The sequence below is a fragment of the Mycobacterium sp. Aquia_213 genome (assembly GCF_026625985.1).
Taxonomy (GTDB): Bacteria; Actinomycetota; Actinomycetes; order Mycobacteriales; family Mycobacteriaceae; genus Mycobacterium.
On record NZ_CP113116.1, the window covers coordinates 5,318,626 to 5,374,539 of the forward strand.

56 protein-coding genes and 1 pseudogene (2 of these 57 cut by a window edge) are annotated in these 55,914 nt (G+C 67.2%); 20 read left to right on the plus strand and 37 right to left on the minus strand.

From position 1 onward, the window contains the following. The 5 genes from LMQ14_RS24880 to LMQ14_RS24900 form a co-directional block, all read right to left on the minus strand. Positions 1-829, minus strand: the 5' portion of a protein-coding gene (locus LMQ14_RS24880) for an LLM class flavin-dependent oxidoreductase (RefSeq protein WP_267732270.1). 290 nt of this gene lie to the left of the window's left edge; only the first 829 of its 1,119 coding nucleotides appear in the window; its start codon is at positions 827-829; its stop codon lies beyond the left edge, outside the window. Beyond that, the gene (locus LMQ14_RS24885) at positions 826-1,923 is read right to left on the minus strand and encodes an LLM class flavin-dependent oxidoreductase (RefSeq protein WP_267732271.1); all 1,098 of its coding nucleotides are present in this window, start codon (positions 1,921-1,923) and stop codon (positions 826-828) included. The genes LMQ14_RS24880 and LMQ14_RS24885 overlap by 4 nt, the downstream gene beginning before the upstream one ends. Then, on the minus strand, positions 1,920-2,405 hold the full coding sequence (locus LMQ14_RS24890) for a GNAT family N-acetyltransferase (protein WP_267732272.1): 486 nt from the start codon (positions 2,403-2,405) through the stop codon (positions 1,920-1,922). The genes LMQ14_RS24885 and LMQ14_RS24890 overlap by 4 nt, the downstream gene beginning before the upstream one ends. A gap of 62 nt (positions 2,406-2,467) precedes the next feature. Then, positions 2,468-3,364, minus strand: a complete 897-nt coding sequence (locus LMQ14_RS24895) for an SAM-dependent methyltransferase (RefSeq protein ID WP_267732273.1) — start codon at positions 3,362-3,364, stop codon at positions 2,468-2,470. Further along, positions 3,364-3,726: a DUF3054 domain-containing protein gene (locus LMQ14_RS24900; protein WP_267732274.1), complete on the minus strand. Its 363-nt coding sequence runs from the start codon at positions 3,724-3,726 to the stop codon at positions 3,364-3,366. Before LMQ14_RS24900 ends, LMQ14_RS24895 begins: the two co-directional genes overlap by 1 nt. A 67-nt stretch (positions 3,727-3,793) precedes the next feature. Between LMQ14_RS24900 and LMQ14_RS24905 the strand changes: the two genes are divergently transcribed. Genes LMQ14_RS24905 through LMQ14_RS24915 form a run of 3 tightly spaced genes read left to right on the plus strand, consistent with a single transcriptional unit; the run spans position 3,794 to position 6,831 of the window. Beyond that, a complete protein-coding gene (locus LMQ14_RS24905; protein WP_267732275.1) occupies positions 3,794-4,978 on the plus strand; it encodes an acyl-CoA dehydrogenase in 1,185 nt (394 codons plus the stop codon). Beyond that, entirely contained in the window at positions 4,978-6,216 is a 1,239-nt protein-coding gene (locus LMQ14_RS24910; RefSeq protein ID WP_267732276.1) for a serine hydrolase domain-containing protein, read from the plus strand. Before LMQ14_RS24905 ends, LMQ14_RS24910 begins: the two co-directional genes overlap by 1 nt. Before the next feature lie 12 nt (positions 6,217-6,228). Next, entirely contained in the window at positions 6,229-6,831 is a 603-nt protein-coding gene (locus LMQ14_RS24915; RefSeq protein WP_267732277.1) for a hypothetical protein, read from the plus strand. A gap of 9 nt (positions 6,832-6,840) precedes the next feature. Here LMQ14_RS24915 and LMQ14_RS24920 read toward each other — a convergent pair whose 3' ends face one another. Both LMQ14_RS24920 and LMQ14_RS24925 read right to left on the minus strand, forming a co-directional pair. Beyond that, positions 6,841-7,242 (minus strand): DUF4189 domain-containing protein, encoded by a 402-nt coding sequence (locus LMQ14_RS24920; protein ID WP_267732278.1) that lies wholly within the window; start codon positions 7,240-7,242, stop codon positions 6,841-6,843. A gap of 75 nt (positions 7,243-7,317) precedes the next feature. Continuing rightward, positions 7,318-7,920, minus strand: coding sequence for a TetR family transcriptional regulator (locus LMQ14_RS24925; RefSeq protein WP_267732279.1), 603 nt, complete (start codon positions 7,918-7,920; stop codon positions 7,318-7,320). A 254-nt stretch (positions 7,921-8,174) separates the two neighbouring features. Here LMQ14_RS24925 and LMQ14_RS24930 point away from each other — a divergent pair, with 254 nt between their 5' ends. Continuing rightward, entirely contained in the window at positions 8,175-9,692 is a 1,518-nt protein-coding gene (locus tag LMQ14_RS24930) for a PPE domain-containing protein (protein WP_267732280.1), read from the plus strand. Between the two features lie 44 nt (positions 9,693-9,736). After that, complete coding sequence (locus tag LMQ14_RS28210; RefSeq protein ID WP_324291084.1) at positions 9,737-10,969, plus strand: PPE family protein; 1,233 nt, start codon at positions 9,737-9,739, stop codon at positions 10,967-10,969. Positions 10,970-10,975: 6 nt separating this feature from the next. Here LMQ14_RS28210 and LMQ14_RS24940 read toward each other — a convergent pair whose 3' ends face one another. After that, positions 10,976-11,266: a CDGP domain-containing protein gene (locus LMQ14_RS24940; RefSeq protein WP_267732281.1), complete on the minus strand. Its 291-nt coding sequence runs from the start codon at positions 11,264-11,266 to the stop codon at positions 10,976-10,978. 95 nt (positions 11,267-11,361) lie between these two features. Beyond that, positions 11,362-11,814 carry a PaaI family thioesterase gene (locus LMQ14_RS24945; RefSeq protein ID WP_267732282.1) on the minus strand — a complete coding sequence of 151 codons (453 nt, stop codon included), beginning with the start codon at positions 11,812-11,814 and terminating at the stop codon, positions 11,362-11,364. Between the two features lie 171 nt (positions 11,815-11,985). Here LMQ14_RS24945 and LMQ14_RS24950 point away from each other — a divergent pair, with 171 nt between their 5' ends. After that, positions 11,986-13,359, plus strand: coding sequence for an NAD(P)/FAD-dependent oxidoreductase (locus LMQ14_RS24950; RefSeq protein WP_267732283.1), 1,374 nt, complete (start codon positions 11,986-11,988; stop codon positions 13,357-13,359). On the opposite strand, the gene LMQ14_RS24955 is transcribed toward LMQ14_RS24950, so the two are convergent. The 5 genes from LMQ14_RS24955 to LMQ14_RS24975 are packed head-to-tail and all read right to left on the minus strand — an operon-like array spanning position 13,356 to position 18,062. Next, positions 13,356-14,573: an O-succinylhomoserine sulfhydrylase gene (locus tag LMQ14_RS24955; RefSeq protein ID WP_267732284.1), complete on the minus strand. Its 1,218-nt coding sequence runs from the start codon at positions 14,571-14,573 to the stop codon at positions 13,356-13,358. The two genes, LMQ14_RS24950 and LMQ14_RS24955, sit on opposite strands and share 4 nt — an antisense overlap. Further along, entirely contained in the window at positions 14,570-14,980 is a 411-nt protein-coding gene (locus LMQ14_RS24960; RefSeq protein WP_267732285.1) for a rhodanese-like domain-containing protein, read from the minus strand. The genes LMQ14_RS24955 and LMQ14_RS24960 overlap by 4 nt, the downstream gene beginning before the upstream one ends. A 14-nt stretch (positions 14,981-14,994) precedes the next feature. After that, positions 14,995-16,098, minus strand: coding sequence for an ATP-grasp domain-containing protein (locus LMQ14_RS24965; protein ID WP_324291085.1), 1,104 nt, complete (start codon positions 16,096-16,098; stop codon positions 14,995-14,997). A gap of 24 nt (positions 16,099-16,122) precedes the next feature. Then, complete coding sequence (locus tag LMQ14_RS24970) at positions 16,123-16,767, minus strand: PaaI family thioesterase (RefSeq protein WP_267732286.1); 645 nt, start codon at positions 16,765-16,767, stop codon at positions 16,123-16,125. Next, positions 16,764-18,062, minus strand: coding sequence for an adenylosuccinate synthase (locus LMQ14_RS24975; RefSeq protein WP_267732287.1), 1,299 nt, complete (start codon positions 18,060-18,062; stop codon positions 16,764-16,766). Before LMQ14_RS24975 ends, LMQ14_RS24970 begins: the two co-directional genes overlap by 4 nt. A gap of 138 nt (positions 18,063-18,200) precedes the next feature. On the opposite strand from LMQ14_RS24975, the gene LMQ14_RS24980 reads away from it, so the two are divergent. The 3 genes from LMQ14_RS24980 to LMQ14_RS24990 are packed head-to-tail and all read left to right on the plus strand — an operon-like array spanning position 18,201 to position 20,580. Continuing rightward, positions 18,201-18,854, plus strand: coding sequence for a peptidase M50 (locus LMQ14_RS24980; protein ID WP_267732288.1), 654 nt, complete (start codon positions 18,201-18,203; stop codon positions 18,852-18,854). A 9-nt stretch (positions 18,855-18,863) separates the two neighbouring features. Next, complete coding sequence (locus LMQ14_RS24985) at positions 18,864-19,640, plus strand: site-2 protease family protein (RefSeq protein ID WP_267732289.1); 777 nt, start codon at positions 18,864-18,866, stop codon at positions 19,638-19,640. A 40-nt stretch (positions 19,641-19,680) separates the two neighbouring features. Beyond that, a complete protein-coding gene (locus tag LMQ14_RS24990) occupies positions 19,681-20,580 on the plus strand; it encodes a cation diffusion facilitator family transporter (RefSeq protein WP_267732290.1) in 900 nt (299 codons plus the stop codon). Here LMQ14_RS24990 and LMQ14_RS24995 read toward each other — a convergent pair. Then, positions 20,577-20,990 carry a DUF3151 domain-containing protein gene (locus LMQ14_RS24995; protein WP_267732291.1) on the minus strand — a complete coding sequence of 138 codons (414 nt, stop codon included), beginning with the start codon at positions 20,988-20,990 and terminating at the stop codon, positions 20,577-20,579. The two genes, LMQ14_RS24990 and LMQ14_RS24995, sit on opposite strands and share 4 nt — an antisense overlap. Before the next feature lie 45 nt (positions 20,991-21,035). Here LMQ14_RS24995 and LMQ14_RS25000 point away from each other — a divergent pair, with 45 nt between their 5' ends. Beyond that, a complete protein-coding gene (locus LMQ14_RS25000; RefSeq protein WP_267732292.1) occupies positions 21,036-21,860 on the plus strand; it encodes a hypothetical protein in 825 nt (274 codons plus the stop codon). 82 nt (positions 21,861-21,942) lie between these two features. Here the strand turns inward: LMQ14_RS25000 and fbaA are convergent, their stop codons facing one another. Beyond that, complete coding sequence (fbaA, locus tag LMQ14_RS25005; RefSeq protein ID WP_267735671.1) at positions 21,943-22,983, minus strand: class II fructose-bisphosphate aldolase; 1,041 nt, start codon at positions 22,981-22,983, stop codon at positions 21,943-21,945. An 84-nt stretch (positions 22,984-23,067) separates the two neighbouring features. Between fbaA and LMQ14_RS25010 the strand changes: the two genes are divergently transcribed. Beyond that, entirely contained in the window at positions 23,068-23,790 is a 723-nt protein-coding gene (locus tag LMQ14_RS25010; RefSeq protein ID WP_267732293.1) for a DedA family protein, read from the plus strand. Here LMQ14_RS25010 and LMQ14_RS28215 read toward each other — a convergent pair. Next, on the minus strand, positions 23,725-25,083 hold the full coding sequence (locus tag LMQ14_RS28215) for a 3-oxoacid CoA-transferase subunit B (RefSeq protein WP_324291086.1): 1,359 nt from the start codon (positions 25,081-25,083) through the stop codon (positions 23,725-23,727). The genes LMQ14_RS25010 and LMQ14_RS28215 overlap by 66 nt on opposite strands. 24 nt (positions 25,084-25,107) lie before the next feature. After that, on the minus strand, positions 25,108-26,235 hold the full coding sequence (locus LMQ14_RS25025) for a glycoside hydrolase family 76 protein (protein ID WP_267732294.1): 1,128 nt from the start codon (positions 26,233-26,235) through the stop codon (positions 25,108-25,110). Positions 26,236-26,349: 114 nt separating this feature from the next. Here LMQ14_RS25025 and LMQ14_RS25030 point away from each other — a divergent pair, with 114 nt between their 5' ends. Next, a complete protein-coding gene (locus LMQ14_RS25030; RefSeq protein ID WP_267732295.1) occupies positions 26,350-27,756 on the plus strand; it encodes an ethanolamine ammonia-lyase subunit EutB in 1,407 nt (468 codons plus the stop codon). Further along, entirely contained in the window at positions 27,756-28,523 is a 768-nt protein-coding gene (eutC, locus tag LMQ14_RS25035; protein ID WP_267732296.1) for an ethanolamine ammonia-lyase subunit EutC, read from the plus strand. Before LMQ14_RS25030 ends, eutC begins: the two co-directional genes overlap by 1 nt. Here eutC and LMQ14_RS25040 read toward each other — a convergent pair. Continuing rightward, the gene (locus LMQ14_RS25040; RefSeq protein WP_267732297.1) at positions 28,494-29,066 is read right to left on the minus strand and encodes a TetR/AcrR family transcriptional regulator; all 573 of its coding nucleotides are present in this window, start codon (positions 29,064-29,066) and stop codon (positions 28,494-28,496) included. The genes eutC and LMQ14_RS25040 overlap by 30 nt on opposite strands. An 85-nt stretch (positions 29,067-29,151) precedes the next feature. Between LMQ14_RS25040 and LMQ14_RS25045 the strand changes: the two genes are divergently transcribed. After that, positions 29,152-30,033, plus strand: coding sequence for an SDR family oxidoreductase (locus LMQ14_RS25045; protein WP_267732298.1), 882 nt, complete (start codon positions 29,152-29,154; stop codon positions 30,031-30,033). Between the two features lie 4 nt (positions 30,034-30,037). On the opposite strand, the gene LMQ14_RS25050 is transcribed toward LMQ14_RS25045, so the two are convergent. From LMQ14_RS25050 to LMQ14_RS25085, 8 genes and pseudogenes are all read right to left on the minus strand, one after another. After that, complete coding sequence (locus tag LMQ14_RS25050) at positions 30,038-31,237, minus strand: vWA domain-containing protein (protein WP_267732299.1); 1,200 nt, start codon at positions 31,235-31,237, stop codon at positions 30,038-30,040. 5 nt (positions 31,238-31,242) lie between these two features. Beyond that, positions 31,243-31,920, minus strand: coding sequence for an SRPBCC family protein (locus LMQ14_RS25055; RefSeq protein ID WP_267732300.1), 678 nt, complete (start codon positions 31,918-31,920; stop codon positions 31,243-31,245). Between the two features lie 12 nt (positions 31,921-31,932). Beyond that, on the minus strand, positions 31,933-32,811 hold the full coding sequence (locus LMQ14_RS25060) for an AAA family ATPase (RefSeq protein WP_267732301.1): 879 nt from the start codon (positions 32,809-32,811) through the stop codon (positions 31,933-31,935). Positions 32,812-32,987: 176 nt separating this feature from the next. Continuing rightward, positions 32,988-33,686: pseudogene (locus LMQ14_RS25065) on the minus strand (XdhC family protein); the annotation flags it as partial. A gap of 9 nt (positions 33,687-33,695) precedes the next feature. Next, positions 33,696-36,095, minus strand: a complete 2,400-nt coding sequence (locus LMQ14_RS25070; protein ID WP_267732303.1) for an aerobic carbon-monoxide dehydrogenase large subunit — start codon at positions 36,093-36,095, stop codon at positions 33,696-33,698. Continuing rightward, positions 36,092-36,571 carry a (2Fe-2S)-binding protein gene (locus LMQ14_RS25075; protein ID WP_267732304.1) on the minus strand — a complete coding sequence of 160 codons (480 nt, stop codon included), beginning with the start codon at positions 36,569-36,571 and terminating at the stop codon, positions 36,092-36,094. Before LMQ14_RS25075 ends, LMQ14_RS25070 begins: the two co-directional genes overlap by 4 nt. A 2-nt stretch (positions 36,572-36,573) precedes the next feature. Further along, a complete protein-coding gene (locus LMQ14_RS25080) occupies positions 36,574-37,452 on the minus strand; it encodes an FAD binding domain-containing protein (RefSeq protein ID WP_267732305.1) in 879 nt (292 codons plus the stop codon). 65 nt (positions 37,453-37,517) lie between these two features. Beyond that, positions 37,518-38,687, minus strand: a complete 1,170-nt coding sequence (locus LMQ14_RS25085) for an XdhC family protein (RefSeq protein WP_267732306.1) — start codon at positions 38,685-38,687, stop codon at positions 37,518-37,520. 24 nt (positions 38,688-38,711) lie between these two features. On the opposite strand from LMQ14_RS25085, the gene LMQ14_RS25090 reads away from it, so the two are divergent. After that, positions 38,712-39,677: a LysR family transcriptional regulator gene (locus LMQ14_RS25090; protein WP_267732307.1), complete on the plus strand. Its 966-nt coding sequence runs from the start codon at positions 38,712-38,714 to the stop codon at positions 39,675-39,677. A 9-nt stretch (positions 39,678-39,686) separates the two neighbouring features. Here LMQ14_RS25090 and LMQ14_RS25095 read toward each other — a convergent pair whose 3' ends face one another. Genes LMQ14_RS25095 through ttfA form a run of 4 tightly spaced genes read right to left on the minus strand, consistent with a single transcriptional unit; the run spans position 39,687 to position 42,649 of the window. Continuing rightward, the gene (locus LMQ14_RS25095) at positions 39,687-40,340 is read right to left on the minus strand and encodes a TrmH family RNA methyltransferase (RefSeq protein ID WP_267732308.1); all 654 of its coding nucleotides are present in this window, start codon (positions 40,338-40,340) and stop codon (positions 39,687-39,689) included. Next, complete coding sequence (locus LMQ14_RS25100; protein WP_267732309.1) at positions 40,337-41,236, minus strand: hypothetical protein; 900 nt, start codon at positions 41,234-41,236, stop codon at positions 40,337-40,339. The genes LMQ14_RS25095 and LMQ14_RS25100 overlap by 4 nt, the downstream gene beginning before the upstream one ends. Positions 41,237-41,248: 12 nt before the next feature. Next, the gene (gene pyrE / locus LMQ14_RS25105; RefSeq protein WP_267732310.1) at positions 41,249-41,782 is read right to left on the minus strand and encodes an orotate phosphoribosyltransferase; all 534 of its coding nucleotides are present in this window, start codon (positions 41,780-41,782) and stop codon (positions 41,249-41,251) included. Positions 41,783-41,800: 18 nt separating this feature from the next. Continuing rightward, positions 41,801-42,649 carry a trehalose monomycolate transport factor TtfA gene (gene ttfA / locus LMQ14_RS25110; RefSeq protein WP_267732311.1) on the minus strand — a complete coding sequence of 283 codons (849 nt, stop codon included), beginning with the start codon at positions 42,647-42,649 and terminating at the stop codon, positions 41,801-41,803. Positions 42,650-42,741: 92 nt separating this feature from the next. Here ttfA and LMQ14_RS25115 point away from each other — a divergent pair, with 92 nt between their 5' ends. Further along, a complete protein-coding gene (locus tag LMQ14_RS25115) occupies positions 42,742-43,572 on the plus strand; it encodes an enoyl-CoA hydratase/isomerase family protein (RefSeq protein ID WP_267732312.1) in 831 nt (276 codons plus the stop codon). A 6-nt stretch (positions 43,573-43,578) separates the two neighbouring features. Here LMQ14_RS25115 and clpB read toward each other — a convergent pair whose 3' ends face one another. Beyond that, positions 43,579-46,125, minus strand: a complete 2,547-nt coding sequence (gene clpB, locus LMQ14_RS25120) for an ATP-dependent chaperone ClpB (RefSeq protein ID WP_267732313.1) — start codon at positions 46,123-46,125, stop codon at positions 43,579-43,581. Positions 46,126-46,257: 132 nt separating this feature from the next. Between clpB and LMQ14_RS25125 the strand changes: the two genes are divergently transcribed. The 3 genes from LMQ14_RS25125 (at position 46,258) to LMQ14_RS25135 (ending at position 49,418) form a co-directional block, all read left to right on the plus strand. Next, on the plus strand, positions 46,258-47,187 hold the full coding sequence (locus LMQ14_RS25125) for a DUF3060 domain-containing protein (RefSeq protein WP_267732314.1): 930 nt from the start codon (positions 46,258-46,260) through the stop codon (positions 47,185-47,187). Between the two features lie 41 nt (positions 47,188-47,228). Next, complete coding sequence (locus tag LMQ14_RS25130; protein WP_267732315.1) at positions 47,229-48,401, plus strand: FAD-binding oxidoreductase; 1,173 nt, start codon at positions 47,229-47,231, stop codon at positions 48,399-48,401. Between the two features lie 126 nt (positions 48,402-48,527). Next, complete coding sequence (locus LMQ14_RS25135) at positions 48,528-49,418, plus strand: aldose 1-epimerase (protein WP_267732316.1); 891 nt, start codon at positions 48,528-48,530, stop codon at positions 49,416-49,418. On the opposite strand, the gene LMQ14_RS25140 is transcribed toward LMQ14_RS25135, so the two are convergent. The 4 genes from LMQ14_RS25140 to dnaK are packed head-to-tail and all read right to left on the minus strand — an operon-like array spanning position 49,415 to position 53,551. Beyond that, positions 49,415-49,801: a heat shock protein transcriptional repressor HspR gene (locus LMQ14_RS25140; protein WP_267732317.1), complete on the minus strand. Its 387-nt coding sequence runs from the start codon at positions 49,799-49,801 to the stop codon at positions 49,415-49,417. The genes LMQ14_RS25135 and LMQ14_RS25140 overlap by 4 nt on opposite strands. Continuing rightward, positions 49,801-50,979, minus strand: a complete 1,179-nt coding sequence (dnaJ, locus tag LMQ14_RS25145) for a molecular chaperone DnaJ (protein WP_267732318.1) — start codon at positions 50,977-50,979, stop codon at positions 49,801-49,803. The genes LMQ14_RS25140 and dnaJ overlap by 1 nt, the downstream gene beginning before the upstream one ends. A gap of 53 nt (positions 50,980-51,032) precedes the next feature. Continuing rightward, the gene (gene grpE / locus LMQ14_RS25150; RefSeq protein ID WP_267732319.1) at positions 51,033-51,695 is read right to left on the minus strand and encodes a nucleotide exchange factor GrpE; all 663 of its coding nucleotides are present in this window, start codon (positions 51,693-51,695) and stop codon (positions 51,033-51,035) included. Further along, positions 51,692-53,551, minus strand: coding sequence for a molecular chaperone DnaK (gene dnaK / locus LMQ14_RS25155; protein ID WP_267732320.1), 1,860 nt, complete (start codon positions 53,549-53,551; stop codon positions 51,692-51,694). Before dnaK ends, grpE begins: the two co-directional genes overlap by 4 nt. A gap of 410 nt (positions 53,552-53,961) precedes the next feature. Here dnaK and LMQ14_RS25160 point away from each other — a divergent pair, with 410 nt between their 5' ends. Further along, on the plus strand, positions 53,962-55,122 hold the full coding sequence (locus tag LMQ14_RS25160) for a sulfotransferase family protein (RefSeq protein WP_420714573.1): 1,161 nt from the start codon (positions 53,962-53,964) through the stop codon (positions 55,120-55,122). Position 55,123: 1 nt separating this feature from the next. Here LMQ14_RS25160 and LMQ14_RS25165 read toward each other — a convergent pair whose 3' ends face one another. Further along, positions 55,124-55,914 carry the 3' portion of a LysR family transcriptional regulator gene (locus LMQ14_RS25165; protein ID WP_267732322.1) on the minus strand. 103 nt of this gene lie beyond the right edge of the window, so only the last 791 of its 894 coding nucleotides appear in the window; the start codon falls outside the window, past its right edge; its stop codon occupies positions 55,124-55,126.

A 55,914-nucleotide genomic window follows, 5' to 3' on the forward strand; every position in this document is an offset into this window, starting at 1 on the left:
ACCGCTGCGCGGTGGCGCTGTCGTCGGCGACCACGATATCGGCCGACACGACCACGTAGGGCTTCGGCAACGCCGCCGACGGCACGAATGTGTCGCGATAGGCCTCGATGGCCTCCAGCGCGGTGGCCGGGGTGATGTGATAGCTCGCGACGAACGGCAACCCCAGCGCCCCGGCCACCCGTGCGCTTTGTCCCCGGGTGCTGCCGAAGACCCACGGCCGCAAGCCGCTTCGTTCGCCGGGCACCGCATGCACGTCGAACTTGCCGACGTGGTAGGTGCCGTCGAGCAGGGCGAGGATGTCGTCAACCTGCTCGGCGAAGTCCGGCGATACGGCCTCCGGTTGCTGCAGGAGCCCCATCGTGGCTTGGAGCTGTTCCAGATCGAGCAACCCACGCAGGTCGAAGGGGGTCGGAACGACGACGCCGTCCACCTCGTGCCACACCCGCGGCGGCCGGGGCTCCTTCGGCTGCTTCGGCTTGTGCTCCTCGGAGCGGCGCTGCCCGGACCGACCGATACCGAGATCGATGCGTCCGGGGTAGAAGGCTTCCAGCATGCCGAAGCTCTCGACGACCGCGATGGCGGTGGTATAGCCCAGCTGCACCGCCGCGGCCCCAACCCGAATCCTGTTGGTAGCCGCCGCGATTTGTCCGATCAACACGGCCGGTGCGGCACTGGCGACCGCGACGAAGTGGTGTTCGGCTACCCAGTAGCGGCGAAATCCCCAGTCTTCGGCACGTTGGGCCAGTTCGATGGTGTTGCGCAGCGCGGTCGCGGGGTCGCCTCCGGCGCTGATCGGCGCGAGGTCCAGGACGGAGAGCGGAACGTTCATTGCCCGACCGCCGCGTATCGGTTGGGCGCGACCGGCAGGCCGAGTCGGGCCCGCAGCGTTTCGCCGTCCCGATAGGTGGTGCGGAAGCGGCCAGCCCGCTGCAACAGCGCAACCACCTCGTCCACGATCACCGGCAGATCGGTGGCGTTGACGGCGGGTCGCAATCGCGCGCCGTCGACGCCGAGGCGCTGCCACTCCAGCAGCAGGTCCACCAATTCCGCTGGCCTGCCGGTGAAGTTCAGCGCATCGGAGCGAGGGTCGCCCCCGCCCCCGAACGACACCACCACGTCGGCATAGACCTTCAGCCGCGCGCCGCCGGCGGCAGCCACCTCGTCCAGGATGCCGCGCAGCGAGGCCTCGTCAGAAGGCGTGATGAACACGAGATCTGCACTGGCAGCGGCAAATTCGTATACCGGCCCTTGGTGGGCCAGCACCGCGACGACCGGCTGGCCCTGCGGCGGCCGGGGCGTGATCGACGGCCCCTTGACCGCGAAGAACTTTCCGCTGAAGTCGATGTAGTGCAGCTTGCCGATGTCGACGTAGCGGCCGGTCGTCGCGTCGCGGATGATCGCGTCGTCCTCCCAGCTGTCCCAGAGCCGGCGCACCACGTCGACGTAATCGGTGGCCTCCTCGAACAGGCCGTCCAGGGCTGCGTCGCGGCGGCCGAACAACGCCGCCTCGTGCGCGGTCGAACTGACGCGGGGCTGCCAGCCCGCCCGGCCATGCGAGACATAGTCAAGCGTGGCAATGGATTTGGAGATGTGGAACGGCTCGGTATGCGTCACCGTGGCCACCGGAATCAGCCCGATGTGCCGCGTCGCGGGTGCGATGCGCGCCGCCACCAGGGCGGCGTCACCACGACCGGCCAGCCGTCGCGGATCGATTCGCTCGCGCCGCCCGGGCTGCGGCATCAAGGTGTCGTCGATCGTCAGGAAGTCCAGTAGCCCGCGTTCTGCGGTGGCCGCGAGCTCAGCCCAGTAACTTCCGCTCAGCGGCGAAGGCGTCTCGGGGTCGGCCGCCAAGGTGGCCCGCCACGCCTGTGGGTCCCAGCCGTATCCGTCCAGCGCGACGGCGAGATGGAACGCGCCGCTCATGTGAGCCACTTCTCGAACGCGATCGGGAAGACCGGGCCTTCGGACGGCAGCGGCTCGGTCAACCGGCTGTATCCGGTGGCCTGATACAGCTCCTCGGCTTCGGGCTGGCGGTGACCGGTCATCAGATACACCTTGCGGTAGCCGCGCGCCGCGATCTCGGCTTCCAGCTCGGCCAGCAGCGCCATCGCGTATCCGCGGCGGCGGTGCGCGCTGTCGGTCCAGATTCTCTTGAGCTCGGCCGTCTGCGCGTCGAACCGGCGAAATCCGCCGCCGGTCACCGGGCGGCCGTCCAGTAGACCGATCAACATGCCCCCGTCTGGCGGCGCGAACTCGTCGGAGGGGTTGTCCTTGAGCCACGCCAGCACCGTTGGCGCTGTGCTGTCGTAGCGCTGCGCGTACTCCACGGCCAGCTCGGCCAGCAGCGGCTGCGCCACCGCGTCGTCCAACGCGGCAGGTACGAACCGGAGCTGGGTCTTCGACATCACCTCACCTCCAACGCCTATCAGGCGGATGCATTCCGGCCGGGTCGTGCCCCGGGCCCGCCTCATCGTGTCGCGGTGACATATCGGGGCGTAATCGCGTTGTCATCGGGCGTGCCACGCCAGCGGGTGCCCATTCCAATCGCATTGAACAAATCAGGGACATTTCTTTCCACGGTCTGCCAGCCATGATCGGCCAGAAACTGCGGGACAGCACGGTATTCGCCCGGGTACGTCAATCCGGCCAGGTCGACGTCGAGACCGAATTGCCGCCAGGTGTTGACGAACGTCTGGGCGGCCTCCAGCTGGAACGAGGACCAGGTGGGCATGTGATCGCCGGCAAAGCGGCTGCCCGGCGCACTGACCGCCGAGAGTTCGTCGAGCAACCGGCTCTGCCCGTCGGGAGGCAGAAACCCGACCAGGAACGTCTCGGCGATCCACGCCGTGGGTTGGGCAGCGTCAAAACCCGCCCGCCGCGTTGCCGTCAGCCAATCGCGGCGCAGATCAACCCCGACCGCCCGGCGGTGCGCGGTCAGCTCGGCGCCCAGCCCCCGCAGCACGGCGGTCTTGAAGTCGATGACGTCCGGCTGGTCGATCTCGTACACGGTCGTCCCGGGCGGCCACCACAACCGGTACGGCCTGGTGTCCAGGCCCGAACCCAGGATCACGACTTGGCGAATGCCCGCCCGTCCGGCGGCGGCGAGGAATTCATCCAGGAACCGAGTGTGCGCCGCGAGCAGGGTGACGAGCCCGGTCATGATCGCGTTGTCGTCTGCCGCGTACCGCTGGTCGTCGACCATCCGGGTGAAGTACGACACGCCCGCGGCGCGCACCAGCTGCTCGGCGAACGGGTCGTTGACCAGACCCTTGGCGGTCGCCAGCGCCCGTGCCACCCCGCCGAACGTCGCGGTCATTCCGACGCCGCCGTCGGGCCCCCACGTGTCGTCGTCGGACCGTGCCATCAGACGTCGGAGCGGCGCCGCAACGCTAGCCCGACGGCCGCGCGCCATCCGAGCAGCAACAGCGCGGTGACCGACGCCGCGACCACGACGAAACTCGCGGCCACGCCGGCGGAACTGGCTTTGCGCAACACCATGCCGATCACCACGGTGGACAACCAGATCACCACCCCGGTGGGCGCCACGGCGGTGGGCCGTTGCCACGCACGGGACACCAGCCAGCCGATCACGGTGCCGGTGAGAAACGGCCAGGCCGTCGTCGCGACGCCGGTGAGATTGAGCCCTTCGTCGTGACTGCGGCGTCCCAGGGCGCAGAACACCAACACGCACACCACATCGACGCCCAGCCACCCCAGCCGCTGCATAGAGCGAGACTACCGGGCTGGGCCGGACGCTGTTCTTTGCGCCGGACGCGGTGGCAGGCTGACTCCTATGAGCACACACAAACCTCCCGCGTTCAGCCGAGAAGACCCTCTTGGCCTCGACGCTTCGCTGTCCAGCGATGAGATCGCGGTTCGCGACACGGTCAGAAAATTCTGCGCCGAGCACGTCATCCCGTACATCGCGGAGTGGTTCGAGATCGGTGATCTGCCGGTGCGCCAACTGGGCAAACAGTTCGGCGAGCTTGGGCTGCTCGGCATGCACCTGGAGGGCTACGGATGCGGCGGGTCGTCGTCGGTGCACTACGGCCTGGCGTGTACCGAGCTGGAGGCCGCCGACTCCGGGCTCCGGTCGATGGTCTCGGTGCAGGGATCGCTGGCGATGTTCGCGATCTGGAACTTCGGCTCCGAGGAACAAAAGCAGCAGTGGCTGCCCGGCATGGCGACCGGCGAACTGCTCGGCTGCTTCGGGCTCACCGAACCCGACGCCGGATCCGACCCCGCGGCGATGACAACCCATGCGCGACGGGATGGTTCGGACTGGGTGCTCAACGGCCGCAAGATGTGGATCACCAACGGTTCGGTCGCCGACGTCGCGGTCGTGTGGGCCAACACCGACGACGGGATCCGCGGATTCATCGTCCCGACCCGCACCGCGGGCTTCACCGCCAACACGATTCACCACAAACTCTCGCTGCGGGCCTCGATCACCAGCGAGCTGGTGCTCGACGACGTGCGGTTGCCCGCCGACGCGATGCTGCCCGACGCCAAGGGGCTGCGCGGGCCGCTGTCCTGCTTGTCCGAGGCGCGCTACGGCATCGTCTGGGGATCGATGGGGGCGGCACGCTCGGCCTGGCAGGCCGCACTCGAATACGCGACGCAACGCACCCAGTTCGGCCGGCCGATCGCGGGATTCCAGTTGACCCAGGCGAAACTCGTCGACATGGCCGTCGAATTGCACAAGGGACAGCTGCTGTCGCTGCATCTGGGACGCCTCAAGGACAGCGTCGGGCTACGCCCCGAACAGGTCAGCTTCGGCAAACTCAACAACACCCGCGAGGCGCTCAAAATCTGCCGGACCGCTCGAACCATATTGGGCGGCAACGGGATATCGCTGGAATACCCGATTATCCGGCACATGGTCAACCTGGAGTCGGTGCTGACCTACGAGGGCACGCCCGAGATGCATCAACTCGTGCTCGGCCAGGCATTCACCGGTAGCGACGCCTTCCGCTGATGGGCCTCCGGCATCTGCGTCACATCGCGGCTCTGGTCATCGCCTGCGTGCTCGTGGCGGGTTGTGCACCCAAGTCGCCACCGACACCCCTGCAGGCGGGCTCGGCCGACCAGGCCAAGGCCGACGCCGTGCTGCGGGTGGTCGGAAACTTCATGACGCAGGCGCACCTGAAGGCCGCGATCGTTCGTGTCACGGTGGACGGCAAGGAGGTGGTCACCCAGGCCGTCGGCGACTCGATGACCGGGGTGCCGGCCACCACCGACATGCACTTCCGCAACGGCGCGGTCGCGATCTCCTACGTGTCGACGTTGCTGCTCAAGCTGGTCGACCAAAAGAAGCTGAGCCTTGACGACCGGTTGTCGAAGTGGCTGCCCGACTTCCCCAACGCCGGGCGCGTCACGCTGGGGCAACTGGCGCAGATGACGTCCGGTTACCCGGACTACATCCTGGGCAACGACCAGTTCGACAATGAGTCGTACGCAAACCCGTTCCAGCAGTGGACAACTCAAGACATGCTCGCGCAGATCTCCGGGCGCCCGCTGCTCTACGAGCCGGGAACAAACTGGAACTACGCGCACACCAACTACGTGCTGCTCGGGCTGGCGCTGGAGAAGGCCACCGGTCAGGACATGCCGACACTGCTACAGAACGAGGTGCTGGGCCCGCTCGGCCTTAAGCACACGGCGAACTCCGATACCGCCGAAATCCCCTGGCCCGTCCTGCACGCGTTCAGCTCCGAGCGGCGCCAGGCGCTCAAAATCCCTGCGGGGACACCGTTTTACGAAGAGTCCACGTACTGGAACCCGTCCTGGACCATTACCCATGGCGCGATTCAGACCACCAACATCGACGACATGGAAGCCACCGCTGTCGGGATCGGCTCGGGCAAGCTGCTCTCGGCGGACTCGTACAAGAAGATGGTGTCGACCGCGCTACGCGGCAAGACGCACGCCCAACCGGGCTGCCCGACCTGCTTCGACCAAAGCGAGGGCTACACCTACGGTCTGGGAATCATCATCTCCGGCGATTGGCTGATGCAGAACCCACTGTTCTCCGGGTGCGCCGGTGTCGAGGCCTATCTGCCGGCCCAGAAGATCGCGATCGCCGTCGCGGTCACGTACGCCCCGGAGGCATTCGACGACCAGGGCAACTACAGTAATCAGGCCGACATACTGTTCCGCAAGATCGGCGCGGTGATGGCTCCGAACGCAGCGCCACCGATGCCGCCGGGGAGATAAAGGAGTTCAGGTATGCGGATTCGCACTATCGCTGCGTGCGCGCTGGCCCTTGGAGCGCTGGGGGCGCCCACCGCCGTCGCCGATCCGACCGGCACGCTGCCCCCGATGACAGCCACCAACGGCGGGCCGATCATCGGTGGCGGGGGCGCCGCCCCGCAGATGACGCAACAACTCAAGGGCCTGGGCGATCCGAACGTCCAAGAGGTCGACGGCCCGGATGCGGCTCAATTCATCGCTGCCGCAGCCGGTATCAGCGATCGCGACCTCGCCTTGCCCTTCATGGCGCTGCAGCGGGCGTTGGGGTGCCAGAAGAACAATGCCGGCTTCGGGGCGCGTGCCTACCGCCGCAACGACGGGAAGTGGGGAGGCGCGATGCTGGTCATCGCCAAGAGCGCGTATCCGGATGTCGCCGGGATGAAGGCGTGCGAGATGTCCAACTGGCGTCGGCCTTCGATGGGTAGCCCCACGTCGATGTGCAACAGCGGATGGGCTTATCCCCCACCGACATTCAATGACAAGGGCGGCGACTTCATCGTGTTGCTCGCCGGCACCAACTCCGACTTCTGCACCGCGCTCAACGGGAACTACAAAGGCACCGCGGCCGCGTGGCCGTGAGCCGCGCACTCACCAGCCGCTGCAGCCGTTGAGGTCGATGATTGAGCCCGGTCCCGCGCCGTCCAGGGCCGCGGCGTCGGCCGCGTATTGGGTGAAGGCTTGCCGCCCCGCCAGTGTCTTCCCGTCGGGGCTCTCCGCGATCGACAGACAGCCCAGTCCCGAAATCACCACCTGGCAGTCGTTCGTCTTGCCGATAATGTCGCACCACATCACGGCCGCGTCCTCCGCCTTCTGCTGAGTCGTGTAGCCGCTGCGAAGCGACTCTTGTCCGGTCGACAGCGAGGCCGCAATCGCGCCCCAGCATCCCGGCCTGCAGTAGAGGGAGATATCGGCTTTCGCCGGCGGCGCGGCCAGTACCGATCCGGCGGCAGCGAGAACGCCGATAATCGCATACGGCGCAACGTTCTTCATGATCCGACCATGGCAGCCGCAGGTGGGGAGAGGTTGTGGAGTAGATCTGAGGCCCGTGAGAACGATCCGACAGCGCTACGCCGTCAGGTCGCCGCTGACGTAGCGCTGCAGGTTGGGGGCGACCGCGGCGATCACCTCGTCGTCGGTCATGGACGCGACTGGTTCGATTTTCCACACGTAGCGCATCAACGCGAAACCCAACATCTGTGACGAGACAAGCCCGCTGCGGATCAGCCGGTCGCGTTCGTCGACACCCAGGTGCGATACGCCCATCAGGCTGCCCTCGACGATCCGCCGCAGCTTCTCGCGGGTGGCCGGTTCGTGCGCGGCGGTCTGCAGGATGGCCCGCAAGGTGGGCGCGACTTCGTCGTCGGCCCAGGCGCCCAGCAGGACGGAGATCAGTGCGGCGCCAAGCTGATCCACGGGCGTTGTCCATACCTTGGCGACGTTGTCCAGGAACTTCTGCGGTGGGTTCGTCGCCGCGTCCAGCAGGCCTTCCTTGGACCCGAAGTAGTGGTAGACCAGGGCGGGATCGACGTCGGCTCCCCGGGCGACCGCGCGGATCGTGGTGCCTGCCCAGCCGTGTTGGGCGAACTCGTCGCGGGCCGCCGCCGTGATGCGCGCCGCGAGCACCCCGCGTTCATCTCGAGGCCCCGGTGTTATCGATTTCTTCGGCATGAGTTTCATTGTAGCGTGAATTTCCTCTTGCGTTGAGACTTGTTTCAACGTAGCGTGAGATTAGTTTCAACGACCCGTGAAAAACGGGCGACGGCTACGACAGCTTCCCCACCCTGGCGGGGCAGGGAAGCGACGGTGGCGTGGCCACGCGAGAGGACCCACTGGCCCGCCCTGCGCGCATCGCCACTTTCGGACCGTCAGCTTTTGGCAGCGACTAACCGACGAATGGCTTGAACGCAAGGAGAAGAGCCGAAATGACGCAGCAACTGTACGTGGAATACCAAGAGCTTATGGCGCGCGCTGCCGAAATCGAGCAGCCGCTTCCCCCGATCCCGGCTGCCAATCCGCCGGCGCCGTGTGAGATTTCTTTTGTCAAGGATGCCGCCACGCAAATCGCACTTAACGCCGACACGATGCGGCTGTACCTCAAAACATGCGAACGAGAATGGCAGCGTTTGGCCAAATCGCTGCGGGACGCGGCCAAGGCCTACGAGGAAGTCGACACGGATTCCGCCGCGGCACTGAACAAAACAATGTCTGATTCGGATGAGGTTTCGGCGTCCGGCGCGGATGGCCTGATGTCGGCAATGTGCGATCCGAACCAGGAGTTTCCCGACGCAATCCTGATCATGCCGCCGCCACCGCCGCCGTTCGAATACCCCTACTACGAGGTCAAGCAGGCAGCGAAGGACATCGAAGCCGGCGACCACGGTGTCGGGTTCCGGGCCTTCGCCAGGGAATGGGACGCGTTCCAGCGGGCTCTTCAGCAAGAGACGCTATACCGTTTTCGGCCATTTCTTTCGTGGGAGGGCGAGGCAAGGTCCGCCGTCGAAGCGAATTTCGACCAGCAGCGGCGCTGGACAAATGCCATGGTCGAGCTGTGCAGAGAGCTGTCCAGCCAGGCGAATATGGTCGTGGATGCTCACAGAAGGGCCACCCTCGTCACCCATCAACACGCACAAGACGACGAGCACCCCACGACCGAAGAAATAGCGCTCTGCGATTATTGGTACAAGTACTACGTCACGGGTAAGTACAACGTCGATGACGCAATTCTGTGGTACCAGAACATGCAGCGTCAGTCAGAAGAGTCGCTGGCCCGCTATGTCAGGAATGCACAATTACCGCTGAGCCCGGTCATTCCGGAAAGGGTTCCGTCGGCCTCGGGCTTTGACGCTCCCAACCTCGGCGACGGCGACGGCAACGGCGGCGACAAGAACCCGTTCGACCCCAACAACCCCTACGGCCCGCACGACCCGAACGCCGGCGGGAACCAGCCCTGGACCGGCGCGCCCGGTATGCCCTATATCCCTGCCGTCCCGTCTGCCGGTACGCCATCGACGCCGACGACATCGGACACCGCCGAGCTGAGCCGGGCCTTGAAGAACTTGAACGGAGCCGGCGGGCCGGCGAATGGTGCGGGGATAAAACCGGCGTCGCTCGGGGGTGGCGGCATGGTTCGGATACCGCCGCTGCCGCTGCAGCCGTCGACGCCGTTACAAGCCGTGCCCGGCACCGGCGCGGCCGCCGGGTCCGCCGCGATGTCAGCAACGGCCGGCGCGGGCGTGGGTCGCGGCATGCCCGGCTCGGGCGGCGCGATGGGCGCTGGCATGGGCGGCATGGCACCCGGTGGTCAGGGACAACAGAGCGCGGGCAAGGCCAAACGCGTGCAGTCCGAGGACAAGCCGCTCTACATCGAACAGCGGAACTGGACAGAGGCCGTGCTGGGCAATCGCCCCCGCAGGTCGATGACCGAAAAAGCGGCGTCCTGAAATACCAACGCATCCAACGCAATACGAGGAAAAGGAGTCAGGTCATGGATTTTGCGTTGCGCCCACCGGAGGTCAATTCGGCACTGATGTACACCGGGCCCGGGGCCGGCCCGCTGCTGGCCGCCGCGGCGGCCTGGGACGCGGTCGCCGCCCAACTGGAAGCCGCCGCGGCCGGCTACTCGGCGGAGATCGCGGGCCTGACCGGACGGTGGTTCGGCCCGTCGGCGATGCGAATGGCCGCCGCGGCCGCACCCTACATCGCGTGGCTGCACGCCACCGCCACCCAAGCCGCGCAGACCTCCGCGCAGGCCTACACCGCCGCGGCCGCCTACGAAGCGGCCTTCGCGATGACCGTGCCCCCGCCGGTCATCGCGGCCAACCGGGCGCGGTTGCTGGCGCTGATCGCCACCAACTTCTTCGGCCAAAACACCCCGGCGATCGCGGCCACCGAAGCCGAGTACATGCAGATGTGGATCCAAGACGCCACCGCGATGTGCGGCTACGCCGCCGACTCCGAAATCGCCAGCACCCTCAAGCCGTTTGACAGGTCACCGCAAACCACCGACCAGAACGGGCAGGCCGACCAGGCCGACGCGGTCGCCAAAGCAGCCGCCGACACCACCAACGCGCGCGTCCAACCCACCCTGGTGAATCGCCCCGTCGGCGGCGCCAACACCGGTGCCACCACCTACGGCCCCGGCACCTACTTGACGGACGACGGCGGCGTCATCACCGTCAAGCCGGGCGGTTTGATCACCGTCGATGCCGCCGGCTCGCTCACCGTCGGGCCCAGCAGCAACCTAGTCGTCGACGGCACGCTCTCCATCGGCCCCTTCGGCGCCATCGACCTCACGGGCGGGGTGTACACCTACATGTCGGTCTCCGGCGCCCTGCATGTCGGCTCCTTCAGCGCGATCACCATCGACCAAGGCGGCGGCGTTCTGGCCTGGGGCACCACCACGCTCCACGCGACCTTCGTGGTCGTCGACGGAGGCGGCATCCTGACGATGACGGACGCAACCATCACCAACGGCGCCATCGTCGGATCGGTATCCGGCTCGGGCTACGTGATCGCCGGCCTTGGCGGTGGTAGCGGCATCGGTGCCGGCTCCGGCGGTGCTGCGTCGGGGGCCGCTGCCTCCTCGAGCTCGACGACGGCAGCCGTGAGCGCGGTGAGCGCCTTGGCGAGTTCACCGGGCCTGGCCGCGAACGCTGCAATCCAGCCTCAGGTGGATCTGGGCCAGCTCCTGGGCGGGCTGCCGTACGCCGCCGACTAAGCGGCGTTAGTCGTCGATGTGCGTCGGTGGGTCGTTGAACGCGACTCCCCACGGGTGCTGGTCGGGGCCCAACGTCTGACAGTTCGTGTTGGTGACGTAGATCGGAGTGCCGTCACGCCCGCCGGTGGGCGGAAACACGACGCAGCGTTGCCAGGTGCCGTCGGCCTGGACCGGTCCATCGCACTTGCTGACAACGACTCCACCCAACTGGCAGCCGGCATTGGCCGGGGGCGCCGCGGTGATCAGGGCGCCAGCCGACAGCACGGTAGCCAGTCCTGCGACGACGAATTGCCTCATGCTGTGCAGACACTACCGTTTGGGCGCTGAGAACGGCTGGATGGTCGAAGGCCTGTGGACGGTGCTCGGCTAGTGAGTTAGGTGGCGCACCAGAATTAACGAGATCGCCAGCGTTTCCACACCGCATGACCCGTGGCGCGGGTCTTGTCGTCGTATCTCAGTTCGACGTCGCAGATGATTTCGGTTTCGGCGGATTTGGTAACAGCAGCCCAGAGGTCCACCGCACTGTCAAGCGGGCTGGGGCGCAGATACCGCACGTCTATGCCGGCTGTCACAAAGGGGAGCAAGGCCCCCGGCGGAGCGTCCCAGCCCTGCAGCGAGGCTTCATGCAAAACGCCCGCGGCACTGTGGCAGTCGAGCAGGGTGGCGATGATGCCGCCGTTAAGCAAACCCAATCCGTTGTCGTGCTCGGGCCACGGCGTAAAGGTTGCGCTGACGTACCCATCGCGGACATAGCTCTTAAGGCGGAGGCCTCGGGGGTTGGCTGGTCCACAACCGAAGCAGGTCATTGTCGGGAAGAGCTGCTCCTGAATAGATATCGCGTCCACAGGACAAGTATGTGCCGTCAAGGATCCGCTGTTCTCGACGGAGTCGAACATATATTCGGGAATATGTGGGCACCCGCCGACAACTCAACGTTCATCTCGCTGAAGTCGTACGGTGGACTTGCGCTGCGGAGACTGTAGTGGCCAGACGGATCGCAGACCTCAAGGAGAACCATGTCGCGCCATCGCGTCGTCATCATCGGAAGCGGCTTCGGCGGGCTGAATGCGGCCAAGGCGCTCAAGCGCGCCGACGTCGACGTCACCCTGATCTCGAAGACGACCACCCACCTGTTCCAGCCGCTGCTGTATCAGGTGGCCACCGGGATCCTGTCCGAGGGCGAGATCGCGCCGGCCACCCGACTGATTCTGCAGAGGCAGAAAAACGTGCGGGTGCTGCTGGGCGAGGTCTACGACATCGACATGACGGCCAATACGGTGACATCGAAGCTGATGGGGATGCAGACCGTGACGCCCTACGACAGCCTGATCGTGGCCGCCGGTGCCCGGCAGTCCTACTTCGGCAATGACCAGTTCGCGACCTACGCACCCGGCATGAAGACCATCGACGACGCCTTGGAGCTGCGCGGCCGGATCCTCGGCGCGTTCGAGGCCGCCGAGGTCACCGACGATCCCGCCGAGCGGCAACGGCGCCTGACGTTCGTGGTGGTCGGAGCCGGACCCACCGGCGTCGAAGTCGCCGGGCAGATCAAGGAACTCGCCCACCGCACCCTCAAGGACGCGTTTCGGACCATCGAGCCCCGCGATTGCCGGGTGATCCTGCTCGACGCCGCGCCCGCGGTGCTGCCGCCGATGGGCGAGAAGCTGGGCCTCAAGGCACAACAGCGGCTGGAGAAAATGGGCGTCGAAGTCCAGCTCAATGCGATGGTCGATGACGTGGACTACATGGGTCTGACCATCAAGGAGAAGGACGGCACGAAACGCCGCATCGAATGCGCGTGCAAGGTGTGGGCGGCCGGCGTCCAGGCCAGCTCACTGGGCAAGATCATCGCCGACCAGTCCGACGGCACCGAGGTGGACCGCGCCGGACGGGTAGCCGTGGAGCCCGACCTGACCGTCAAAGGCCACCCCAACGTCTTCGTCGTCGGTGACCTGATGTCCGTGGCAGGCGTGCCCGGGATGGCTCAGGGCGCGATTCAGGGCGCGCACTACGCCACCGCACGGATCAAAGACATGGTCAAGGGCACCGACGACCCGGCAAATCGCAAGCCCTTCAACTACTTTGACAAGGGCAGCATGGCGACGATCTCCCGATTCAGCGCCGTCGCCCAAGTCGGCAAGCTGGAGTTCGGCGGCTTCATCGCCTGGCTGGCGTGGTTGGGGCTGCACCTGCTGTACCTGGTCGGCTTCAAGAACCGGTTCACCACGGTGATCGCCTGGTTCATCACCTTCTTGGGCGACGGGCGGAGCCAGATGGCGATCACCACCCAGATGATCTACGCCCGGGTGGTGACCCAGAACTGGATGGAAGCGCAAAACCAGGGAGCGACCACGCCAGCCGACGAGCGAGCCGAACAGAGAGCCGGTTAGCTCAGGGCCTGGTCGATATCGGCGATCAGATCGTCGGTGTTCTCCAGGCCGACCGAGATCCGGACCACGCCGTCACCGAGGCCGATCGCGGCGCGACCCTCCGGCCCCATCGCCCGGTGGGTCGTCGTCGCCGGGTGTGTGACAAGCGATTTGGCGTCGCCGAGGTTGTTCGAGATGTCGATCAGCTGCAGCTTGTCCAGCACCTCGAAGGCCCGCTCCTTGGCGCCGCCGGGAGCGTCGAGCTCGAAGGTGAGCACCGTCCCGCCGCCGGACATCTGGCGCTTGGCCAGGTCGTACTGCGGGTGCGACGCCAGAAACGGGTAGCGCACCCAGCTCACCGCCTGATGCCCTTGAAGGAACTCCGCGATCCGCTGTGCCGAGGAGTTGCTGTAGTCCACTCGAACGGCCAGTGTCTCAAGGCCTTTGAGCAACACCCAGGCGTTGAACGCGCTCAGCGCCGGGCCGGTATGCCGCATCAGCTTCTGCACCGGGCCGTCGATGTACTCCTGGTCGCCGAGGATGGCGCCACCCAGCACCCGGCCCTGACCGTCGATGTGCTTGGTGCCGGAGTACACCACCACGTCGACTCCGAGCGGAAAGCCTTGCTGCAAAAGGGGTGTGGCAAAGACGTTATCCAGCACCACTTTTGCGCCAGCGGCATGCGAGAGTTCGGTCACCGCGGCGATATCCACCAGCGACTGCATCGGATTCGACGGCGTCTCGAAGAACACCGCCTGGGTGGGCACCGACAGCGCCTGTTCCCATTGGGCGAGGTCGTCGCCGTCGACGAAGACGGTCTCCACGCCCCAGCGCGGCAGGATCTCGTTGCACACGACGAAACAGGAGCCGAACAGGCTGCGCGCGGCCACCAGTCGATCGCCGGCGCCCAGCAGCGCGCCCAGCGAGGTGAACACCGCGGCCATGCCGCTGGCGGTGGCGAAGGCCGCCGGTGCGCCCTCGATCAGCCGCAGCCGTTCCTCGAACATCGACACGGTGGGGTTGCCGTACCGCGAGTACACATAGCGGTCCAGCTCACCGGAGAACGACTGCTCGGCCGCTGCCGCCGACGGGTAGACGTAGCCGGACGTCAAGAACATGCCCTCGGCGGTCTCGTCGAACCCGGACCGCAACAGCCCGCCGCGCACGCCGATGGTGGCTTGACCGACGCCGTCGGGCAGTGTCTTCGGAGTGCGGACCGACGGTACGTCGGTCATTGCTGCTTCCAGGGCAATCCGACTGCCCGCCAACCGGTTTCACCACGGTGGCCAAGCGCGTCGAGATTGCCCTCGAAACCGTCCAGCACGTTGTAGGACGGCTCGATGCCCGCCTCGGTCGCGATCTCGGCGGCACCGATCGAGCGGTTGCCCGAGCGACACAGGAAGACCACCGGACCCGACTCCTCGGGGAGCTGGCCCTTCAGGTCGGCCAGGAAGTTCTGGTTGCGCTGCCCGGCCGACGTGTTCCACTCGATGAAGACCGCATCGCGACCCAGACTCGACAAATCGGGCACGCCGACGAACCGCCATTCGGCATCGGTGCGCACGTCGACCAAGACCGCCTGGGGGTTGTCGCTCAGCAACTTCCATGCCTCAAGCGGAGTGATATCTCCTGCGTAGCTCATTCGGGTGAGTCTAGTTAACCGCCCGGGGACACCGCGGTGGCCACGTCGCGGGCCCGGTCTCGCGCGGCCGCCACATCCGGTGCGGTGGCCAGCGCGACCCCACGCCGTGGGCCCGGTCCTCCATCGAACACCCGAAGGTCGCTTTCCGGGACGGCCAGCGCCGCGGTCAGCGCCGCGGCGGTGGGCGCCGGCTGACTCGTGCGAGCGGCGGCCGGCGAAATCATCAGGGCATCCACCGGCAGGCCGAGAATCGCCCGGGCCTGCAGCTCGAACGCCGAAATCCGCTGGCTGCGCAGGGTCACCCAGGCACTTTGCGGCAGCACGGCGCTCACATCGGCGAAGTACACCTCGTCGCCGTTGATCATCAATTCGACGCCGAAGACACCGCGGCCGCCGAGTGCCTTGACGATGCGCGCGGCGATCGACCTGGCGGCGTCGAGGGCGGCCGGGCTCATCTTCTGGGGCTGCCAGGATTCCAGCACGTCGGGTTCGGCGCGACGGTGCCCGATGGGCGAGCAGAACTCGATCACCGGCCCGTTCGGGCCCTCGCTGCGGATTGCGAGCAGCGTGACGCAAAATTCGACCTCGACCACTGTTTCGGCCAACACCCGCTGCGGCCCGGCCTGCCCCACCGCGCGCCGCCACGCGGGCTCGACGTCGTCGGGCCCGGAAACCACCGCGCGTCCGGCCGTCGCGCCCAGGGACTCGACCAGTAACGGATATCCGCCGTGCGCGGCCACCGCCTTGAGTTCGTCGACGGATCCGACGAACCAGAACGGCGCGGTCGGCAGGCCCAGCTGGTCGGCGGCCAGCCGGCGCAGGCCCTCGCGGTCGTTGGTCAGCCGAACGGTGCGGGCGTTGGGCACCAGCTCTATCGCGTCGTCTTCGGAGCGGGCCGCGAGCGCCTCGATGGCGGCAACGGAAACCGCGCCGGTGGCGGTCACCACGAAGTCCGGTTGCAGCCGGTCGATCGCCGCCGACACGGCATCGGTGTCCGGCTGCTCGTCGACCCGGGCGCCGAGGCGTCGCAGGGCGGCCGCCAGCTCGCGGGTGAGTTCGCCGGAACCCAGCAACATCACCCGGGGCCCGCCTGCGGTCTCGCGCTGTCCTTCGGTCACAGTTGAATGCTACGGCCGGGCGCGTCAGGGCTGACCCGGCAATAACCGCACCATCAGGCCAGTGCCTTCGGCCAGCACCGTGTCGTCGCCGTCGACCAATTCGGCGGAGACAAACGCCTTGCGGCCCTCGACGCTGGTGACCCGCCCCCGCACCAGCAACGGAACGTCGATCGGGGTGATCTTGCGGTAGTCGACGTGCAGGAAGGCCGTCCGACTGATCGGGCGATTCGAGGCATGGGAAACCATCCCGAACATGTGGTCAAACAACAGCGGCAGTACACCGCCGTGCACCGCCATGTTGCCGCCGACGTGGAATCGGGTGAAATGCCCCCGCATTTCGCAGCCGTCGGGCTCGTATCGCGTCAACGTCCACGGCGGCAACAGCAGACTGCCCATGCCGGGTAGGCCCGGCGTCCGCCCGGACGGCGCTACGCCCTCATCGGCCTGAAACGGCTCGAGCAGCTCTACCAGTGCGGCGGCCCGATCGGCCGCGTCGTCCCAGGTGTCGTCTGCGGGGTCGGCGGACACCGCGAGGTCTTGCAGCCGGCGCATGGCCGCCACGAATCGCCCGAAACCCGGGCCCGGGTTGGCCACCCCGTATTCGGGAAAACCGCCGTGGTGTTCGTATTCGGGGTCGAGTTCTTTGGGATCCTGAGCAGCATCCGTCACGCGCGCCCCGCCAGGACGTCGCGGCGCACGATGGTCTGATCCCGTCCCGGCCCCACACCGATGCATGAAACATGTGCTCCGGCAAGCTCTTCCAGACGCAATACGTAGTCACGCGCCTTGGCGGGCAAGTCGTCGAACTCGCGCGCGGCAGAGATGTCCTCCCACCAGCCGGGCAGCTCTTCGTAAATCGGTTCGGCCTTGTGCAAATCGCTTTGCGTCATTGGCATTTCGTCGGTCCGCACCCCGTCGACGCGGTAGCCGACGCACACCGGCACGGTTTCCAGACTGGACAGCACGTCGAGCTTGGTCAGGAAGTAGTCGGTGATGCCGTTGACCCGGGTGGCGTAGCGGGCGATGACGGCGTCGAACCAGCCGGTGCGGCGGCGCCGCCCGGTCGTGACGCCGAACTCGCCGCCGGTCTTGGACAGGTATTCGCCGTACTCGTCGAACAATTCGGTCGGGAACGGACCCGAGCCCACCCGGGTGGTGTAGGCCTTGAGGATTCCGAGCACGGTGGTGATCCGGGTGGGGCCGATGCCGGACCCGACGGCCGCGCCGCCCGCCGTCGGATTCGAGGACGTCACATAGGGATACGTGCCGTGGTCGACGTCGAGCAGCGTGCCCTGCGAGCCCTCCAGCAGCACGGTCTCGCCGGCCTCGAGCGCGGTGTTGAGCAGCAGCCGAGTGTCGGCGATGCGATGCCGGAACCCGTCGGCCTGCTTCAGCAGGGCATCGACCACCTGATGCGGATCCAGCGCCTTGCGGTTGTAGATCTTGACCAGGATCTGGTTCTTGAGTTCCAGGGCGCCCTCGACCTTTTGGGTCAGCAGCTCGGGGTCGAGCACATCGGCCACCCGGATGCCCTGGCGCGCGATCTTGTCCTGGTAGCACGGTCCGATGCCGCGGCCGGTGGTGCCGATCTTCTTGTTGCCCATGTAGCGCTCGGTCACCTTGTCGATTGCGACGTGGTAGGGCAACAGCAGGTGCGCGTCGGCGGAGATCAGCAGCCTCGAGGTGTCGACACCGCGATCTTCCAGGCCCTTCAGCTCGTCGAGCAGCACGCCCGGATCGATCACCACGCCGTTGCCGATGACGTTGGTGACGCCGGGCGTCAGCACGCCCGACGGGATCAGATGCAGCGCGAAATTCTCCCCGGTCGGCAAGACGACGGTGTGCCCGGCGTTGTTGCCGCCCTGGTAACGCACCACCCACTGCACGCGGCCACCGAGCAGGTCAGTGGCCTTCCCTTTGCCCTCGTCGCCCCATTGGGCGCCGATGAGGACGATTGCCGGCATGACATGCTCCCGCCTGGTCTCGCCTGCTTATTGTGGTCCAGCCGGGGACCCACCTTAGTCTGGTGACGATGCGGGCGTCTTGCGGCCCGCTGAGGAACCGGGCCAATTTGCTCGAGCCCAGCACGTCGCGAGGAGCCCATGAATATCGCCGCGGACACGGCCGACATGGCGGTGTTGTGCTTCGGCGACCGGCGACTGCCTGGTCCGCTTCACGGCCTGGCGACCCATCGAGTCGAGAGCCCGGCCGACATTGACGCCGCGATCGGGCCCTACCGGCGGCTGGTCGTTCTCGGCGACGACGCCGAGCTGGCCGCGGTGCTGAGCCGGCTGCTGCGCGCAGGGCGACTCGACGTCGAGGTGGCCTACGTGCCGCGCCGCCGCACCCACGCGACCCGCATTTACCGCGCGCCGGCCGGATGGCGGGCGGCTTGGCGGGCCCGGCGCGGCGCACCCGGGCGGGTCACCCTGGTGCGCGACGAGACCGGCGCGGTGATCGTGGGCCGGGCCGGCTGGCGGCCACCCGTGGACCAACAACGGATTCACGGCGAGGCCGTCGTCGACGACACGCGGTTGTTCGACGGCGACGTCACCGGCGCGGACATCGAGCCGACGCTGGCCGTACCGGGCCTGCGAGCCGCGGTGCACGGACGCTGGCGCCGCTGGGTCCCCGGCCGCGCCGTCCAGCTGGGCAGCACCGGAGTGGTGGTGGTCCGCGACGGTGTCCCCGCGCTCCGGGCCGCCCGACGGTCGACGTTCTACCGCCACGTCGAAGGCTGGTTGCTGGTCCGGTAGTTTCGACCGGTGGACTCACACGGGCACGCATCGGTGCGGCCCAGCCCAATCTTCTTGGCACTGGTCGCATTGACGGCCGCCGGCGGGGTGCTGGCCTGGCTGGCCGGAACGACCGTGCGGCCGATGTCGTACGCCGGGGTGTTCATCTTCGTGATCGCCGGCTGGCTGGTTTCGTTGTGCCTGCACGAGTTCGGCCACGCGGCGACCGCGTGGCGATTCGGCGACCACGACGAGCAAGTGCGCGGCTACCTGACCCTGGATCCGCGGCGCTACGCCCATCCCGGGCTGTCGCTGCTGCTGCCGATGGTGTTCATCGCGCTGGGCGGGATCGGCCTGCCCGGCGCCGCCGTGTACGTGCGCACCTGGTTCATGTCGCCGACGCGGCGCACCCTGGTCAGCCTGGCCGGCCCGGCGGCCAACCTGCTGCTGGCGGTGCTGTTGCTGACGTTGACCCGGCTGCTGTTCGACCCGGAGCACTGGGTGTTGTGGGCGGGCGTGGCGTTTCTGGGCTTCCTGCAGATCATGGCGGTGGTGCTGAATCTGCTGCCCATCCCCGGCCTGGACGGGTACGACGCACTGGAACCGCACCTGAGCCCCGAGACGCAGCGCGCCGTGGCGCCGGCCAAGCAGTACGGCGTGTTCATTCTGCTGTTCCTGCTGTTGGCGCCGGCGGTCAACCAGTGGCTGTTCGCGATCGTGGACTGGTTCTTCGACCTCTCCGGGGTGCCGCATCTGCTGGCCAGCGCCGGCAACTCGCTGACCCGCTTCTGGAGCCGCTGGTTCTAGGCCTTGCAATACATGCGTTTCCACGCATATATTGTTGGCCATGGGCGCCGGACACAGTCACACACCCGCCGAGGCCGACGCGTCTCGGATGATCCCCCGCATGATCATGGCCGCCGGGATTCTGGCGGCGTTCTTCGTAATCGAGCTGACCACTTCGCTGCTGATCAATTCCCTTGCGCTGCTGGCAGATGCCGGGCACATGCTGACCGACGTGGTCGCGGTGTTCATGGGGCTGGCGGCCGTGGTGCTGGCCAAGCGCGGCAGCACGTCCCCGGATCGCACCTACGGCTGGCACCGCGCCGAGGTCTTCACCGCGGTGGCCAACGCGGTGTTGCTGGTCGGTGTGGCGATGTTCATCCTCTACGAGGCGATCGAGCGGCTCGGTAAGGGCGCCGAGGTCGCCGGCCTGCCGATGATCGTGGTGGCGCTGGCCGGGCTGGTCGCTAACTTCGTGGTGGCGATGCTGCTGCGGTCGCAGTCCGAGGGCAGTCTGGCCGTCAAGGGCGCCTACATGGAGGTCGTCGCCGACACCGTCGGCAGCCTGGGCGTACTGATCGCCGGCATCGTGACCGTCACGACGCACTGGCCCTACGCCGACGTCGTCGTCGCCATACTCGTGGCCCTCTGGGTGCTACCCCGGGCGTTCTCGCTGGCGCGCGCGGCGCTGCGGATCCTGTCCGAGACGTCACCGGCGCACATCGACGTCGAGGAACTGCGGTCGGCACTGGGTGCCGTCGACGGCGTGACCGAGGTGCACGATCTGCACGTGTGGACGCTGTCGCCGGGCAAGGACATGTGCACCGTGCACCTGACCAGCGGCAGCGACTCCGCCCGCGTGCTGAGCGACGCGCGTGAGGTGCTGCACGAGCGTGGGCTCGAGCACGCCACCGTGCAGGTCGAGTCGCCCGACCGCGACAGCGACTGCTCGGAGAGCTGCTAGAGCCCCAGCTCTTTGCGGGCCGCGGGGTCGCAGTCGTCGAGCAGGTCGAGGCAACGGTTCAGCTCGTCGGTCTCGCCGATCGTGTCGGCGGCCTTGGCCAGCGCCGCCACACACCGCAGGAAGCCGCGGTTGGGCTCGTGCGCGTAGGGCACCGGGCCGAACCCCTTCCAGCCGTTGCGGCGTAATTGGTCCAGGCCACGGTGGTAGCCGGTCCGGGCGTACGCATAGGCGGTGATGGCCCGGTCGTCGGCCAGCGCCTCCTCGGCGAGGGCCGCCCAGGCCACCGACGCCGACGGATGCGCCGCGGCGACGATGCCCGGATTCTCGCCGGTGAGCAGTTCGGCTTCGGCTTCGCTGTCGCCGGGCAGCAGGATTGGATCAGGTCCCAGGAGATCACCCATCGGTGTCATAAGTTCTATTCTGCCGTCCCGCCGCGGGTGACTAAGCTCCAACTCATGCCTAACCCACCGGAGCCCGATCGCGGCAACCCGCCGGGTGAGGACCCGACCACGGAGCAGACCGACGAGGCAACCGAGGCCTACCCGCTGGTTCCCCCCGACCCCGAGACCGAGACCGTGGTGATCGACAAGCCCGATCTCGGCAACGATCCCGAGGCCAATCCGGACCACCAACAAGGCGAGCGTCGCTTCACCGCGCCCGGCTTCGACTCGAAGGAAACGGCGATCATCCAGACCGCCGCGGAGCCCGCGACGGAAGTGTTCGCCACAACACCGGGGCAGCCCGGCCCGCCGGGACTGCCGCCAATGCCTCCGAAATCTGCTGTGCCGCAATCTATCCCGGGCCGAGATGGGCCCAGGCCACGGTCCGCGGCCAGGAATTTCAACTGGGGCTGGGTACTGGCGATCACGGTGATCGTGCTGGCACTGGCGGCGATCGCCATCCTGGGCACCGTGCTGCTGACCCGCGGGAAGCACTCACACGTCTCGCAAGAAGACATGGTGCGCCAATCCATCCACGCCTTCGACACCGCGGTGCAGCGCGGCGACCTGACCCAGCTGCGCAGCATCACCTGCGGCACCACCCGCGACGGCTACGTCGACTACGACGAGCACTCGTGGAGCGAGACCTATCAACGGGTTTCGGCGGCCAAGCAGTATCCGGTGATCGCCAGCATCGACCAGATCGTCGTCAACGGCCAGCACGCCGAGGCCAACATCACCACGTTCATGGCCTACGACCCGCAGGTCCGCTCAACACGCAGCCTCGACCTGCAGTACCGCGACGATCAGTGGAAGATCTGCCAGTCCCCCAGCGGCTAGACGCCCATTAGCACCGAATGTGAAGTTAGTTTCACGTTGGGTGCCGAGTGTGAAGCTAACTTCACGCTCGGCAGGCGAGCGGCTAGACGCCGACTGACTTTCCGGCGCAGTGCAGGTCGTTGCAGGCCTCGATCACGCGCTCGGTCATGCTCGCCTCGGCCTTCTTGAGGTAGCTGCGCGGGTCGTAGACCTTCTTGTTGCCCACCTCGCCGTCGATCTTGAGCACGCCGTCGTAGTTGGTGAACATGTGGGCGGCGAGCGGACGGGTGAACGCGTACTGGGTGTCGGTGTCGACGTTCATCTTCACCACGCCGTAGCGCAGCGCCTCCTCGATCTCCGACTTCAGCGACCCCGAGCCGCCATGGAACACGAAGTCGAAGGGCTTGGAACCGTCCGCCAGGCCGAGCTTGGCGATCGCGACCTTCTGGCCCTCGTCGAGGATGTCGGGACGCAGCTTGACGTTGCCGGGCTTGTAGACGCCGTGCACGTTGCCGAAGGTGGCCGCGAGCAGGTACTTGCCGTGCTCACCGTGACCCAGCGCGTCAATCGTCTTCTCGAAGTCCTCCGGGGTGGTGTAGAGCTTGTCGTCGATCGCGCCCTCGACGCCGTCCTCCTCGCCGCCGACCACGCCGATCTCGACCTCGAGGATGATCTTGGCGGCCGCGGCGTCCTTGAGCAGCTCCTTGGCGATCGCGAGGTTCTCGTCGATCGGCACCGCCGAGCCATCCCACATGTGCGACTGGAACAGCGGGTTCTTGCCGGCGGCCACCCGCTCCGCCGAGATCGCCAGCAGCGGACGCACGTAGGTGTCCAGCTTGTCCTTGGGGCAGTGGTCGGTGTGCAACGCGACGTTGATCGGGTACTTGGCCGCGACGGCGCGGGTGAACTTGGCCAGCGCGACCGCGCCGGTCACCATGTCTTTCACCCCGAGGCCGGAGGCGAACTCCGCACCGCCGGTGGAGAACTGGATGATGCCGTCGCTGCCGGCGTCGGCGAAGCCCTTGATGGCGGCGTTGACGGATTCCGAGCCGACACAATTGATCGCCGGGAAGGCATACGAGTTTTCTTTTGCGCGTCCCAGCATCTCGGCGTAGACCTCGGGCGTTGCGATGGGCATGAATATCCTCCTGAAGACTTCAGTTGCCCCAGTATCGCAACCCGACGTTGACGGCGGGCAGCCACCTCGGGGCCGGTATGTTGAGGCGTCATGAGCACCGCCGTGTCGGCCTTGCCCGACATCATCGATCCGATGTTCTGGATCGGACCCCAGGGCCTGTTCGCCTCCGCGGTGCTGCCGACCATCCTGGTCATCGTCTTCGTCGAGACCGGTCTGCTGTTTCCGCTGCTACCGGGCGAGTCGCTGCTGTTCACGGGCGGATTGCTGGCCGCGCACGGAACGCTCAACATCTGGGTGTTGGCCCCGTCCGTCGCGGTCGTCGCGATCGTCGGCGACCAGACCGGGTACTTCATCGGCCGCCGGATCGGGCCGGCGCTGTTCAAGAAGGAAGATTCCCGGTTCTTCAAGCAGCACTACGTGACCGAGTCGCACGCCTTCTTCGAGAAGTACGGGCCCGCGGCGATCATCCTGGCCCGCTTCATGCCGTTCGTGCGGACGTTCACGCCGGTGGTCGCCGGGGTGTCCTACATGCGCTATCCGGTGTATCTGGCGTTCGACGTCGTCGGCGGCGTCCTGTGGGGCGGTGGCGTGACGTTGGCCGGCTACTTCCTGGGCAACATCCCGTTCGTGCACCAGAACCTGGAAAAGATCATCCTGGTCATCCTGTTCGTCTCGCTGTTGCCGGCGCTGATCGCCGCCACGCGGGGCTACCTGGGGCGACGGCGCGCCGCCAAGGGGGGTTCAGGTTCAGGCGACGACGAAATCGCACCCCGTCTTGGCACGGACGTCGTCGACCGTCACCCCGGGGTGTAGTTCGGTCAGGGTGAGCCCGCGTTCCGGGTCGACGTCGAAGACGCACAGGTCGGTGATGATCATGTTCACCACGCCTTTGCCGGTCAGCGGCAGCGTGCATTGCTTGAGGATTTTCGGGCTGCCGTCCTTGGCTGTGTGATCCATCACGACGATCACCCGCTTGACGCCCGACACCAGGTCCATCGCACCGCCCGGACCCTTGACCATCTTGCCCGGAACCATCCAGTTGGCCAGGTCACCGTTTTCGGCCACCTCCAGGCCGCCGAGGATGGCCAGGTCGACGTGCCCGCCGCGGATCATCGCGAAGGAGTCGGCGCTGTTGAAGAAGCTGGAGCCGCTGATCGTGGTGATGGTCTGTTTTCCCGCGTTGACCAGGTCGGGATCCACCTGGTCCTCGGCCGGATAGGCGCCGATGCCGAGCAGGCCGTTCTCGGATTGCAGCGTCACGTTGATGTCGTCGGGGATGTAATTGGCCACCAGCGTCGGAATGCCAATGCCCAGGTTCACGTAGTAGCCGTCGCGCAGTTCCCGAGCGGCGCGCTTGGCCATGATCTCGCGGATGGGGGTGTCGTTCTTGGTGACGGCGGCGCCCCGGATGGTGCGGAACTCGATCCGCTTCTCGTAGCCGGGCCCCTGGATGATGCGGTCCACGTAGATGCCCGGGGTGTGGATCTGATCGGGATCCAGCTCGCCAACCTCGACCAGTTCCTCCACCTCGGCGACGGTCACCTTGCCGCAGGTGGCGATCATCGGGTTGAAGTTGCGCGCCGTCTTCCGATAGATCAGGTTGCCCGCCGTGTCGCCCTTCCACGCCTTGACGATCGCGACGTCGGCGCGGATACCTTCCTCCAGCACGTATTCGGTGCCGTCGAAGACGCGCATGTCCTTGCCTTCGGCGAGTTGGGTGCCGAACGCGGTGCGGGTGTAGAAGCCGGGAATCCCTGCGCCGCCGGCGCGTAATTTCTCGGCCAGGGTGCCTTGCGGGGTGAGCGACAGATCCAGCTCGCCCGCCAGCACCTGGCGCTCGAATTCCTTGTTTTCTCCTACGTAGGAGGCAATAACTTTCTTGACCTGGCGACCCTTGAGCAACAGACCCATGCCGAAATCGTCGACACCGGCGTTGTTTCCGACGATCGTCAGCTCTTTGACGCCGCTGTCCACCAGCGCCTCGATCAGATTTTCCGGAATACCGCATAGCCCGAATCCGCCTGCGGCAACGGTGATTCCGTCCTTCAGCAGGTCTCGCAGTGCCGACTCGGCATCAGGGCGAACCTTGGTGCTGGAAGGGGTCATTCGAAAGCTCCTCTCAAAGGCCGGTCACGCGTGGCCTGGTGTCACGGCGGTGACGTTACAGGCGGCCTCCATCAGCATCCACCCCGACAGCTGCACCGACAGGTCTCGCTCCGGGGTCTCGGACGCATTGACCGCACCCTCGACGAACTGCGCCTGCGCGCCGCCGGTCGTCGGCAACTCCGCGTCGCGGTCCCAAAACGCCCCGAACAGGGGCAGCCCGTCGACCGTTTGCCGGTTATCCCAGGCCGATTTCGCGCTCGACAGCACGATCGTGCGCGCGGTGTCGCGGGCCACGGCGTCGTCGGCGGAGTCACCCGGCAGTGCGGTGGCGACCAGCGCGAGGTAGCGCGCGGTGATGCCGGCGAACAGCCCGCCGTCGCCGCCTCCGGAACCCTTCAGCACGCCCGACGGCGCCATGTGCTCGTTCACGGCGGCGACCAGGCGGTGCACCCGCGCCGCGTGCCGGCCCCGCGCCTCCGCGCCGGTGCGGGCCGCCAGCTCGGTCTCCAGCCCGAGCACCACGCCCTGGCAGTAGGTGTACTGCGCGCGGACCAGCGAGCCGGCCTTGATGCCGTCGAACACCAGATGCGTCTCCGGGTCGATCAGGGTTTGGTCTATCCAGTCGCCCATCTGCGCGGCACGCTTGAGCCGCTCCCCGTAGCGGGCCAAGAAGATTCCCGCCGGACCATTGGCCGGGGCGTTGAAGAACTGGTCCTGCTTGCGCCACGGGATGCCGCCGCCGTCCTCGGGCACCCACGCCTTCATGAACTGGTCGGCGAGCTTCGGCAGCGCGCGACCGCGCTCGACGCCGACGATCCGGGCGGCGCGTTCCAGCGCGATCGCCAGCCACGCCATGTCGTCGTAGTAACTGTTGGTCCAGCGAAAGTTGTTGCGCAGCCGGTGCGCGCGGACCTGCCGGTTGATCTCGGTGTACCGGTGCGGCTGCGGGTCCCGCTGGTGCGCGTCGACCAGGCAATCCAGCAGATGCGCCTGCCACCAGTAGTGCCAGGTGCCGAACAGCCGGTCCCGGCGCGTCGCCGGCCAGGCCACCACGCCCAGCTGGGTTCCCGGCAATGCCCAGAGCCGTTTCAGGTGGCGTTGCGCGACAGCGGCTTCGGAGCTGGCAGCCCGGTTGGCCCATAGCTGGTCCATGCCTACCGATCCTGCCTCATGGGCGACAGGGGTGGTGTGGACGTTTGAGGGTGCATTGGTGGCTGCACGGCCAAGTTGACCTGCTGCTGAACCGACGGTGACCTACTGTGAAATATGCGCTATCGGCAAACCATCTCGGGGACCACGCATTCCTTTGCGGGGCTCGTCGACGTGATGGCGAAGGCGACGCCGCTGCGCTCCGGTGACCAGCTGGCCGGTTGCGCGGCCGATTCCGACGCCGAACGGGCCGCGGCGGCGTGGGTGCTGGCCGACATACCGCTGGTGACGTTTCTCAACGACGTGGTCGTGCCGTATGAGACCGACGAGGTCACCCGGCTCATCATCGACAGCCACGATCGCGAGGCGTTCGGCCCGATCGCGCACCTGACCGTCGGTGGCTTCCGCGACTGGCTGCTGGATGCGGCGGCGCGCGACGACAGCGCGGCGCGCATCGCCGCCGTCTCCCCCGGACTCATTCCGGAGATGGTCGCCGCGGTGTCGAAGATCATGCGCAACCAGGACTTGATCCTGGTGGCCGCCGCCGCGACGTCGTCCGCTGCGTTTCGCACCACGATCGGATTGCCGGGCACGCTGGCCACCCGGCTGCAACCCAACCACCCCACCGATGACCCGCGCGGGATAGCCGCGGCGATGCTCGACGGCCTGCTGATGGGCTGCGGCGACGCGGTGATCGGCATCAACCCGGCGACCGACTCACCACACGCCGCGTCGGACCTGCTGCGCCTGCTCGACGACATTCGCCAGCGGTTCGCCATCCCCGTGCAGTCGTGCGTGCTGTGCCACGTCACCACCACGATGGAACTGATCGAACAGGGCGCGCCCGTCGACCTGGTTTTCCAGTCGATCGCGGGCACCGAGGGCGCCAACGCGGGCTTCGGCACCTCGATCGCGATGCTGACCGAGGCCAACGAGGCCGCCCGGTCGCTGCACCGCGGCACGGTCGGCGACAACGTCATGTACCTGGAGACGGGACAGGGCTCGGCGCTGTCGGCCGGGGCCCACCTCGGTGTCGGAAACAGGCCGGTCGACCAGCAGACGCTGGAGGCGCGCTCCTATGCGGTGGCCCGGGTGCTGCAACCGCTGTTGATCGACACCGTGGTCGGATTCATCGGGCCGGAGTATCTCTACGACGGCAAGCAGATCATCCGCGCCGGGCTGGAAGACAACTTCTGCGGAAAACTGCTCGGCCTGCCGATGGGTGTCGACGTCTGCTACACCAACCACACCGAAGCCGACCAGGACGACATGGACACGCTGCTGACCCTGCTGGGCGCGGCGGGCACCGCGTTCGTGATCACCGTTCCCGGTGCCGACGACATCATGCTCGGCTATCAAAGCCTGTCGTTTCACGACGCCTTGTACGTCCGAAAAGTGTTGGGGCTGCGGCCCGCACCCGAATTCGAAGCCTGGCTGGCCAGCCTGGGTATGGCCGACGCCGACGGCCGGATTCTGCCCGTCGACCTCGCCACGTCGCCGCTGCGCGCATTGGCGGCCGGCTGATGAGCACCTCGAATCTCCCGGCCGACAACGATATTTGGGCGCCGCTGCGGACGACCACGCAGGCACGCATCGGGCTCGGACGCGCGGGAAACTCACTGCCGACCCGGCGGGTGCTGGAGTTCCAGGCCGCCCACGCCGCGGCACGCGACGCCGTCCACGAACCACTCGACGTCGACGACCTGATCAAGCAGCTGGACGACATCGACATCGATCTACCGCTGCGCGTGCACAGCCAGGCGACCTCGCGCAGCGAGTACCTGCGTCGGCCCGATCTCGGTCGCCGCCCCGCGGACCTATCGCACCTGCCAAAGGCCAAGGCGGACATCGGTTTTGTGCTCGCCGACGGGCTCTCCCCTCGCGCCCTGACCGACCACGCCACGGGTATGGTCGACGCTTTAGTCCGCGAATTCGACGGCCGCTATCGCATTGCTCCGCTGGTCATCGCCACCCAGGCACGTGTCGCGCTAGGTGATCACATCGGCGAAGCCCTCGGCGTCACAACGGTTCTGGTGCTCATCGGTGAACGCCCCGGGCTCTCGGTCGCCGACAGCCTGGGCATTTACCTGACCCATCGACCGGCACCGGGGGTCACCGACGCGGATCGCAACTGCATCTCCAACATCCATCCGCCCGACGGCCTCGACTACCCGACGGCCGCCGCAGTCGCCGCCACGCTCGTCGCCGGGGCCCGAAAGCTCGGCCGATCGGGCATCGCCCTCAAAGACCGGTACGGCGGATCAGCTGAGCTTCGTTGCGGCGGTGTGTAACTCGCGCAGCGCCTGGCATGCGATCGTGCCCAGATCTTCGTTTTCGCCCGGTTCGGCCCAGCGGGCATAGGCCGATTTGAATGCCAGGGCACCGAGTTCGGCGGCCAGCGCCGCGGTCGGCTCGGGCACGCCGCGGGATTGCAGCGCCTCGGCCATCGCGAGGGCCAGCCCAATCTGCTTGAGCGCATTACGCTCTTGCAGCTCGGCGCTGGCGGCGATCGCGGCCTTGAGCCTCGGGGCGAGCTCGCGGTTGAACGACGTGAACGCCGCCGCGGCCGACTTGAGGCCGGAGCACACGGCGGCCAGCGGTGTCGCGTCGGCGGGCGCTGCGGCGATGCCCTCGCGGAGCAACTGCGCGATGGCATCCTGGCCGGCCGCCAGCACGTCGCGCTTATCCGGGAAGTGCCGAAAGAACGTGCTCTTCGTCAGGCCCGCGCGCTCGGCGATCTCCGCGACGGTCGTCTGGTCGTAGCCGCGCTCGTTGAACAGATCCAGTGCCGCGCCGACCAAACGTTCGCGCGCGTCGGGTTGCCAACGAGCCATGACCCCACCCTAGTGATGCGACTTTTATCCCGTCACTGGTGTACGGTGATGGGACCATAGTCGCATCACATGAACGGAGCTGCTCGTGCGCGTATTCGTCACTGGCGCCAGCGGAGGAATCGGCTCGGCCGTCGTCTCAGAACTGATCGCCGCCGACCATCACGTCGTGGGCCTGGCAAGATCCGAAGCCTCGGCCGCGACCATTAACGGCCTGGGCGCGGAGCCGCTGCGCGGGGACATCTGCGACCTCGACCTCCTACAGAAGGCGGCGATCGACGCCGACGGCGTTGTCTACCTGGCGTTTTCGCACGACTTCAGCGCCGTCGGGGACGCCGTCGGAGACGAAGCCCGTGCGGTCGCAGCGCTCGGCGACGCGCTGGTCGGCAGCGGTAAGCCGCTGGTGCTCGCGAACGGCACCCCGGCGGTGGCCGGACGTCCGAGCACCGAAGACGATCCGTTCACCACCGAGGGTCCGGTGGCCGGACGCGGCCGCACCGGCCAGGCCGTCATCGATCTGGCCGAGCGCGGCGCCCGATCCGCCGTCGTCCGGCTGCCGCGGTCGGTCCACGATGCGGGCGGGCGCTACGGCTTCGCCAGTCTGCTGATCCAAGCCGCACGGCAGCTGGGCGTGTCGGGCTATGTCGGGGACGGTGCGCAACGCTGGCCCGCCGTGCACCGAGACGACGCCGCGTCGTTGTTCCGGCTCGCCCTCGAACAGGCCCCGCCCGGCACGGTGCTGCACGCGGTGGGTGACGAAGGAGACCCGATGCGCGCGATCGCCGAAGTGATCGGCCGCCGACTCGGCGTTCCCGTCGAATCCGCACCCGTCGAGAACTTCGGGCCGCTCGGCGTCATATTCGCCGCCGACCAGCCCTCGTCCAGCACGCTGACCCGCCAGCGATTCGGTTGGCGGCCAACACATCCGACGCTGCTGCAGGACCTGGAAACCGGCGTCTATCCCGAGTAGCGGCTCATCCGGGCGCAGCCGCCAACGCCAGCACCAGTTGACGCAGCCCGGTCAGCGAATGCGCCGGCAGAAACAGGTCGCAATAGGGCAGGGCGGCGGCCATCGAGCCGGCCAGCGGCTCGAATTCGCGCTGTGCCGCGCGAGGATTGAGCCAGACCAGCAGCTCGGCGCGGCGACGCAGCCTGGCCATCGCGTGCTCCAGCTGGTCGGGGGGATCGCTGTCCCAGCCGTCGGATGCGACGATCACGACGGCGCCGCGTAGCGCGTTGCCGTGCGGCGGGGCGAGCAGCGCGGCCGCGCTGCGGCCGATGAACGTGCCGCCGTAGCGGTCGGTGACCTTGTCGTTGGCCCGCTGCAGCGCCACCTCGGCCGACCGGTGCGACAGCACCGAGGTGAGCCGGGTCAGTGACGTCGAGAAAGCGAACACCTCGGGGCGAGTTCCATTCTGGCGCAACACCGCTCGCATCAAATGCAGATAGACCGCAGCATAGGGCTGCATCGAACGGCTGACGTCGCAAAGCAGGACGACGCGCCGGGGCCGGCGGCGCGGCCGGGTGCGCGCCAGCACCATCGATTCCCAGCCGGTCGACCGCGACGCGTTCATGGTGGCCCGCAGGTCGATCCGCTTGCCACCGGGGCTGGGCTCGAATCGCAGGCTACGGCGCCGCGGCCAGCGCGCGACGGTTGCCTCCAGCCAAATACCAAGCAGGCGAAGGTCTTCGGGGTCGAAACGGTCGAACGGCTCGTCGGCCAGCGCGGCGAACCGGCTGGGCAGCACGTCGGGCAGCAGCAGGCTCGAGCCTGCCGTGTCGTCGGCGGTGGCGACCGTCCGGGTAACCCAGGGCAGCTGCTGTGGAGACGTGGATCCCCTGCCGCCCGGACGCACCGTACCGGCGGCCGGCGTCCTAGGGCCCGGCAGCGGCAGCGATGTATCGGGGCTTGCGGTGCCGTCGGGTTCGGCCGAGCCGAACACCGCCGCGAAGACCGCGTCGAAGGCGACCAGATCCTCCATCCGGTTGACCAACGTCAGCCTGGCCGCCCAATACAGCGCGGTTGGGTTGTCCGGGGCCAGCTTTCGCAGCGCCTGCACAAAGTTCGCCGGGCCACTGGCGGACACCAAAACCCCAACGCTGCGCAGCCGGGCGACCAGCGCGGTCGCGAGCGCCGCTCGGTCGACGCCCCGCAACAGCAAGGGGGTGTCCACGACCGCTAACGCCGGCGCAGCAGCACCCAGATCAGCACCAGCGCGGCGAGCGCTGCCAGCGCCGGGGCGGCGTATTTCTTGAGCTGATCGCCACCGGCTAGCTGCAGCAGGTCGATGGGCTCGGGCTCGGGAGCGGGCCGTTGAGCCGCCGCGCCGTTGGGTGAACTCGCCGTGCTCGCCGCGGCCACCGGGCTGGCCACGGTCACCGCGCCGGCCGGGCTCTCGGGCGCCCCGGTCTGCTCGGCGGCCAACTTGGCTTCCAGCGATTCGACGAACTGACCCAGCAATTTCTCCGACACTTGCTGCAGCATCCCGCTGCCGAACTGGGCCAGCTTGCCGACGATCTTCAGGTCGGTGTCGACGGTCACGCTGGTGCGCTCCCCGTCCGCCTGCAGCTGCGCGGTGACCGTGGCGGCCGCGTTGCCGGTGCCGCGCGCCTCCTTGCCCTTGCCATCGATGACCGCGCGATGCTGATCGCGGTCCTGCTCGACAAAGCGCACCTTGCCGCTGAATTCGCTTGTCACCGGCCCCACCTTGACCTTGACCTTGCCCATGTAGTCCTCGCCCTCGTGACCGGTCAGCTGGGCGCCCGGCATCAGCGGGATCACCTGCTCCAGGTCGCACAGCACATCCCAGGCCTGATCGATTGGCGCGCTGACGGTGAACTGGTTGGCGATCTTCATGGTGCGGTCCTTTCAGGTGCGGCTGTACTCGCTAAAAGCGTCTCGAATCAAACTGCGGTCGTCGGGTGTCTTGGCCAGTGCCCCCAGGCTCATGACGGCGGAGTCGTCGACGAGGTCGGCGACGCCGAGCGACACCAGGGCGGCAACCCAGTCGATGGTCTCGGCCACACCGGGCGGCTTGTCGAGGTCGAGATCGCGTGCGCTGCCCACAAATTGGGTAGCCTGCTCGATCAACGGCGCGGCAGCCCCGGGAACCGTGCGCCGGACGATCGCGGCGGCCCGGGCCGGCTCGGGGTAGTCGATCCAGTGGTACAGGCAGCGCCGGCGCAGCGCGTCGTGCAGGTCGCGGCTGCGGTTGGAGGTCAGCACCGCGATCGGCGGGCGCTCGGCGACGAAGGTGCCCAGTTCGGGGACGGTCACCGCGGACTCGCCGAGGAACTCCAGCAGCAGGGCCTCGAATTCATCGTCAGCCCGGTCGATTTCGTCGATCAGCAGCACGGGAGGTGTCGGCCCGTGGTGGCGCACGCACTGCAGGATGGGCCGGTCCACCAAATAGGTCTCGGTGTAGAGATCGGCTTCCTCGATGCCGGTCCCGCGAGCTTCGGCCAGCCGGATGGACAGCAATTGGCGTTGATAGTTCCAGTCGTAGAGCGCCTCGTTCGCGGTCAGGCCCTCGTAGCATTGCAGCCGCACCATTGGGGTGTTCAGCACCGCCGCAAGGGTTTTCGCCGCAGTCGTCTTGCCGACTCCCGGCTCACCCTCGAGCAGCAGCGGCCTGCCTAAAGTGATGGCCAGATAGATCGCCGAGGCGGTCCCGGTGTCGAGCAGATAATCCTTTGCGTCGAACTGGCGCACCACGTCGTCGGGGCTGCTGAACACCGCCGGCGTCATGTGCCGGCTTTTTCGGCGGCGAATGCCGATCGGCATCCCGGGCAGCAGAACCAGTAGTCGGCGCCGGCCAGCTCCAGGTGTTCGGTGGCGGGCCCGATCGGCACCGTCATGCCGCACACCGGATCGACCGCCTCGGTCGGGCCGTTGGTCGCTTGGATGGTCGGGCGGGTCAGGCTGCCGTCGCGCACGGCGGCGATCAGTTCGGCCGCAATCGACACCGCGATCTCCGCGGGGGTCTTGGCGCCGATGCGCAATCCGACCGGGGTGTGGACGCGGGCCCGCTCGGCCTCGGAGAGTTCGAGTTCGTTCAGGATCGATGCCCCGCGGACCTTGCTGGCGACCAGACCGATGTAGCCGACGCCGTTATCGAGTGCGGCACGGACGATTTCGGCTTCCGGCCCGCCGTGGCTGGCGATCACCACCGCAGCGGTGTCGGACAAATCGGTATCGCGCCGGGCGTCGTAACCGAGCACCCCGCACACGTCGATCAGCGCATCGGCGATCGGGGTGGCACCGTAGATCCGGATCAGCGGGGCCGGCAGCTGCGGCGTCAGGAAGATCTCCAGCGACCCGCCGGACAGACACGGGTTGACCACCACGCAGGCGCCGGCGGCCTCGGGAAAATGCACATCGCCGTCGGGAAGCACGCGCAGCAGCACACTTTCGCCCGCCTGCAGCACACCCAGCGCTGCCTTGCGCACCGAATTCTGCGCGCACTGCCCGCCGACGAACCCCTCAATTGTTCCATCTGCCAACAGGATTGCTTCGTCACCCGGATATGCCGACGTCGGCGGCTGGGCGCGCACCACCGTGGCGTGCACGAACGGTGTCCGCGCCGCCAACAGTCGCTGAGCCCGCTCGCTGATCGTCGACATCGCGAGGTCCTAGATCGGCGGTCTGGCGCGGCCCTGCATGGCCTCCCAGACCCGCGACGGCGTCAGCGGCATATCGGCATGCCGAACTCCGTACGGCGCCAACGCATCCACCACGGCGTTGACCACAGCGGGCGGCGAACCGACCGTCGCCGATTCCCCGATGCCCTTCGCGCCGATCGGGTGATGCGGCGACGGCGTCACGGTGTGCCCCGTTTCCAGATGCGGTACCTCGAGCGCGGTCGGAATCAGGTAATCCATCAGCGAGCCGCCCAGGCAGTTGCCTTCCTCATCGAAGGCGATCATCTCCATCAGGGCCATCCCGATGCCGTCGACGATGCCGCCGTGCACCTGGCCCTCGATGATCATCGGGTTGATCTGAGTACCGCAGTCGTCGACGGCAAGGAAGCGCCGAACCTTGACCACCGCGGTGCCCGGATCGACATCCACCACACAGAAATACGCGCCGTACGGGTAGGTCAGGTTCTCCGGGTTGTAGCAGATCTGGGCGTCCAGCCCGCCCTCGAGACCCTCCGGCAGATCACCGGCGCCATGCGCGCGCATCGCGATGTCCTGAATCGTGACCGCCGCGGACGGGTCACCCTTGACGTGGAATTTGCCTTTCTCCCAATCCAAGTCGGCAACCGAAACCTCGAGCATGCCCGACGCGATGATCTTCGCCTTGTCGCGGACCTTGCGGGCCACCAGCGCCGCGGCCGCACCGGACACCGGCGTGGACCGGCTGCCGTAGGTGCCCAGCCCGAACGGCGTCTGGTCGGTGTCGCCGTGCACGACGTCGATGTCATCGGGCGGAATACCCAGCTCCTCGGCGACGATCTGGGCGAACGTCGTCTCATGGCCCTGACCCTGGGTCTGCACCGATAGCCGCACCACCGCTTTGCCGGTGGGGTGCACCCGCAACTCGCAGCCGTCGGCCATGCCGAGGCCGAGGATGTCCATATCCTTGCGCGGGCCGGCGCCGACGGCCTCGGTGAAGAAGGACATCCCGATGCCCATCAGCTCGCCACGCGCACGCTTCTCCTGCTGCTCGGCCCGTAGTGCGTCGTAGCCGATCATGTCCATGGCCTTGCGCATGGTGGTCTCGTAGTCGCCGGAGTCGTACACCCAGCCGGTCTTGCTCCGGTACGGGAACTGTTCGGGCCGCAGCAGGTTTCGCAGCCGCAGCTCGGCCGGATCCATCTTCAGGTCGAACGCCAGGCAATCCACCAGCCGCTCAACGAAATACACCGCCTCGGTGATCCGGAACGAACACGCATACGCCACGCCGCCGGGTGCCTTGTTGGTGTACACCGCGGTCATGTGACAGTAGGCGGCTTCGATGTCGTAGCTCCCGGTGAACACCCCGAAAAAGCCCGCCGGGTACTTCACCGGCGCCGCGGTGCCGTTGAATGCACCGTGATCGGCCAGCACAGTGGATCGGATCGCCAGGATCTTTCCGTCGTTGGTGGCGGCGATCTCGCCGACCATGATGTAGTCGCGCGCGAAGCCGGTGGACGTCAGGTTCTCGCTGCGGTCCTCCATCCACTTCACCGGCTTGCCCAGCAGTAACGAGCCGACGATCGCGCAGACGTAGCCGGGGTAGATCGGCACCTTGTTGCCGAATCCCCCGCCGATGTCGGGCGAGATCACCTGGATCTTGTGCTCGGGCAGACCGGCGACCAACGCGTACAGGGTGCGGTGGGCGTGCGGCGCCTGGCTGGTCGACCACAGCGTCAACTTGCCGGTGACCGGGTCCAGATCGGCTACCGCACCGCAGGTTTCCATCGGTGCCGGGTGTACCCGGGGGTAGACGATCTCCTGCTTGACGATGACGTCGGCCCTGGCGAACACCGCGTCGGTGGCGGCCGCATCGCCGGTCTCCCAATCGAAGCAGTGGTTGTCGGTCTTACCGTCCAGGTCGGTCCGGATCACCGGTGCCGACGGATCCAGCGCCGTGCGGACATCGACCACCGGATCCAGCGGATCGTATTCGACGTCGATCAGCTCCAGCGCGTCGCGGGCCGAGTACCGGTCCTCGGCGACAACGAATGCCACCTCCTGACCTTGGAAGCGCACCTTGTCGGTGGCCAGCACCGCCTGCACGTCGTTGGACAGCGTCGGCATCCAGGCCAGACCCTTCTCGGCCAGGTCGGCGCCGGTCACCACCGCCTTGACCTTCGGATGTGCAAGTGCTGCAGTCACATCGATGCTGACGATGGTGGCGTGCGCGTACGGCGACCGCAGGATCGCCAGGTGCAGCATGCCCGGCAGCGCGATGTCGTCGACGTAGCGACCCCGGCCGCGGATGAACCGGGGATCTTCCTTGCGCATCATCCGGCCGTAGCCGCACGGCTTCTGGTCGTTGTCGGCCAGGTCTTCCGGTGATGGCGGGCGAGATTCGATAGTGGTCATGAGCCGGCCTCCACGGGTGCGGCGTGCGATGCGGCCCATTGAATGGACCGCACGATCGTGGTGTATCCGGTGCAGCGGCAGATCTGCCCCGAAATCGCTTCCCGGATCGTCTCCTCGTCGGGGTTCGGGTCGCGGTCCAGCAGGGCGCGGGCGGTGATCATCATTCCCGGTGTGCAGAAACCGCATTGCAGCCCGTGGCAGCGCATGAACCCTTCCTGCACCGGGTCCAGCTGGCCGTTGGCCGCGAGGCCCTCGACGGTGCGCACGCTGTGACCCGACGCCATCACGGCGAGCATCGTGCAGGATTTCACCGGCACGCCGTCGACGTCGACCACGCAGGTTCCGCAGTTGCTGGTGTCGCAACCCCAGTGAGTTCCGGTGAGCCGCAGTTGATCGCGCAGGAAATGCACGAGCAGCATCCGGGGTTCGACGTCGGCGCTCACCTGCTCGCCGTTGACCGTCATATTCACCTGCATGGCTAATTCCCTTCTGCCCGTACTCGTTCGGCCGCGGTGCGCAAGGTGCGAGTGGTCAGTTCGGCGGCCAGGTGCCGCTTGTACTCGGCGGTGCCGCGAGCATCGGTCATCGGGTCGCAGGCTTGCGCGGCGAGCCGGCCCGCGTCGGCGAAGACCTCGTCGGTGGCCGGCTGTCCGGCCAGGCCCGCCGCGACGTCGGCCAATGCCGTCCGGTCGACGTTGACGGCGGTCAGGCCCAGCCGGGCCGCAGCGATTGCGGCGCCGTCGAGGGTGAGCGCCGCGCCCGCCGCCGCCACGGCCCAGTCACCAACGCGCCGTTCGACTTTGGCGTAAGCACTGGAACTGTTGTGCCGCAGCGGTATTCGCACCTCGACGAGCATCTCGTTGAAGGCGAGCGCGGTTTCGTAGGGCCCGACGATGAAGTCGTCGATCGGAATTTCGCGTTCACCCGACGGTCCGCGGGCCAGGCACACCGCGTCCAGCGCTTCGCACACGGTCGACAGGTCCTCGGCGGGATCGGCCTGGCACAGCGAGCCGCCCAGGGTGCCGCGATTGCGCACCACCGGGTCGGCGATGACGCGTTCGGCGTCGCGGAAGATCGGGCACGCGTCGGCCAGCGGATCGGAGTCCAACATCTCGCGGTGACGGGTCATGGCGCCGATGCGGACCAGGGTCGGGTCGGTGATCACGTACCCGAGTTCGAGCGCCAGGTCGTTGATGTCGACGAGGTATTCGGGGTTGGCGATGCGCAGTTTCATCATCGGCAGCAGGCTGTGTCCGCCGGCGACTACGCGCGCCCCCTCCCCCAACCGATCCAGTAATCCGATGGCGTGGTCGACACTGGTTGCGCGTTCGTATTCGAAGGGCCCGGGTACCTGCATGTGACGCACCTCACTTGGACGGGGAACCCAGTGTCGGCCGCTCTGACAGGGGCGTCAATAGCGAGTTAAGTGATCGTTGAAGTCGCCTCGAACTCGCCCGTGACCTGCTGCTCCGTTGCGCCGTGGTGGATTCGGCCACCCAGCTTTGCCAGCGGCAAACCACCGCCGCCCCACCGCCTGGCGATGATGTCGGCCGCGATCGAGACCGCGGTCTCCTCCGGCGTTCGGGCGCCCAGATCCAGCCCGATCGGGCTCGCGAGCCTGCTCAGCTCGGCATCGGTCAGCCCGACGGCCCGCAGCCGCTGCATCCGGTCGTCGTGCGTGCGTCGCGAGCCCATCGCCCCCACATACCCGACCTGCGGCAGGCGCAGCGCCACTTCGAGCAACGGGACGTCGAACTTCGGATCGTGGGTGAGCACGCAGATCACGCTGCTCTCGTCGACGGCGCCCGCCTGTGCCTGGGCGGCGAGATAGCGGTGCGGCCAGTCGACGACGACATGCTCGGCCGCCGGAAAGCGGGCCGGCGTGGCGAAGACAGATCGCGCGTCGCACACGGTGACGCGGTAGCCGAGGAAGGCGCCCTGCTGTGCGAGCGCGGCGGCGAAGTCGATGGCGCCGAACACCAGCATCCGCGGCTGCGGGGCATGGCTGGAGACGAACACCTCCATGCCTTCGCCGAGCCGTTGTCCGTCGGGCCCATATTTGAGCACCTCGCTGCGGCCCACCGCGAGCAGTCCGCGCGCGTCGTCGGCGACCGCGGCGTCGGCGCGTGCCGATCCCAGCGATCCCGCCGTCGCATCCCGACGGACGACGAGCCGCCGGCCGATCCACTGCGCGTCGGGATGGCCGACGACGGTCGCGACCGCGACCGGGCGGTGCCCGCCGACGTCCTCGGCGATCGCGCCGAGTTCGGGAAATGTTGCCTGCGAGATCGCCTCCACGAAGATGTCGATGACGCCGCCGCACGTCAGTCCGACCGCGAAGGCATCGCCGTCGCTGACCCCGTAGCGTTCCAGCCGCGGTGCTCCGGTACGCGCCACCTCGGTGGCGACTTCGTAGACGGCGCCCTCGACGCAGCCGCCCGACACCGAGCCGCTCACGGAGCCGTCCGGCGCGACCACCATCGCGGCTCCCGGCAGCCGCGGCGCCGACCGGAAGGTTCGCACCACCGTCGCCAATCCGGCGGTGTCACCGGCGCGCCAAATCGACATCAACTCGGCAAGCACGTCACGCACAAATCCCAACGTAGGCTCATAAGCATGACTCCGGCTCAACTTCGGGCCTATTCGGCGGTGGTTCGGCTGGGCTCGGTGCGAGCCGCCGCCGCGGAACTGGGTGTTTCCGATGCCGGAATCTCGATGCATGTCGCGGCACTGCGCAAGGAACTCGACGACCCGCTGTTCACCAGAACCGGTGCGGGGCTGGCGTTCACACCCGGCGGGCTGCGACTGGCCAGCCGTGCGGTCGAGATCCTGGGTCTGCAGCAGCAAACCGCGATCGAGGTCACCGAGGCGGCGCACGGGCGCCGGCTACTGCGGATCGCGGCGTCGACGGCGTTCGCCGAACACGCCGCCCCGGGCCTGATCGAGTTGTTCTCGTCACGGGCCGACGACCTGTCGGTGGAGTTGAGCGTGCATCCGACGAGCCGATTCCGCGAACTGATCGCCTCGCGCGCCGTCGACATCGCGATCGGCCCGGCCAATGAGAGCCCGGCGGTACCCGACGAGTCAATCTTTCTGCGACCCTTCCTGAAATATCAGATCATCACCGTCGTCGCATCGAATAGTCCACTGGCCGAAGGTATTCCGTCGCCAGGGCTGTTGCGCCAGCAGCAGTGGATGCTCGGTCCGTCAGCGGGCAGCGTGGACGGCGAAATCGCAACCATGCTGCGCGGCTTGGCAATTCCGGAGTCCCAGCAACGAATCTTCCAGAGCGACGCGGCCGCGCTCGAGGAGGTGCAGCGGGTCGGCGGTGTGGCGTTGACGATCGGTTTCGCGGTCGCCAAGGACCTCGCCGCGGGGAGGCTGGTGCATGTGAACGGCCCGGGGCTGGACCGGTCGGGCGAGTGGTGTGTGACGACGCTGGCGCCCTCGGCGCGACAGCCGGCGGTGTCGGAGCTGGTCCGCTTCATCACGACGCCGCGGTGTATCCAGGCGATGATCCGCGGATCCGGTGTCGGGGTGACAAGGTTTCGGCCCAAGGTTCACGTCACGCTGTGGAGCTAAGCGCCGTGTCTACCAGGCGCGGCCGAGGTCGCCGTGCTGGCGGATCCAGGCATGCATCGCGATCCCGGCGGCGACGCCGGCATTGATGCTGCGAGTCGAGCCGAACTGAGCGATCGACACCGTGACCGCCGCACCCAACCGGGTGTCGTCGGTGATGCCCGGCCCCTCCTGGCCGAACACCAGCAGGCATTCGCGCGGCAGTACTTCCTCCTCCAGGCGCGCGGCGCCCGGCACGTTGTCCACCGCGACCACGCTCAAGCCCGCGGCCGTCGCGAAATCCAGCAACTCGGCGGTGCTGTCGTGATGGCACAGCCGTTGATAGCGATCAGTCACCATGGCGCCGCGGCGATTCCAGCGCCGCCGCCCGACGATGTGCACGGTGTCCACCGCGAAGGCGTTGGCGGTGCGCACCACCGAACCGATATTCGCGTCGTGGCCGAAGTTCTCGATCGCGATGTGCAGCGGGTGCCGGCGATGGTCGATGTCGGCGATGATCGCCTCCCGGGTCCAATACCGGTAGGCGTCGACGACATTGCGAGTATCGCCGTCGCGCAACAGAATTGGATCATACCGAGGGTCGTCGGGAGGATCGCCCGCCCAGGGCCCGACGCCGGCGGCCGGTGGTACGGCCCATTCGGTGGGCCCAGGCCCGGGCTCGCTCATCGCTGCGTCCACACCCCGGCGTGGGTGCCGACGATCGCGACCGTCGCGTAGAGCAGCGCCTGGTTGATTTCGCCCTGCGTGCACAACGACGCGGAGACGTGCACCGCGTCCAGCGAAGCTTCGGGCAGGATCAGCACCGACGACCCGTACACCGCGCACGCCGGGTTCAGGCCGCGCCCCGGCACGGTCGGCGATGCGAGCAGCATCATCGGGCCGCCGCGACGGGCGGAGTCGTCGCGGTACCGGACCGCGAGGGCTTCGGCGTCCAGGCCGAGCAGCATGTAGCCGTTGCCGTTGAAGGCCCCCGGATCACCGAGTTGTGCCTTCGTGACCGGGGTTCCGTCCGCACGCCACGCCGACAGGCTGGTGGTCTTGACGACCAGACCGGTGTCGTTGACGTTGGTCGGCATCAGCCCTATCGGAAACGCCGCCGGGTAGGCGGCCGACGTGTCGGCGATCCGGTCCCGCTCCGAGTAGCTGTACACGCCCCGCACCTGGCTGCGATCCTTCAGCGGACCCAGGCATACCGCGCCGGTCAGCCGCTCGGGGGGCGCCGACAACGGCGACCGGATATCGCGCACGGTGGCCATCGCGTTGTCGCAGCTGCCCAATCCGGTGGCTTCGATCGGGTGGGCGAGCGCGCCGTAGAGCCCGAAGCGGATGTCCTCGGGTTTGGCATGCGGCGCCTTCGGGTCCGTCGGCGCGGCGTCGACGTCGACCAACACGTAGTCGCCGTCCCAGCGCAGGTTCGACACCGACAGGTTCCAGCCCAGCAGCGCCAGCGATTCCCCCAGCCGCGCGCCCTGCGCGCCGTACGGCCGGACGGCGTGGTTGGGACCCGAGCAGCCCACCAGGCAGGCGGCCAAACAGGTTGCTATCGCAAGGAAAGTGCGCACAGCGGTGAAGCCCTAGCCCAACCCCAGATCGGTCAGGCCCAGCACGCTGCGGTACAGCAGCCCCTCGGCCTGGATGGCCTCCGCGGCGCCGGTCGCGCGGTCCACGACGGTGGCCACGCCGACGACTTCGGCTCCCGCGTCCTGGACGGCGTGCACCGCCGTCAGCGCCGAGCCACCGGTGGTGCTGGTGTCTTCGACCACCAGCACCCGCTGACCGGACACCTCGGATCCCTCGATAAGACGTTGCAGGCCATGGGCTTTCGCAGACTTGCGCACCACAAAGGCATCGATCGGGCGTCCGGGCGCGTGCATGATGGCGGTCGCGACCGGATCGGCGCCCAGGGTCAGGCCGCCGACGACCGCGTAATCCCAGTCCGCGGTGAGCTCGCGCATCAGTACGCCGATCAGGGCAGAGGCGCGGTGGTGCAGCGTGGCCCGGCGCAGGTCGACGTAGTAGTCCGCCTCTTTGCCCGACGACAGGGTGACCCGGCCGTGCACCACCGACAGTTGACGCACCAGCTCGGCCAGCTCGTCGCGGTCAGACATGTTGCAGTGCAATAGCTTTCAGCGCTGGTAGTTGCTGGCCTGCTGGCCGTTGCGCCCCGTCGACGACGGGGGGCGCCGGATGGCTTCGGTGCGGCCCTCATCGTGGCGCACCGACTCCGGGGCACGGCGGCCGGCATCTCCCAGCAGCCCGGACACGTCCTGCGCCGAGCGCCGGGGCGGCAACTCCGCGCGGCCGGCCGGGGCCAGCGGGCGGCTCGGCGCCGCGCTGCGATGTCCCGCCGGCTCGTCGCTGTCGGCGGGCACCGGCGGCAACACCCGCAACAGGTCGTTGAACTGGCGCACCGTGCGCAAGCCCTCGTCCCACTGGGTGCGCGTGCTGGAAACGGGCAGCGCGACCAGCGTCCAGTTCTGCTCGTTCCACATGATCTCGGCGCAGTCCGGCGCGGTGTGCGCAAAGGTGACCATGCGCCGGTCGCAGGCCCGACGGGCCGCGTCCAGGTTCGTCGAGTACACCATCCGCGGGCCGATCGCTCCCAGCAGCCAGATGTCGCTCTCGCGTGGCTCTTTGAGTCCTTTTAGCCGCAGGTCGACGACGACGTTGGTGCCCACCTTGCGGTGCAGCGCGATCACCGTGGCGACTTCCTCGAGATCGAAGATGTACACCGCCTCGCCGCGGATCTGCCCCAGCACGACGTTGTGGGCGGGAACATCCCCGACCGTCGACATCACGCCGCGTTTCCAGCGCTTGAGGATGTCGGTCGATTCGCGCTCGTAGTCGAACCCGTGCGAGCGGGCCCACGATTTACGACGTCTGCTGCGCCCCCGCCGACGATCGACGTCGACGTACAGCAACACCACCGCGCCGACGAAGCACAGCGCGGAGAGCGTGAACCAGAGGGGGACCATCCTAAGTAGCGTATCTGCTATGGCGCCGGAACCAAGAATGCGACCTGGTCACAACCACATTAAGGTTTGCTGGGCCGCGTAGGGTTCCGTCCATGGTCTACGAGGGCTACCAGCTAATTCGCGTCGCCGCGGCCAACGGCGTTTGCCGAGCGACGATCGACAACCCCCCGATCAACCTGCTCGACGTGCCGCTGCTGAACGAGTTCGACCGGCTGGCGCGCGAGGTCGCGGCCGATGACGAGGTGCGCGTACTGGTCGTCGACTCGGCCGACCCGGAAATGTTCATTGCACACGCCGACGTCGGGCTGATTCTGGACCTGCCGCCCGACGACATCGGGCTGCACGACGAGCTGTCGTTGTTCCACGCCGTCACCGAGCGGATTCGGACCCTGCCGAAGGCCACGATCGCCGTCATCGAGGGCGTCTGCCGCGGTGGCGGCTGCGAATTCGCGATGGCGTTCGACATGCGGTTCGCCGCACTCGGCACGACGGTGCTGGGCCATCCCGAGTTGGCGGTCGGCATCATCCCGGGCGGTGGCGGCACGCAGCGGCTGCCCCGGCTGGTGGGCCGGGCGCGCGCCCTGGAAGTCATCCTCGGCTGCATGGACATCGACGCCGAGACCGCCGAAGCCTGGGGATACGTGAACCGCGCCCTGCCGGCCGATCGGCTCCGGCGGTTCGTCGACAAGCTCGCCGCCCGCATCGCGTCGTCGCAGGCAGTGGCCATCGCCAACGCCAAGCGTGCGGTCGATGCCGCCACCGCGGATGTGACGACCGGCTTACGCATCGAGGATCAGTTGTTCCGCGAGACCCTCGCGGAGCCGGCAGCGCGTGAACTGCTCCAGGCAGTGATCGACGCCGGTGCCCAAACCCGTGACTTCGAGCTGGGCGACCGGCGTCGATCACTAGAAAGACGTCGCTAGGACGACTTAGCCCAGGATCAGGCCGTCGCCGTCCGGGTTGACGTTGACCGGAACGGTGTCGCCGTCGTGCACGTCACCGGCCAGCAACAGCTTGGCCAACTGGTCTCCGATGGCCTTCTGGACCAACCGGCGCAACGGCCGGGCGCCGTACACGGGGTCGAACCCGCGTTGCGCCAGCCATTCCTTGGCCGGCAACGACACTTCGAGCTGCAGCCGCCGCTGCGCCAGGCGCTTGGCCAGCTGCTCGAGCTGGATGTCGACGATCTCGACCAGCTCTTCGGGGTTCAGCGCGTCGAAGATCAGCACGTCGTCGAGCCGGTTGATGAACTCCGGCTTGAACGCCGCGCGCACCGCCGCCATCACCTGCTCCTCGCTGCCGCCCGAACCCAGGTTCGACGTCAGGATCAGGATCGTGTTGCGGAAGTCGACCGTTCGGCCCTGGCCGTCGGTCAGGCGGCCCTCGTCGAGCACCTGCAGCAACACGTCGAACACGTCCGGGTGGGCCTTTTCAACCTCGTCGAACAGCACGACGGTGTAGGGCCGCCGGCGCACCGCCTCGGTCAGCTGACCACCCTGGTCGTAGCCGATGTATCCCGGGGGCGCACCCACCAGGCGGGCCACCGAGTGCTTCTCGCCGTACTCGCTCATGTCGATGCGGACCATCGCCCGGTCGTCGTCGAACAGGAACTCGGCCAGCGCCTTGGCCAGCTCGGTCTTACCGACACCGGTGGGCCCCAGGAACATGAACGAACCGGTGGGCCGGTTGGGGTCGGCGACCCCGGCGCGGCTGCGGCGCACCGCATCGGACACGGCCTGCACGGCCTTGCGCTGTCCGACCACGCGCTTGCCCAGCTCGTCTTCCATCCGCAGCAGCTTGGCGGTCTCGCCTTCCAGCATCCGGCCGGCCGGGATACCCGTCCACGCCGACACCACGTCGGCGATGTCGTCGGGTCCGACCTCTTCCTTGAGCATCACGTTGTCGCGGGCCTCGGCCTGCGGCAGCGCGGCGTCGAGCTTCTTCTCCACCTCGGGGATCCGCCCGTAGCGCAGCTCGGCCGCCTTGGCCAGGTCGCCGTCGCGCTCGGCGCGCTCGGACTCCCCGCGCAGCGTGTCCAGCTGTTCCTTGAGATCGCGGACGATGTCGATGGCGTTTTTCTCGTTGTGCCATCTGGTGGTCAGCTCGGCCAGCTTTTCTTTCTGGTCGGCCAGCTCGGCACGCAGCTTCTCCAGCCGCTCCTTGGACGCCTCGTCCTCTTCCTTCTCCAGCGCCATCTCCTCGATCTCGAGGCGACGCACCAGGCGCTCGACCTCGTCGATCTCGACGGGCCGCGAGTCGATCTCCATCTTCAGCCGGCTGGCGGCCTCGTCGACCAGGTCGATGGCCTTGTCCGGCAGGAACCGCGCGGTGATGTAACGGTCGCTCAAAGTGGCCGCGGCCACCAACGCGGAGTCGGTGATGCGCACCCCGTGGTGCACCTCGTAGCGGTCCTTGAGCCCGCGCAGGATGCCGACGGTGTCCTCGACCGACGGCTCGCCCACCAGCACCTGCTGGAAGCGACGCTCCAGCGCGGCGTCCTTTTCGATGTACTTGCGGTACTCGTCCAGAGTGGTGGCGCCGACCAGCCGCAGCTCGCCGCGGGCCAGCATCGGCTTGATCATGTTGCCGGCATCCATCGCGCCCTCGCCGGACGCGCCGGCGCCGACGATCGTGTGCAGCTCGTCGATGAACGTGATGATCTGCCCGGCGGAGTTCTTGATGTCGTCGAGCACGGCCTTGAGCCGCTCCTCGAACTCGCCGCGGTACTTCGCGCCGGCCACCATCGAGCCGAGGTCCAGGCTGACGACGGTCTTGTCGCGCAAACTCTCCGGCACGTCGCCGGCCACGATGCGCTGGGCCAGGCCCTCGACGATCGCGGTCTTGCCGACGCCGGGCTCGCCGATCAGCACCGGGTTGTTCTTGGTGCGACGGGAGAGCACTTGCACGACGCGGCGAATCTCGTTGTCGCGGCCGATGACCGGGTCGAGCTTGCCTTCGCGGGCGCGCTCGGTCAGGTCGGTGGAGTACTTCTCCAGCGCCTGATAGGTGGCCTCGGGATCGGCGCTGGTGACCCGCGCGCTGCCGCGGACCTTGACGAACGCCTCCCGCAACGCCTGCGGGGACGCGCCATGGCCGGTGAGCAGTTTGGCGACGTCGGAGTCGCCCGTGGCCAGGCCCACCATCAGGTGTTCGGTGGAGACGTATTCGTCGTCCATCTCGGTGGCCAGGTGTTGGGCCGTGGTGATCGCCGCCAGCGATTCGCGGGACAGCTGCGGTTGCGAGCTGGAGCCGCTGGCCTGGGGCAGCCGCTCGAGCAGATGCTCGGCCTCAGTGCGAATGGTCGCGGGCTCGACGCCGACGGCCTCCAGCAGCGGCGCGGCGATCCCGTCGTTCTGCGTCAGCAGTGCCAACAGCAGATGAGCGGGCCTGATCTCGGGGTTACCGGCAGCGCTGGCCGCCTGTAGCGCCGACGTCAGAGCCGCTTGCGTCTTGGTGGTCGGGTTAAAAGAGTCCACGACACCTCCGTTCGGGTATAGGGAAAATGCTTGTCGCGTTATTCAACGCCGTCAAGGTTGAGTCTGTTCCGCTCAAGTTTAGATTTTTTTGATCCGATCCGATAGGGGTCTTTAGTCCATGGAAATATGGAAATGACGTATAGCGGCCTCGCTCCGCCGCCGCGCAGGATTCCGGTTGCTTTCCGGTTGGCCGAGGCGCTGCCGTTTCGCTGGCGCTACGTCTGGACGCTCTTCATCGTTGCGGTCGCACCGATCGCGCTGTGGATCCAACTCCCGATCGCCTTCACCGCGGCGGCGGTGCTCACCCTGGCCGGGATCTATGCCGCGCACCTGTCCGGCGCGCGGGTGCGCATCGGACTGCTCGAGTGGGGCGGAGTCGCAACCGTCACCGGCACTGAAACACTCTCGCGTGCAACGCGATTCAATGCCCGACTGCCGATCGCGCACGGGTGGACGGTCACCCGACGGCGCTACAGCGAACCGAACACCAAGACGAAGGTGTCCTACACCCTGAACGGCCACCCGGGAGATCTCGTGGTGCACGGCCGCGAATACGTCGACGGGGTGATCCTGGCGGACGAGCGCGATCCGGCGCGGGCCCGGTGCGTGACCGCGTTCGCCTATGACCTCGACCGCGACGAGAACGGGAACTGGCTCGGCACGCTGCGCCCTCGACTGCGGGTGGGGATGGTCTGCTGGTTGGTCATCGTGATCGGCTGGCTGGTGTTGGCCGGCCTGGCCGTGACCGGGGTGCCCACCGACCTCGCCGGCGACGGCCTGTCCACGAACGTCCCCAGCGCCGGTACCTTGCAGGTCAGCGGGTCCGGCACCACCAAGACCATCCCCTGCAACGGCGGCTATCTCTCGGTGAGCGGCGTGAAGAACACGATCACCGTCACGGGCCACTGCACCAGCGTCAACGTCGCCGGCAAGGGGAATCACGTCACGATCGACAGCACGGATGCGATCAGCACCGCGGGCACCGACAACGTCGTCACCTACCACTGGGGCTCACCGAACGTCGCCAACACCGGAACGTCGAACACCATCGGGCAGGGCTGACCAGCACGCTGTCTGCCTGGGCGAGCTTAGAATCGGGCCCCGTGGGCTTAGAGGACTCCGATGCGTTGCGGGTGCTGCGCGACGCCCTCGCCCCGGACGACTCGGGCGCCGGCGGCGAACTCGTGCACCGCTTCTACACCCACTGGTTCGCCCTCGACATCTCGGTGCGCGACCTGTTCCCGCCCGAAATGGACGCTCAGCGAGCCGCTTTCGGTCACGCACTGCACTGGGTTTACGGCGAGCTGGTGGAGCAGCGCGCTCAGGAGCCGGTGGCCTTTCTCGCCCAGCTCGGCCGGGATCATCGTAAATACGGTGTGCTGCCAAGCCATTACGAGTCGTGCCGGCGCGCGCTGTATACGACGCTGCGCACCCAGTTGGGCGATGCCTGGACCGGCGCCGTCGACGACGCGGCCGGCCAGTCGCTCAACCTGATCACCGGGGTGATGAGCGGCGCCGCCGATGCCGAAGAGGGACCCGCCTGGTGGGACGGCACCGTCATCGAGCACCACCGCGTCTCGCGCGACCTCGCGGTCGTCCGGCTGCGGCTGGATCGCCCGATGCACTATCACCCCGGTCAGTACGTCAACGTCCAGGTCCCGCAATGCCCGCGGCGCTGGCGATTTCTCAGCCCCGCCATCCCGGCCGATCCCGACGGCGGGATCGAGTTTCACGTCCGCCAAGTCCCCGGCGGCCTGGTCAGCACCGCGATCGTCAACGAAAGCCGACCGGGCGACCGGTGGCGGTTGTCCAGCCCGCACGGTGGCCTGCAGGTCGACCGCGCCGGGGCCGACATCTTGATGGTGGCCGGCAGCACGGGCTTGGCGCCGCTGCGGGCGCTGATCATGGACCTGTCCCGCTACGCGGAAAACCCGCGGGTGCATCTGTTTTTCGGCGCGCGCTATCGCTGCGAGCTCTACGACCTGCCGACGCTGTGGCAGGTCGCCGCGCACAACCCGTGGCTGTCGGTCTCGCCGGTGTCGGAATACAACAGCGATCCCGCCTGGGCCGCGGACTACCCGGACGTCACGCCGCCGCGAGGCCTGCATGTCCACCAAATCGGCCAGCTCCCCGAGGTGGTCACCAAATACGGCGGTTGGGGCGACCGGCAGATCCTCGTCTGCGGCGGGCCGGCCATGGTCCAGGCGACCAAGGCCGCGCTGGTCGCCAAAGGCGCCCCGCCGGAGCGCATTCAGCACGACCCGCTGTCGCGGTAGGCGCTAGACCCACGGCGGCGACCCGCCACGCCCAACTGCGCCGCGCTTGCGATCGCCGCTAGACCGACGGCGGCGACCCGCCACGCCCGGCTGCGCCGCGCTTGCGATCGCCGCTAGGCTGACCGCGTGCACGTCGTGACCCTGCGCGATCCTTCGTCATCGTTGGCCGCACAGTTCGTGCCGGATGCGGGCATGATCGGTGCCTCGCTGACCGACTCCGGCGTGGAGTTACTCGGTCAGCGGCGCGGTCTGGACGCCTATATCGAAGCCGGCAAGACCATGGGCATACCGATTCTCTATCCGTGGGCAAATCGCTTGGGCAGCAACACTTATACGGCCGAGAACGTGACCGTAGAGTTGACGCCGGGTGAAAACGGGGTGCGGGCCGACCCCAACGGCCTGCCGATCCACGGCACCCTGGCCGCCTATCCGGACTGGCGAGTCGTGGCCGAGTCGGCCAACGAGCTGACCGCCGAGGTGGACTTCGGTGCGCAGGAGCGGCTGCTGGCCAGCTTCCCGTATCCGCATCTGCTGACGGTGTCGGTGCGGCTGGCCGAACGAACGCTGACGGTGCGCACCACCGTCACCGCGACCGGCGAGACGGCGGTCCCGCTGTGCTTCGGGTTTCACCCGTATCTTCGCGTGCCCGATGCGGCGCGCAGCGAGTGGATCATCGAGACACCACCGCTGCGGCATTTGAGCCTCGACGAACGCGGTCTGCCCACCGGCGAGTTCTCGGAGCAGCCGGCAAAGGAAGAGCCGTTGGGCGACAACACTTTTGACGATGCCTATGACCAGGTGGCCGATGGCGCGGTGTTCGCGGTGTCCGGCGGCGGACGGCGCCTGGAAGTGCAGTTCGAGCAAGGGTATTCGGCGACCCAGATCTTCGCACCACCCGGCGAGGACGTGGTGTGCTTCGAGCCGATGACCGCACCGACCGATGCGCTGAGCCGCGGCGGCTACCGAACCGCACGTCCGGGCGAACCGGCGGTCGCGGTGTTCTCGATTCGCGCCTAGCGGCCTTTACGCGGCTGCCACACCACCAGCGCGGTGCTCTTGGGCACCACCGCGATATCGCGGCGCTGGTTGTTACGCAGCACCGCGATCTCCTCGGCCATTTCCTTCAGCCGCGACTGCAGCGCCTCGACCTGATTGGTCAGCTCGATGATGCGTTTGATGCCGGCGAGGTTGACGCCCTCGTCCTGGGACAGCCGCTGCACCTCGCGCAGCAATTCCACGTCGTGCTGCGAATAACGCCGCCCGCCACCGGAAGTGCGGCTCGGGATGACCAGCCCGAGGCGATCGTAGGTCCGCAGGGTCTGCGCATGCATGCCGGCCAGTTCGGCCGCCACCGAGATCAAAAAGGTCCGGGCTTCTTCTCGCTTAGGGTTTTTCGCCATCAGCGATTACCCGCCCATCCCGCCCGTGGGTTGAAACCACTGGAGCGCTCGGCCTCCGCATACGCCTCCAGCGCCTCCTGGGCAGCGCCTTCCAAGTTCGGCGGCACAGCGACTTTCACGGTGACCAGCAAGTCACCGCTGCCGCCGCTGCGTTTTGGCACACCGCGTCCACGCACCCGCAGGATCCGGCCGTCGGTCGTGCCCTTGGGCACCCGCACGCCGACCTTACCGTCCAGCGTCGGCACTGAAAGCGTTGAACCCAAAGCTAATTCGCTGAAGCTGACCGGCACCGTCACGGTGAGGTCGTCGCCGTCGCGGCTGAATATCTTGTCCGGCCGCACATGCACCGTCACGTACAGGTCACCCGACGGCGCACCGCGCAACCCGGCTTCGCCCTGCCCGGGCAGCCGAATCCGCTGGCCGTCTTCGACGCCGGGCGGGATCCGCACGTTGATGGTGCGGGTGCGGGTGGTGACACCGGTGCCTTTGCACTCGTCGCAGGGGTGCTCGATGATCGAGCCGCTGCCCCGGCAGTCGGTGCACGGCTCGGAGAAACCGAACGCTCCCTGGTTGCTGCTGACCACACCGGCCCCGTTACAGGTGGGACACACCTTCGGGCTGGTGCCCGGACGGGCGCCGCTGCCATGGCAATTGGTGCAGGGCGCCGGGCTGGTCAGCCGCAGCGGCATCGCGACGCCGTTGGCGGCCTCGACGAAATCCAGCTCGGTCTCGGTTTCCAGATCGTTGCCGCGTCGGGGCCGGCTGGGACGAGCGCTCGCGCCGCGTCCGAACAAGCCGCCGAAGAGGTCACCGATATTGGTGCCCCCGCTGCGGCCGGCGGCGTCGAACAAATCGTTGAGATTGAACTCGGCGCCGTCGCCGCCCACGTTGAAGCCACCGAAGCCGCCGGTGTCGAACCGTCGACCGCCAAGGCCGCCACCGGCGAAGAGCCGGCGGGTTTCGTCATACTCCTTGCGCTTGGCCGCATCCGACAGCACGTTGTGTGCTTCCGACACCGCTTTGAAACGTTCACCGGCGGCGGGGTTGTCGGGGTTCGCATCCGGATGCAAGTCACGCGCCAACTTCCGATAGGCGCGCTTTATCTCTTCGGGGCTGGCGTCGGAGGAGACGCCAAGCTCCTTGTAGAAGTCCTTTTCGACCCATTCACGCTGGGCCATGTCGCGTCACCTCCTCTCACCTTCCGCTAATTCTGTCGTGCTGATTCTGTGCCTTATTCACCGGAGGTGTCGGCGTTATCGTTCGTGTCGGCCGGTTCGGTTTTGGCGGGCTCGGATGCAGCAGCGGCTGCGCCCTCACCCGCGACGGTGTCGACGACGCCCACCAGAGCGTGACGCAATACGTTTTCGCCCAGTTTGTAGCCCTCGCGCATGACGGTGCCGATCACCGGTTTTGAGCCCTCGCCGCCATCACCCTCGTGCTGGACGGCTTCGTGCAGCACCGGGTCGAAATCTTCGCCCTCGGCACCGAACGCCACCAGACCGAGTCCGGTCAGTGCGCTCATCAGCTTGTCGGCAACCGACTTCAGCGGGCCCGACTCCAGGTCACCGTGCTTGCGCGCGCGGTCGAGATCGTCGAGCACGCCCAGCAATTGGGTGACGACGGCGGCCTTGGCCCGATCCGCCGCGGCCTGCTGGTCGCGCAGCGCACGCTTGCGATAGTTGGCGAAGTCGGCCTGCACCCGCTGCAGATCGGCGAGCAGCTCGGCCGCCTTGCCTGCCTCCTCCGGAGTTTCGCCTGCGAACGACCCGGAGGCCGCCCCGCCCGGCGCCCCTGTTGGGGAGCCGGGTGGGACATTCCGTACTTCTCCGGTCTCGGGATCAATCCGCCGCTTGTCGGTGACAGTTACCTGTTCCTGCGGATTGCCTTCGGTCACTTGGACTCCCGGTCGTCGTCGACCACCTCCGCGTCCACGACATCATCAGCGGAGGATGAGCCGCCGGACTCGGTGCCGCCGGGTTGTCCCCCGGCCGCCTGAGTGGCTTCGTAGATCGCCTGACCCAGCGCCTGAGACTCCTGGCCCAGCTTCTCCATCGCCGTCTTGATCGCGGAGATGTCGGTGCCGCCCAGCGCCGATTTGGCGTCCGCGATCGCGCCGTCGACCTTGGACAGCGTCTCCTCGGGAACCTGCGACCCGCCCTCGGCTTCGCGCTGCTCCTTGACGAACTTCTCCGTCTGGTAGACCAGCGACTCGGCCTGGTTGCGGACGTCGGCCTCTTCGCGACGCTTGCGGTCCTCCTCGGCGTGCGCCTCGGCGTCCTTGATCATCCGGTCGATCTCCTCCTTGGACAGGCCGGAGCCCTCCTGGATTTTGATCGTGTTCTCCTTGCCGGTGCCCTTGTCCTTGGCCGTGACGTGCACGATGCCGTTGGCGTCGATGTCGAAGGTGACCTCGATCTGCGGGACACCGCGCGGAGCCGGCGGAATACCGGTCAGCTCGAAGGAGCCGAGCAGCTTGTTGTGCGAAGCGATTTCGCGCTCACCCTGGAAGACCTGAATCTGCACCGACGGCTGGTTGTCATCGGCGGTGGTGAAGGTCTCCGACCGCTTGGTCGGGATCGTGGTGTTGCGCTCGATCAACTTGGTCATCACGCCACCCTTGGTCTCGATACCAAGGCTCAGCGGCGTGACATCAAGCAGCAGAACGTCTTTCACTTCGCCCTTGAGGACACCCGCCTGCAGCGCGGCACCAACGGCCACGACCTCGTCGGGGTTGACGCCCTTGTTGGGCTCCTTGCCGCCGGTCATCTCCTTGACCAGTTCCGAGACCGCGGGCATCCGGGTGGAACCACCCACCAGCACCACGTGGTCGATCTCGGACACCGAGATGCCGGCGTCCTTGATCACCGACTGGAACGGCTGACGCGTGCGGTCGAGCAGATCCTGGGTGATGCGCTGGAATTCGGCGCGGGTCAGCTGTTCGTCGAGGAACAACGGGTTCTTGTCCGCGTCGACGGTGATGTAAGGCAGGTTGATCGAGGTGCTCTGCGAACTCGAGAGCTCGATCTTGGCCTTCTCGGCGGCCTCACGCAGCCGCTGCATCGCCATCTTGTCCTTGGTCAGGTCAATTCCGCTGGTGCCCTTGAACTTGTCGACGAGCCACTCGACGACACGGTCATCCCAGTCGTCCCCACCGAGGTGGTTGTCACCACTGGTGGCGCGAACCTCAACCACGCCCTCGCCGATCTCGAGCAGCGAGACGTCGAAGGTACCGCCGCCGAGGTCGAAGACCAGGATGGTCTGTTCCTTCTCACCCTTGTCCAGGCCGTAGGCCAGTGCGGCCGCGGTCGGCTCGTTGACGATGCGCAGCACGTTGAGGCCGGCGATCTGGCCGGCTTCCTTGGTGGCCTGACGCTGGGCGTCGTTGAAGTACGCCGGCACGGTGACGACCGCGTCGGCGACGTCCTCGCCCAGATACGCCTCGGCATCGCGCTTCAGCTTCATCAGCACCCGAGCGCTGATCTCCTGAGCGGTGTATTTCTTGTCATCGATCTCAATGGACCAGTCGGTGCCCATGTGCCTCTTGACCGAACGGATAGTGCGGTCAACATTGGTGACCGCCTGGTTCTTGGCGGGCTGGCCGACGAGCACCTCACCGTTGCGCGCGAAGGCGACGACGGACGGAGTGGTGCGTGAGCCCTCGGAGTTGGCGACGACGACGGGGTCGCCACCTTCCAGGACTGCGACGACGGAGTTGGTGGTCCCGAGGTCGATACCGACCGCACGAGCCATAGTGATTCCTCCTGATTGTGTAGAGCTTCTTTGGTGCCACTATGCTGAGTGAACCCCGCTCAAGCCTGCCCCTGAGGCCGTCGGCCTGTCAACCCAGTATTGAGTCCGGGTCACTCAACTTGTCGTTCATCCCAACGATTGGTGTCGGGAGCTTGTTCCCGGGGGGCTTAGGATTTTTCTGAAGGTCGCGATTGGCCCGGTCATCAGCCCAGACGGCGCCGATCTCAAATTCGCTGTTTCCCGAAAATGACGTTCTGGTTAATTGCGCATGCGTAGAACAACTAACTAGTAGCGTCCCCAGTCACTAGTACATCTGTCCCAGTTCCTCCACGAGAAGGGCGAAGCGTCATGGCTGCTCCTCGGGTCGTCGTTGTGCGACGCGCAACCCCATCTTGTTGTTCCCACCTGCGATGAAGGCCGGCCCTTCGATGTTGCGATTTGGGTGGTGGCACGAATGGGCCGCGCCGCTGTGGATCGGTTGTAACTTCACCGCCTGGATGCGCCTGCTCACTCGCAACCGCTTCGCCGTGCACTGGAGCCGCTGGCATTACGCCGTGCTCTACACGGTCCTGTCCGTCGTCAACTCTTTCCTGGGCATGTGGCAGAACATCCTGTTCGGCAGACGGGTCGCCGACACGGCGATCGGCGATGCACCGATCTTCATCATCGGACACTGGCGCAGCGGCACCACCATGCTGCACGAAATGATGGTCCTCGACGATCACCACACCGGTCCCACGACCTACGAATGCATTGCGCCGCACCACTTTTTGCTGACCCAGCGGTTTGCCCGATTCGCGGAGTTTCTGACGTCGAAGCACCGCGCCATGGACAACATGGACATGAGCATGGCGCACCCGCAGGAAGACGAATTCGCCTGGTGCATGCTGGGACTGCCCTCGCCGTACCTCACCATCGCGTTCCCGAACCGGCCGACCCAGGACGAGCAGTACCTGGACATGGACAAGCTGAGCGCGCGGGAACTGGAAACGTGGAAACAGACCTTCTTCCGGTTCGTGCAGCAGGTGTACTTCCGCCGCCGCAAGGCAATCGTCTTGAAGAGTCCGACACATAGCTTCCGGATCAAGGTGCTGCTGGAGATATTTCCGCAGGCCAAGTTCATCCACATCGTCCGGGATCCGTACGTCGTCTACCCGTCGACCGTCAACCTGTTCAAAGCGTTCTCTGTCGTCCACGGCCTGCAACGGCCGACATTCGAGGGACTGAATGAAAACGTCCTGTCCAACTACCTCGACCTGCATCGAAAGCTGGACGAAGGGCGCGAACTCGTTGACCCGTCAAGGTTTTACGAATTGCGTTACGAGGATCTGATCGGAGATCCCGAGGCGCAGCTGCGCAAGATGTACGAGCACCTGGACCTGGGCGACTTCGATCGGTACCTGCCGCGGCTGCGCCAATACCTCGGCGACAAGGCGGCCTACCGGACGAACAAGTATGAGATGTCGACCGAGCAGCGCGCGATCATCACGGAGCGCTGGGCCGAGGTCATCGATCGCTACGGCTACGGGGCGCCGCTGCTCGAGCCCGAGAAGATGCCCCTCGCAGGGTGATTCAGCGGGCAGCGACCTCCTCTATCAGCGCGAGCACCGCGCGGGTGGCCGCGCTGGTCGACCGGGCCGCAGACGTGGTGACGAACAACCGCCATTCCAGGTCGTAGTCGCTGACCCGCAGCGTGGCCAAGCCGAAATCGTCGATTTCGTCGAGAATGGTCCAGCTGAGAAAGCCGATTCCCAGGCCGTTTCGGATGTAGGTCGCGGCGGTGCCCAGGTCGGCAACCTCCACCGCGACGGTCCGTTCGACGCCCGCGGCGGTGAACGCATTGTCGATCACCGTTCTGGTGCCGTATCCCGGTGGGCTGTCGACGAACGACATGCCTTCCAACTCGGCCAGTGGTACCGAGTCCCGTTGGGCCAGTGGATGATCGGCGGGTACGACCAGCAATAGCGGAACCGCGGCAACCAGACGGGCATTCAGGTCGGCCGGGGGCGGTCCGGTGAAAACCAGAAAGGCGACGTCGAGATCGCCGTCGCGGAGCTGGCCGGCGAGTCCGGCCGATCCCGCGCTGGCGGCGCGCAAGTGCACCGTCACTCCGGGATGCCGGGTGTGCAGTTCGGCCAGCACCGCGGGCATGTCGATCACGCTGATCGACGTCAGAATCCCCACCGTGACGGTGCCGCGCACCGAGCCCCGGGTGGCGTTGACGGCGTCCTTGGCCGCGCGGGCGGCGTCCAGGGTTTCGCGGGCGCGAGGGCGCAGCTCCTCGCCCGCCGGAGTCAGCTCGACGCCGGCCGACCCCCGCACAAATAGCTCCGCGCCGAGTTCGCGCTCGAGGGCCTTGATCG

Coding starts and splice junctions, on each gene's coding strand:
- LMQ14_RS24885 (WP_267732271.1), bottom strand. CDS start 1,923: ATGAGCGGCGCGTTCCATCTCGCCGTCGCGCTGGACGGATACGGCTGG.
- LMQ14_RS24890 (WP_267732272.1), bottom strand. CDS start 2,405: ATGTCGAAGACCCAGCTCCGGTTCGTACCTGCCGCGTTGGACGACGCG.
- LMQ14_RS24895 (WP_267732273.1), bottom strand. CDS start 3,364: ATGGCACGGTCCGACGACGACACGTGGGGGCCCGACGGCGGCGTCGGA.
- LMQ14_RS24900 (WP_267732274.1), bottom strand. CDS start 3,726: ATGCAGCGGCTGGGGTGGCTGGGCGTCGATGTGGTGTGCGTGTTGGTG.
- LMQ14_RS24905 (WP_267732275.1), top strand. CDS start 3,794: ATGAGCACACACAAACCTCCCGCGTTCAGCCGAGAAGACCCTCTTGGC.
- LMQ14_RS24910 (WP_267732276.1), top strand. CDS start 4,978: ATGGGCCTCCGGCATCTGCGTCACATCGCGGCTCTGGTCATCGCCTGC.
- LMQ14_RS24915 (WP_267732277.1), top strand. CDS start 6,229: ATGCGGATTCGCACTATCGCTGCGTGCGCGCTGGCCCTTGGAGCGCTG.
- LMQ14_RS24920 (WP_267732278.1), bottom strand. CDS start 7,242: ATGAAGAACGTTGCGCCGTATGCGATTATCGGCGTTCTCGCTGCCGCC.
- LMQ14_RS24925 (WP_267732279.1), bottom strand. CDS start 7,920: ATGCCGAAGAAATCGATAACACCGGGGCCTCGAGATGAACGCGGGGTG.
- LMQ14_RS24930 (WP_267732280.1), top strand. CDS start 8,175: ATGACGCAGCAACTGTACGTGGAATACCAAGAGCTTATGGCGCGCGCT.
- LMQ14_RS28210 (WP_324291084.1), top strand. CDS start 9,737: ATGGATTTTGCGTTGCGCCCACCGGAGGTCAATTCGGCACTGATGTAC.
- LMQ14_RS24940 (WP_267732281.1), bottom strand. CDS start 11,266: ATGAGGCAATTCGTCGTCGCAGGACTGGCTACCGTGCTGTCGGCTGGC.
- LMQ14_RS24950 (WP_267732283.1), top strand. CDS start 11,986: ATGTCGCGCCATCGCGTCGTCATCATCGGAAGCGGCTTCGGCGGGCTG.
- LMQ14_RS24955 (WP_267732284.1), bottom strand. CDS start 14,573: ATGACCGACGTACCGTCGGTCCGCACTCCGAAGACACTGCCCGACGGC.
- LMQ14_RS24960 (WP_267732285.1), bottom strand. CDS start 14,980: ATGAGCTACGCAGGAGATATCACTCCGCTTGAGGCATGGAAGTTGCTG.
- LMQ14_RS24975 (WP_267732287.1), bottom strand. CDS start 18,062: ATGCCGGCAATCGTCCTCATCGGCGCCCAATGGGGCGACGAGGGCAAA.
- LMQ14_RS24980 (WP_267732288.1), top strand. CDS start 18,201: ATGAATATCGCCGCGGACACGGCCGACATGGCGGTGTTGTGCTTCGGC.
- LMQ14_RS24990 (WP_267732290.1), top strand. CDS start 19,681: ATGGGCGCCGGACACAGTCACACACCCGCCGAGGCCGACGCGTCTCGG.
- LMQ14_RS24995 (WP_267732291.1), bottom strand. CDS start 20,990: ATGACACCGATGGGTGATCTCCTGGGACCTGATCCAATCCTGCTGCCC.
- LMQ14_RS25000 (WP_267732292.1), top strand. CDS start 21,036: ATGCCTAACCCACCGGAGCCCGATCGCGGCAACCCGCCGGGTGAGGAC.
- LMQ14_RS25010 (WP_267732293.1), top strand. CDS start 23,068: ATGAGCACCGCCGTGTCGGCCTTGCCCGACATCATCGATCCGATGTTC.
- LMQ14_RS28215 (WP_324291086.1), bottom strand. CDS start 25,083: ATGACCCCTTCCAGCACCAAGGTTCGCCCTGATGCCGAGTCGGCACTG.
- LMQ14_RS25025 (WP_267732294.1), bottom strand. CDS start 26,235: ATGGACCAGCTATGGGCCAACCGGGCTGCCAGCTCCGAAGCCGCTGTC.
- LMQ14_RS25030 (WP_267732295.1), top strand. CDS start 26,350: ATGCGCTATCGGCAAACCATCTCGGGGACCACGCATTCCTTTGCGGGG.
- eutC (WP_267732296.1), top strand. CDS start 27,756: ATGAGCACCTCGAATCTCCCGGCCGACAACGATATTTGGGCGCCGCTG.
- LMQ14_RS25040 (WP_267732297.1), bottom strand. CDS start 29,066: ATGGCTCGTTGGCAACCCGACGCGCGCGAACGTTTGGTCGGCGCGGCA.
- LMQ14_RS25055 (WP_267732300.1), bottom strand. CDS start 31,920: ATGAAGATCGCCAACCAGTTCACCGTCAGCGCGCCAATCGATCAGGCC.
- LMQ14_RS25060 (WP_267732301.1), bottom strand. CDS start 32,811: ATGACGCCGGCGGTGTTCAGCAGCCCCGACGACGTGGTGCGCCAGTTC.
- LMQ14_RS25070 (WP_267732303.1), bottom strand. CDS start 36,095: ATGACCACTATCGAATCTCGCCCGCCATCACCGGAAGACCTGGCCGAC.
- LMQ14_RS25075 (WP_267732304.1), bottom strand. CDS start 36,571: ATGCAGGTGAATATGACGGTCAACGGCGAGCAGGTGAGCGCCGACGTC.
- LMQ14_RS25080 (WP_267732305.1), bottom strand. CDS start 37,452: ATGCAGGTACCCGGGCCCTTCGAATACGAACGCGCAACCAGTGTCGAC.
- LMQ14_RS25090 (WP_267732307.1), top strand. CDS start 38,712: ATGACTCCGGCTCAACTTCGGGCCTATTCGGCGGTGGTTCGGCTGGGC.
- LMQ14_RS25095 (WP_267732308.1), bottom strand. CDS start 40,340: ATGAGCGAGCCCGGGCCTGGGCCCACCGAATGGGCCGTACCACCGGCC.
- pyrE (WP_267732310.1), bottom strand. CDS start 41,782: ATGTCTGACCGCGACGAGCTGGCCGAGCTGGTGCGTCAACTGTCGGTG.
- ttfA (WP_267732311.1), bottom strand. CDS start 42,649: ATGGTCCCCCTCTGGTTCACGCTCTCCGCGCTGTGCTTCGTCGGCGCG.
- LMQ14_RS25115 (WP_267732312.1), top strand. CDS start 42,742: ATGGTCTACGAGGGCTACCAGCTAATTCGCGTCGCCGCGGCCAACGGC.
- LMQ14_RS25125 (WP_267732314.1), top strand. CDS start 46,258: ATGACGTATAGCGGCCTCGCTCCGCCGCCGCGCAGGATTCCGGTTGCT.
- LMQ14_RS25140 (WP_267732317.1), bottom strand. CDS start 49,801: ATGGCGAAAAACCCTAAGCGAGAAGAAGCCCGGACCTTTTTGATCTCG.
- dnaJ (WP_267732318.1), bottom strand. CDS start 50,979: ATGGCCCAGCGTGAATGGGTCGAAAAGGACTTCTACAAGGAGCTTGGC.
- dnaK (WP_267732320.1), bottom strand. CDS start 53,551: ATGGCTCGTGCGGTCGGTATCGACCTCGGGACCACCAACTCCGTCGTC.
- LMQ14_RS25160 (WP_420714573.1), top strand. CDS start 53,962: ATGAAGGCCGGCCCTTCGATGTTGCGATTTGGGTGGTGGCACGAATGG.